Consider the following 57,671-nt stretch of genomic DNA (forward strand, 5'->3'; position numbering starts at 1 on the left):
GAAGCGGAGACGTCGGAAAGATCTTTAATCCGGCAGTTACAACCGGTAGTGCCGCAACGAACACAACGACCATCATCAACACCACACCCGGTTCAGGTTCTGTTGTGGGGATTAAGATCATTGATGTTAACAACGACGGGAAATTAGACGTCATGGCCACTTATAACAATGGTGGCGGTGTCGTTACGGGGTCATTAGTAGCAAGTGTGGCTACCGGTTTCGGTACAAACGCTGCCTATGTATTAAATCCACCGACAGTTGGATTCGCTTCGGAAACGGATGCGTCTGGTATGGCTGTTGCAGATTTCAACAACGACGGAAGAGTTGATGCGATTATTCCGAACAAAGGATCAAACAGCTTCACCCTTCATCTAAATACCACACCGGTAATTACTGCCGGCGGACCAACCACTTTTTGTAGCGGAAACAGTGTAACACTTACTTCAACGACAGCTTCACAATGGTATGACTGGGATCCGAACAATGAAACCACTCCATCCATTTCGGCAACTGCAACCGGTCCTTATTACGTAGTAACTTCTTCTTCGTGGAGTGACTGGTGCCAGGCGAAATCAGACACTATTACCGTTACGGTAACTCCTGGGCCAACAGCACCGACCATTACTGCCGGAGGACCGACGACTTTCTGTTCAGGCGGAAACGTGGTATTGACCTCTTCCCAGGCAACCGGGAACCAATGGTACAAAAATGGAGTCCTGATTTCAGGAGCTACTGCACAAAATTACACTGCAACAACTGCAGGAACATATACCGTTACATATACCAGCGGAGGATGTACATCTCCTCAATCAACGGGAATTAGTGTAACAGCAACTCAAACCCCGGTAATTACTGCCGGCGGACCGACCACTTTCTGTACAGGCGGATCAGTAGTCCTGACTTCGAATGTTACTTCCAACATTTTATGGTCGAACGGAGCTACTACCCCTTCCATTACGGTAACAACTTCCGGAAATTATTCGGTACAAAATATTGTAAGCGGATGTCCTACGCTCACGTCAAATACCATTACTGTAACAGTTGCTGCTTCCCTAAGCACACCAACTATTTCACCTGCCGGACCGGTAACATTGTGTCCAAGCGGATCAGTGACTTTAACGTCCTCTTCGGCAACCAATAACATTTGGTCTACCGGAGCAACTACCCAATCAATTACGGTTAACACAGCCGGATCTTATTTTGTGCATCTGGACAACGGATCCTGTACTTCTGCCAATTCAACGGCAGTTACGGTAACAAACGGATCTGCTCCTGCTACCCCTACAATTACTGCCGGAGGGCCAACGACTTTCTGTACAGGCGGATCGGTAACATTGACTTCAAGCACAGGAACTTCTTACTTGTGGTCGAATGGTGCAACCACACAGTCGATTACTGTAACTACTTCCGGTTCATACACCGTACAGGTAACAAACTCAGCAGGATGTCAAAGTGCATCCAGTGTAGCAACAGTCGTTACTGTGAACACTGCTCCTGCTACTCCGGCAATCACTGCCGGAGGGCCAACCACTTTCTGTGCAGGCGGATCAGTAACTTTAACTTCAAGTGCAGGAACTTCATACTTGTGGTCGACAGGTGCTACAACTGCTTCCATTAACGTTACAACCGCAGGTTCATATACGGTTCAGGTAACAAACGCATCGGGTTGTCAAAGTGCAGCAAGTTCGGCTACAACTGTAACAGTTAACTCCGCTCCTGCTGCTCCAACCATTACAGCAAGTGGCCCAACAACTTTCTGTGCAGGCGGATCGGTAACACTGACTTCCAGCGCCGGAACTTCCTATTTGTGGTCGACAGGTGCTACAACAGCTTCCATTAACGTTACAACCGCAGGTTCTTATACCGTTCAGGTAACGAATTCGTCGGGATGCCAGAGTGGCTCCAGTACAGCAACTGTTGTTACTGTGAACGCTGCTCCTGCTGCTCCGACCATTACAGCCAGTGGTCCTACGACTTTCTGTGCAGGTGGATCGGTAACACTGACATCCAGCGCAGGGAACTCCTATTTGTGGTCGACAGGTGCCACAACCGCTTCTATTAACGTAACAACTGCAGGTTCTTATACGGTTCAGGTAACAAACGCGGCAGGATGTCAAAGTACAGCCAGCGCAGCAACTGTAGTTACTGTGAACGCTGCTCCTGCTGCTCCGACCATTACCGCAGGTGGTTCAACAACTTTCTGTGCAGGCGGATCGGTAACATTGACTTCCAGTGCAGGAACTTCTTATTTGTGGTCAACAGGAGCAACAACTCCTTCCATCAACGTAACAACTGCAGGTTCCTATACCGTGCAGGTTACAAACTCATCGGGATGTCAGAGTGCTTCGAGTGCAGCAACAACGGTTACTGTAAATGCTTTACCGGCTGCTCCAACCATTACAGCGGGCGGACCAACGACATTCTGTAACGGAAACTCCGTTACCCTGACTTCCAGTGCTGGAAATTCCTATTTGTGGTCGACAGGAGCTACAACTGCTTCTATTAACGTAACAACTTCCGGAAACTACACTGTACAGGTGACAAATGCTGCAGGATGCCAAAGTCCGGCGAGCGCTGCAACTACGGTTACAGTAAGCCCTGGACCAACTGCTCCGACCATTACTGCCGGAAGTGCAACTACTTTCTGTGCCGGCGGATCAGTAACATTGACTTCCAGTGCAGGAACTTCCTATTTGTGGTCAACAGGTGCTACCACTCCTTCTATTAACGTAACAACTTCCGGTTCATATACCGTTCAAATTACTAATGCTTCCGGGTGTCAAAGTACTGCAAGTGCCGCAACGGTTGTAACGGTTAACCCTGCGCCTGCCACTCCGACAGTTACAGCAGGCGGATCAACAACATTCTGTGCCGGCGGATCCGTGACATTGACTTCCAGTGCAGGAACTTCTTACTTGTGGTCAACAGGTGCTACAACGCAATCTATTACCGTAACGACTGCCGGTTCCTATTCTGTTCAGGTAACAAACGCTGCGGGATGTTTGAGTGCGGCAAGTACTGCAACCGTTGTAACTGTAAATGCTTTACCGGCTGCTCCAACCATTTCTGCAGGCGGGCCAACTACATTCTGTGCAGGTGGATCTGTTACTCTTACTTCCAGTGCAGGAACTTCTTATTTGTGGTCAACAGGTGCCACCACATCTTCCATTAACGTAACAACCGCAGGTTCTTATACCGTTCAGGTGACGAATGCAGCGGGATGTCAAAGTCCGGCAAGTTCGGCAACAACTGTAACCGTTAACTCCGCTCCTGCTGCTCCAACCATCACTGCGGGCGGACCAACCACTTTCTGTTCGGGCGGATCTGTTACTCTGACATCCAGTGCAGGAAATTCCTATTTGTGGTCAACAGGTGCTACAACACCTTCCATTACCGTAACAACTGCAGGTTCATATACTGTCCAGGTAATGAACACTGCGGGATGTCAAAGTACTTCCAGTGCAGCAACAACGGTTACCGTGAACGCTTCGCCTTCAGCTCCAACCATTACTGCAAGTGGCTCTACTTCTATTTGTGCCGGTAATTCGGTAACACTGACTTCCAGTGCGGGGACTTCTTACTTGTGGTCGACAGGAGCTACAACGGCTTCTATCAACGTAACAACCGCAGGTTCCTATACGGTTCAGGTAACAAACGCGGCAGGATGTCAAAGTCCGGCTAGTTCAGCAACAACTGTTACTGTAAACGCTTTACCTGCCACTCCGACTATTACAGCAGGTGGACCGACGACTTTCTGTTCAGGCGGATCAGTTACATTGACTTCCAGTTCAGGAAGTGCTTATTTATGGTCGACGGGAGCGACAACCGCTTCTATCAACGTAACCACTTCCGGAAACTATACCGTACAGGTAACAAACGGAGCGGGATGCCAAAGTGCTGCCAGTGCAGCTACGACCGTAACTGTTAACCCTTTACCAGCTACACCAACTATTACAGCAAGTGGTTCTACTACTTTCTGTGCGGGTGGTTCTGTTACTTTAACAGCGAGCGCAGGAACTTCCTACTTATGGTCGACAGGTGCTACAACCGCGTCTATCAACGTAACGACTTCCGGAACTTATTCCGTTCAGGTTACAAACGCAGCAGGATGTCAAAGCGCTTCAAGTGCAGCTACAACTGTAACCGTTAACTCACTGCCTACCGCACCAACTATTACAGCAAGTGGTTCCACTACTTTCTGTGCAGGCGGATCGGTTACATTGACTTCAAGCACCGGAACTTCCTACTTATGGTCGACAGGAGAAACAACGCAATCGATTAACGTTACTGCTTCCGGCTCTTATACCGTTCAGGTAAGCAACGGAGCAGGATGCCAGAGCCTTGCCAGTGCAGCTACAACGGTAACTGTTAACCCACTTCCTGCAACACCAACCATTACGGCAAGTAGTTCTACTACTTTCTGTGCGGGTGGATCGGTAACATTAACTTCCAGTGCAGGAAATGCTTATTTATGGTCGACAGGTGCTACAACGGCTTCCATCAACGTAACAACTTCCGGAACTTATTCCGTTCAGGTAATTAACACAGCTGGTTGTCAAAGTGCTTCAAGCGCTGCAACGGTTGTTACGGTAAATGCTTTACCTGCTGCTCCAACTATCACGGCCGGAGGGCCAACAACTTTCTGTGCAGGCGGATCAGTGACATTGACTTCAAGTACCGGAAATGCTTATTTATGGTCGACAGGAGCTACAACCGCTTCTATTAACGTAACTACATCCGGCTCTTATACGGTACAGGTTTCAGACGCAAACGGCTGTCAAAGCCCTGCGAGTGCTGCAACTGTTATCACAGTAAATCCAAAACCAGCTACTCCGACTATTACAGCGAGTGGTTCAACCACTTTCTGCCTGGGACAAACGGTAACCCTGACTTCAAGCACGGGAAATTCGTACTTGTGGTCAACGGGAGAAACTACTCAATCCATCGTGGTGGGAGCATCCGGATCTTATACCGTACAAGTTGCTAACTCATTCGGTTGTCTAAGTGATCCAAGTGCTCCGAAGAATGTTACGGTAAATGTAACCGTATCAACTCCTTCGATCACTGCGAGCGGACCAACTACTTTCTGTGAAGGTGGTTCGGTGACACTGTCAACCGGCTTCGGGTTATATTACTTCCTGTGGTCAAATGGTGAAACAACACAGTCTATTGATGTAGATACTTCCGGTACATTTACAGTAGTACGCACAAATATCCTTACCGGCTGTCAAAGTCTTCCAAGCAGCCCGGTAACTGTTACCGTTAATCCAACGCCTGCTGCGCCATCCATTACAGCGAGTGGAGCAACAACATTCTGCGCAGGCGGATCGGTTACTTTAACTTCCGGCCCGGGAGCAGCTTACTTATGGTCTACAGGAGCTACAACCGCTTCTATTAACGTAACAACATCCGGTTCATACACCGTACAAATAACGGATGCTAACGGATGTCAAAGTCCTTTCAGTACAGCAACAGCTGTTACCGTACATCCAAATCCAACCGCACCAACAATTACTGCGAGCGGACCAACTACATTCTGTGACGGAGGTTCCGTAACATTGACTTCAAGTACCGCAACTTCTTATTTATGGTCGACAGGAGAAACCACGCAATCCATCATTGTTACAACTACAGGTTCTTACTCTGTAGCGGTTACAAACGGATTCGGATGTTCCACTTCTGCTGCTACACCAACAAATGTCACTGTAAATCCAAATCCGGCAGTTCCAACCATTACAGCCGGCGGACCAACTACATTCTGTGATGGTGATTCTGTGATCTTAACCTCATCTTCTACGACCGGAAACCTTTGGTCGACCGGAGAAACCACGCAATCCATTACTGTTACAGCTTCGGGAACTTACTCCCTGGAAGTATCCAACGGATTCGGTTGCTCTACAGCAGCAGCAGCGGCAACCAGTGTAACAGTAAATCCGATTCCTGCTGTACCGACAATTACTGCCGGCGGTCCGCTAACTTTCTGCGACGGAGGCTCAGTAACGCTAACTTCTTCGGCTTCAACAGGAAACTTATGGTCAACAGGAGAAACAACACCATCCATTACGGTGACAACAACAGGATCCTACACTGTTGAGCAAATCCAATCAGGTTGCTCCTCAGGTGCTTCTGCTTCAACAGACGTGATCGTGAATCCAAATCCGGCGGTTCCAACCATTACAGCTGGTGGGCCAACCACATTCTGTGACGGTGATTCAGTTATTCTGACTTCATCTTCTACCACCGGAAACTTGTGGTCGACAGGAGAAACAACGCAATCCATTACTGTTACAGCTTCGGGAAATTACTCCCTGGAAGTATCCAACGGATTCGGTTGTTCTACTGCATCAGCTTCTGCAACGAATGTGACAGTGAATCCGATTCCTGCCGTACCAACGATCACAGCAGGCGGACCAACCACATTCTGTTCGGCAGGTGGTTCAGTGGTACTGACTTCTTCGGCTTCAACAGGAAACTTGTGGTCGACGGGAGAAACAACGCAATCCATTACTGTTACAACAACAGGTTCATATACCGTAGAACAAATCCTTGCAGGATGTTCTTCAGGATCTTCTGCTTCAACGGACGTATTGGTAAATCCAACACCGGCTACTCCAACCATCACAGCAGGAAGTACAACAACTTTCTGTACGGGTGACAGTGTGGTGTTAACATCAACAGCAGGAACTTCCTACTTGTGGTCGACTGGTGAAACCACCCAATCCATTACGGTTACAACTTCCGGATCTTACTCCGTAACAATCATCGACGGACCTTGTGCTTCAAGCGCTTCCAATGTGATCAACGTAACCGTGAATCCAATTCCTGCCGTACCTACGATCACAGCAGGCGGACCAACCACATTCTGTTCGGCAGGTGGTTCAGTGGTACTGACTTCTTCGGCTTCAACAGGAAACTTGTGGTCAACCGGAGAAACAACGCAATCCATTACGGTTGCAACAACAGGTTCGTATACCGTAGAACAAATCTTGTCAGGATGTTCCTCAGGATCTTCTGCTTCAACAGACGTATTGGTGAATCCAACACCTGCTACTCCAACAATTACAGCAGGCGGAGCAACGACGTTCTGTACGGGAGATTCGGTTGTCCTGACATCAACAGCGGGAACTTCCTACTTGTGGTCGACAGGAGAAACCACGCAATCCATCACCGTTACAACTTCCGGATCTTATTCCGTAACAATCATTGACGGGCCGTGTTCTTCCAGTGCCTCCAACGTGATTAACGTAACAGTGAATCCGATTCCAACTGCTCCAACGATTACGGCAGGCGGACCAACCACATTCTGTTCGGGAGGATCTGTTGTACTGACTTCTTCCGCTTCAACAGGAAACCTGTGGTCGACCGGAGAAACAACGCAATCCATTACGGTTGCAACAGCAGGTTCTTACACCGTAACTCAAACATTACTGGGATGTACCTCCCCGGTTTCCGCTTCAACGGACGTATTCGTGAACCCTACTCCGGCAGCTGCAACCATTACGGCAGGCAGTGCCACAACATTCTGTGCGGGTGGTTCCGTAGTATTGACATCTACACCGGGAACTTCTTACTTGTGGTCAACCGGTGAAACAACGCAATCCATCACCGTTACAACTTCCGGATCTTACTCCGTAACAATTATCGACGGGCCTTGTTCTTCCAGTGCTTCCAACGTGATTAACGTAACCGTGAATCCGATCCCGGCTGCTCCAACCATTACAGCAAGCGGACCAACCACATTCTGTGCCGGCGGATCCGTCGTATTGACATCTTCTGCTTCGACAGGAAATATGTGGTCTACGGGAGCTACGACTCCATCAATCACCGTATCAGCGAGCGGCACTTACACTGTTAACCAAACAGTATTGGGATGTACAAGTCCGAATGCCACTCAGATAATTACAGTCAATCCGATCCCGGCTGCACCTACAGTAACTGCGGGCGGACCTACTACATTCTGTACAGGTGGATCTGTGGTACTAACATCTTCTGCATCTTCCGGGAACACGTGGTCGACAACAGAAACAACACCATCCATTACAGTAACATCGAGCGGTTCATACACCGTGACTCAGACAGTATTGGGATGTACTTCTGCGGCATCTGCTCCGGTGAATGTTATTGTGAATACAATTCCTGCAGTTCCGACAATTACTGCCAGTGGGCCTACTACGTTCTGTGCGGGCGGTTCAGTTACACTTACCTCCTCTTCCGCAACGAATAACTTCTGGTCGAACGGAGCTACGACACAATCCATTACCGTAAGTTCATCCGGAACCTTCCTGGTTCAGGTTATTAGCAACGGATGTAGTTCAGGAACATCCGCTCCGAAAACAGTCACTGTGAATTCACTTCCTCCGGCACCGACCATCGTTACCGGAACAACCGAATCCATTTGTTCAGGTTCTTCCGTAACATTGACCTCTTCTTCAACAGGAGGAAACTTATGGTCAACAGGAGCTACAACACAATCCATCGTTGTTTCAACTGCAGGTTCTTATTATGTAACGGTAACGGACGGTAACGGATGTACTTCTCCGGCATCACCTTCAACGGTAGTAACGGTGAATCCATTGCCGACGGCTCCGGTGATCAGTACCAGCGGACCAACTTCATTCTGTTCCGGAGGATCTGTTGCATTGACATCGTCTTACGGTTCAGGTAATTTATGGTCGAGCGGTTCTACAGCAAACTCCATTACAGTAAGCAGCAGCGGAACTTACACCGTTACTCATACTGACGGAAACGGATGCGTTTCACCTGCTTCATCGCCGGTAACAGTTACTGTGAATCCAATTCCTGCGGCTCCGGTAATCACTGCAAGCGGACCAACATCATTCTGTTCAGGAGGATCAGTGACACTGACTTCTTCACAGCCTACAGGTAACTCCTGGTCGACAGCTGCTTTGACACCAAGCATCACTGTAACAACAAGCGGCGTATACAGCGTTATCTATATCGACGGAAACGGATGTGCATCACCTTCTTCTGCTCCTGTAGTAGTGAACGTGTTCTCAAATCCTTCCACTCCTTCCATTACGGCAGGCGGAGCAACAACCATCTGTCAGGGATCGTTCGTAACGCTTACTTCTTCTTATACGAGCGGAAATACGTGGTCAACCGGTGGAACTACGCAAAGTATCAATGCAACAACGAGCGGTAATTACACGGTAACTCATACCAATGCGAACGGATGTTCGAGCACCAGTGCTCCTACAAGCATTACGGTAATCCCAGTATCTTCGATCCCGACGATTTCCGCATCCGGATCCACTACGATCTGTGACGGTTCAAGTGTTACCCTTACATCTTCCGATGTGAACAGTACCTGGTCAACAGGAGCTACGACACAAGCCATTGTAGTAACCACTTCCGGTTCTTATTCGGTGGTAGGAAACCAGACCGGTTGCCCGTCCCAGCCTTCAGCTCCGGTTGTTGTAACTGTGAACCCGGCTCCTGCGGCACCGGTCATTACTCCAAGCGGATCTACGACCATTTGTGAAGGAGAAGAATTGTTCTTATTCACTTCCGGAACCGGAACGAATACATGGTCAACGGGATATGTGGGACAAGTATTGCAGGTAACAGCTTCCGGAAATTACTGGGTATCTGTTCAGAATGCTTACGGTTGTACCTCTTCATCAACAGTAGTTCCGGTAGTTATAAATACAAATCCTGCGGTTTCGATCAATCCGTTTGCGGATGTATGTACGTTCACTGCTCCGTTCACGATGTCGAACGGATTACCTTCGGGAGGAATTTACACCGGCCAGGGAATTACAACGAACATCTTCTACCCTGCAGCTGCGGGTGAAGGATCGTCCATCGTAACTTATACGTATACGGATGCCAACGATTGTTCGGCTTCTGCACAAACAACCATTACCGTTAACAACTGTTTGGGAATCGATGAGAAAGAACAAGCTTACTTCTCCCTCTTCCCGAACCCGAACAATGGACAATTCCAGGTGGTATCGAACGGAACTCCGATGGATCATATCATCATTTATGATGCACAGGGTAAAATGGTTTACAACGAAGCATATCCGGGAATCTTCACAATTGAATTTGACCTGAATGCTTATTCGAACGGTGTCTATTACATAGAAATAAACAGCGATCAGGAAATACGGGAACGAATCCCGCTGATCATTAATCATTAAAAAAGAAAATCCCGTCCTGACTTAGTTGAGACGGGATTTTTGTTAACAACTATTTCTGTTACGTATTTTAGTAAATCCAATTATTAGAGATATTTGAAATCCATAATCAAACGAATGAAATACGTTTACACCCTTTTAATCTCATGTGTATGCCTGGCGTCTTTTGGCCAGGGAACAAATGACCTCACAGCAGAAGACCGCGCATACCTTTTCCATATCGTTAAGAAAAGTCCTATTCTGGACAACAGCATCGGGCGTTATTTTGAGTATTCCGGGCCGGTTGTCCGGTTGATGAACAAGGAATTGAACTACGATTCAATTGAAAGTTACATCATCAATAACCCGAATTCACTGTTTATCCGGAAAGGGGAAATTGAAAAATCGCCGAAAGGGATTATTGTTGAAGCTGCGAACAAAATGGCTTTGTGGGAATTGAATAAAGTCCTTTTGGCATCCCGCCAGTCTGAAAATGACCTGGAACGTTACCGGACACAATACAATCAGTTTGAAGCGATTCTGAAGTCAAAACTTCCCGCTTCCGCCCTTAAAAATGAGAATGGAAATATCGAAATCCAGAAAAAGATTCTTACGGCTTTGAACCCGAGCCTCAGTTTCGATGACAAAGCAGCCTTGTTGGCAACGTTTCATTTCTTGTCGGTAGAAGACCAGCTGGTAACCATTGAAGCGATGAACTATGCCACCAATGCATATGTAGAAAAAAGAGCATACGAGATCTTTTTACAATTGGGTGGAACGGCAAGCAATTTTAAAAATGTCCTGATCGCGGCAGGTGACGGTTCAGAAACATCCGGGCTTTTAAACGAACGCGAAAAAGACGAAAGCGGAAAATGGAACAAAGGACTTCCGAAAGCAGTGGGCCTTTTTCCTTATGAAGCAAAAATCATTGATCCTTCCAAACGAAGTAAAACTGCGTTGGAGCCGGTTCGCATGCCAACGGTAGATTTTGAAACGGTCGGTGAGAACAAGTTGACACAACTTCATTTCGACGTTTGGGGATACAATTCCAAAAAGCAGACAACGGTTGTGATCGAACGAAACGGCTTGTCCTATCACCTGTTCGGATCGAATGATACGCGTTTTCTCTCCCCGGATTCAACTTACAGCGATGGAAAAACGTTCCAAACAGTCATTAACGAACTGGAAAAAGATAAAATTGCCAAGCTGTGGGACCGGATTTACGGAAAAAGAGGATACGATTACGATATCGCCACAGCAAAAAAGAAAAAGGACGATACGGAAAAAGAGATCAACGAAAACGAGCACAAGTATTCCAACATCACACAGGGAACCATTACCACCAGTTCCAAAGTTCCGGGTTCCGTAAAGCGTAAAAAGAAAAAAGCATTGAAGAAAACAACCGGCGGAGAATTTACCGCTCAGCCCAAAACAAGTTCGGATAAAAAAACACGCAAAAAAGAGCAGGAAGGATTGGTTTACCTATATGGGGAATACGAACGCTACAAGAAAATCATCGAGGAACTGGAAAAAGAAAAGAAAATTGCAATCGACCTGCTGGCAATTTACCAAAGACGTCTCGACAATTACAAATCAGCCATGGGCCATCATTGGGTAAGCTATACCGAAAAGGACGGATTCTACACCTTTGCGGATTCCTCCACTTTTGATTTGTATACCCAGGAGTTTACGTTCAAAGCAGATACTCTGAAAACACCTTTTGAAGTGCGTTTGATCGCTATCCCGGACGGGCCGCTTTCCGACAATGCCGATGAAGTGATGCTGCACGTAAACCTCGTTGATTCGAAGCCGGGATTTGATGCACGCGTTCAGTTGAATTTGGTCGATCAGTTCGAATCCAATAAATGGGATTTGAATAAACCGCTATTCCAGGAATCCGACAGTGTTTCCGTTCGCCAGTTGTTCGAAGCGCTTTTGGACAAAAAGCTGCCGTTTGAAGTAATCAGCCGCGGCCAGGGAGTTGGAAAATGGAACGGTACCAACGTGGTCCGGGCAACCGACAGAACGGAATGGAATGCCTACCAGGGCGGAACGGATGAAGAACGTATGCAGGCTAAAATGGATTCTTCCAACCTGCGCCTGCGTTCGACACAGGTCAACATCTTCCTGAACCGTGGAATTTTACTGGAAATAAACACCTTTACGGACCCGGTAAAAACCAACCTGAAATCTTCAAACGAATCCATTCAAAGTGAACTGAACAAGTACCGTTTAACTGGAAATGATTATTTGTCGGCTTTGCGAACTGCGACAGTTATCCAGAAATTGAAAACAGAATTGAATGTACTCGCAGGAACTTATCTAAGCCGGGAAGATGCCAAAATTGTCATTGACCGTTTGAACAAGCAGTTGGACGGCGTAAAAGTGAGTTGTGGACCGACTTCCTTCAGATGGCAGGAATTACTAAACATCAAATAAGGTGATACTGATCCTGGCCTACTCGCTTATTTCCCTGTTTATTGCATGGATTTGGGTGGATTATTTCCGGCTGATCGATATTCACAACAAGAATAGCCTGATCCACGTGATTGTTGCCTTCTTGCTGGGCGGAGGTTCCGTATTCGTTGTTTTTGGCTTCCACGATTACATCCTGGACGGACATCAGCTGCAAATCAACGGAAATATTGTCAACGATCTGGCATATGCTATTTTCCAGGTAGGAATGCTGGAAGAATTTTCAAAGATCCTGGCATTTTCCATTTTCTTCCTCCTGTTCCGTTCGCACTTAAAAGAGCCCATCGATTATTTGATGTATGTCTCTGTCTGCGCATTGGGATTTTCGGCAGTGGAGCATGTAACTTATTTTAGTATAAGCGGACCGGAAATCATCAACGGACGGGCCATCCTGTCAACAGTCGGACACATGTTCGACACTTCCATCATTGCTTACGGGTTGATCTTATTCAAATTCAAACCGGAGAAAAATTCGTTTTTAACGATCATTGCCTGCTTTTTACTTGCTTCACTGGCTCATGGAATCTATGATTTCTTCCTGATGTACCCTCCGATTCACCAATTCGGATGGATATTTACGGTGCTTTATTTCCTGGTTACGATTTCGGTTTTCGCGGTGATCCTGAATAACTCGATCAACAACTCCCCTTACTTCAGTTACCGGGAAATCATTGATTCTTCTTTTGTATTCAAACGGTTGTTCATTTATTACTGCATCGTTTTCGGTGCACAATTCCTGTTGACTCTCTGGGACCATGACCTGGAATGGAGCGTGCGGTCGATTGCCTTTTCGGTTGTTTTTTCGGGTGTCATTGTTATTCTGACGATCGGCCGACTGAGCCGTTTTAACCTCATCAAGGGCCGGTGGGAAAAGATCAAACTGGAATTTCCCTTCAAGTTCAATTCGGATTCTTCCCAAACAAAAAGCCGGATTTCGATTAAAGGAGAAAACTTCAACGAAGCGCACATCAATCCGTTCATGGAAACGTATTTTTACCTCAAACCGGTTTCAAGGAATTCAAACTACCTGCGGGAAAAGAAACTGGCTTATATGGAACACAAAGTGGTTTCGAAAAAGAACGAGGTGTTTTACATTATCCGGATTTACGAAAGCGACCAAACGAGCACCTACTCCATTCACCTGTTACGGGCAAAACTCACGTATCCGAACATGGCAAACGACAAATATCCTATTGCGGGTGTTCTCCGCGTGGAAAATCCGAACGCCACTTCGGAGGCCAGATCGATTAAAAAATACGCATTCAGGGAATATGCGGTGCTTTTACCGGTAGGGACGTAAAATATTGCGTCCCTACGATTCTATTAATTGTTCCATCAAATTCACCGTATACAATTGTTCGCTGGCGCGGGTTACAGCCGTATATAACCAGCGCAGGAAAGAGAAATCCACTTGTTCGAATTCCAGGTAGCCGTGATCTACAAATACCGCCGACCATTGTCCGCCCTGCGATTTGTGACAGGTAACAGCATATGCAAATTTGATCTGAAGTGCGTTGAAATAAGGCGATTTCATGATTTCCTGGTAGCGCTTTTGCTTATTTTTTTCGTGCATGAAATCCTTTTCGATCTCAAAGAACAACTCTTTCAAAAATCCGCGGTCCAGGTTTGGTTGCTCAATCGTCAGCGTTTCCATGAATGCAATCGCTTCGAAACGATCCAGGTCGGGATAATCGATCAGGGAAACCTCCAGATGGGCAAAGCGAACACCATACATTTCTTCTATGCGCCGGATACGGTGTACTTTCAACAATTCGCCGTTGGCTATAAACCCGGCTGAACTTAAGGGATCGAGCCAGTAATAATTGTTCTTGACCACCATCAGCAGATCGCCGCCACACAATTCTTCCTCCATCATCAGAATCCGGTTCCTGATATGCTGGTTATAGAGATTCGCACGTTTGTTGGAACGGGTTACGATCATCACCTCATCTGCTCCGTAATTACTGTAGGAAGATTCTATTTTTTCGATCAATTCATCGCCGGGAACAGCCTGCACATCTTTAAACGAATGCAGATCCAATTGAGGGATTGTTTCTTCCGCCTGCGCCTGCCGGATGCGTGTGGCATTCTCCAGGATCCCGGAATCAGTACGTTGTCTCACAACAGAAGTCAATCCGTAAACCGTAAAATGCACCAGCGGAAAATGCTGGTTCAGATAAGCCGTGCTGAGTGCCGGACTTTCATCGGCACCTACCGGCGGAAGCTGGCCTTCATCTCCCAACAGGATCAGTTTACAATTCTCACCGCTTAAGGCATATTGAAAAACATCTTCCAGCAAATTACGCGAAACACTTCCGTCTGATTGCAACGAATAATCGCCGATCATGGAAGCCTCGTCAATGATGAAAATTGCGTTTTTGGATTTATTCGGAGCCAATTGCAGTTTCACAGAGCCATCCGGGCCGGCCCCGGTAAAATAAATGCGTTTGTGGATCGTGGTGGCAAGCATATTGGACCTCAAAGAAAGTACTTTTGCAGCCCTTCCGGTTGGTGCCATCAGCACCGTTTTGCGTTTCAAAACAGTCAGAGCCTTGATGTAAGCTCCCAGGATGCTGGTTTTCCCTGTTCCCGCATATCCTTTCAAAATAAAACACGCCGGATTTTCCGCTTCAAAAGTAAATTCAGCAAGATGACGTATCAGCAATTCCTGCTCGGCATTCGGCGTATGGCCAAAAAACGAACGGATTAATTGATAACACTTCTCCTGAATAGATACTTGCTCCTCCATAACTTAAAAGTACCTATAAATTACACGCAGATTTAGCTTCGCTGAACTTACGTCTCGCAGATTCACGCAGATATTTAATTATCAATCATAGCGCAAGATTGACACATACCAAACAACACATTCATTTACAATAATATAACGGTAAAATTCAAGAAAGTCAATAGTATAGATTTCCTTTTTTGTTCTTAGCTTCAATCTATGACAGAGAACGAAATAACCTACAAAATTAGAGGTGCCATTTTTGAAATTTACAATACCGTTGGCCCCGGACTACTTGAAAGCGCTTATGAAGCTGCATTGTATTATGAACTTAGAAAAGCCGGTTTGAAAGTTGAACGCCAAATTGAAGTTCCTTTCAGATACAAAGATGTAAAAATGCCGGTTGGCTACAGACTTGATTTATTGGTAGAAGGTAAAGTAATCATTGAGATCAAATCCGTTACTGATTTCTCAGCATTACATTTTAAACAGCTTAATGCTTACCTCAAATTAACGAAATTAAAGCTGGGCTTATTAGTTAATTTCAATACTGTAAATATTAGAGATGGAATTGCCCGAGTAGTAAATAACTTATAACTACATAAATATCTGCGAGATCCATACAATCTGCGAGCAAAAAAATTCTCGCGGATTTCGCGGATTAACGCAGATATATTTGTAAAAACTCTCACTGATATTAAAGGTGGACGCTGACTAGTTTTACTATATTTGTACAAAACGAATTTGTGCAGTTAATACTCGAAATTACTCAGCAAAGCATTGCGGCCTTCCAGTTGGCGGGAAGTGACATCCAACTATTGGAAAAAGCGAATTGTACCAAAAGAACGGATGCAGGCTATAAAGAAGTATTGACCCAGGTGATCGAAAAAGTAGGAAACCTGGACCGCTTCGAAAACTTTTCCTGCTCATACTTTGCACAGGATTTCTGCGTGGTTCCGAATTCTTTATTTGCAGCTTCGACACCGGAAACGCTTTTACAGTATACCGTTCATAAAACCATTTCGAAAAGCGATGTAGATTACAACCGCCTGCCCGAATGGAGTTCCGTGATTATTTACCAATTGCCGATGTGGGTGAAGTCCGTACTGATTTTGAAAGCACCGCGCATTGTTATTCAGCACGAACTGACTCATGTGCTCAGGCATCTGACTACCGGTTCGCTCATTCCGTTGCGCAGCCACCTGGTGATTCACGAAGAGCAGTTTTCACTGGTGGTACGGAAAGACGGGAACATCGCACATACCAGCGTACAGGAGTATCAAAGCGAAGAAGACATCGTGTACCATTTGGCTACGGTGTTTACGCAACTCAAAATCGATTCGAAAAACGAATTATTCATTCACGGTACGGGAGAACAGATCGAAAACACGCAGAAACGGCTGGAATCTCATTTAAAAAAGATCAACCTGTTTGAGCAATCGAAACTGGAAATACAACCTTCCGCTCACCTTCAATACCAGACATTGTGCGTATAGTAAGAGGCATATATAAAGCAAGAAGATTCAGTCCGCCAAAGAGTTTTCCTTCAAGGCCCACAACGGATTTCGCCAAAGAAGGAATTTTCAATGTACTGGAAAACAGGTATAGCCTGATTGACCTTAACATTCTGGATTTGTGCGCCGGAACAGGAAACATTTCACTGGAGTTCCTTTCACGGGAAGCCGGAAACGTTACTTCCGTAGATAAACACCCGGTTTGTATCAAGTTCATGTACAAACTGAAAAACGAACTCGGAATTGAAGACGAATGGCTCATCACCAAAAATGAAGTCCGGAATTACCTGGAAAATTGTGACGACACCTTTGATCTCATCTTTGCCGATCCGCCTTATGACCTTACGTTTCACGACAGTATCGTGCGCATCATCCGTGAACGAAAACTCCTGAACGACGGAGGAATCTGTTTGATCGAACACGGAAAACAAACAGATCTGAGCCAGGAAGAAGGATATGTAGAAACCAGGAACTTCGGTAATGTTTACTTTAGTTTCTTTCAATTTTGAATGACATGAAAAAAAGTGCTTGCTTTCCGGGATCCTTCGATCCGTTCACAAAAGGTCATGAAGATATTATCCGAAAAGGACTGGGTTTGTTTGACGAAATTGTCATTGCAGTAGGAATCAACTCTACCAAAAACTATTTGTTCCCGTTGGAAAAGCGGTTACAGCACATTCAAAGTTGTTTTGAAGGCGAACCGAAGATCCGGGTGATCACGTATCAAAAACTGACGGTTGAAATGTGTAAGGACGAAGGATGCAATTACATTTTGCGCGGATTGCGGGATGTAAAAGACTTTAACTACGAAGTGCCGATTGCCTTGATGAACCGGGATATGACAGAGATTGAAACGGTTTTTTTGATCCCTGACACTTCTCTTTTTGCGATCAATGCGACGATTATCCGGGAAATCTATAAAAATGGCGGGAAAATTGATAAGTATGTAACAAATTTCGATCAGCTCGTTAATTAAGCATGAACAAGTACCTTTTCCTTTTTTTCGTCTCCATCCAGTTTTTTCAAATCCATGGCCAGTCGCTGACTGAAATCACCGGATTTGCTCCTGCTTATGTGGGAAAAGAAGTAGAGATTTACCAAATTTCGGATTTCATCACCCTGCGGGAAGAGCGTATTGCATCTTCTACCGTTAAAGAAGACAGTACTTTCAGCCTGGTTTTCAACCTGGACGAAACGCGTAAACTGATCCTGAAAGCGGGAAACAACAAAGCCAATTTATTTGCCGTACCTTCCGGAAAATATGAAGTACTCGTTCCGGAAAGGAATAAATACGATACCTACAATCCTTCTGGGAATTTCGTGGAATTGATTTTCTACAATTTACCGAAAGACGATATCAATTACAAAATCCTGGAGTTCAACCGCTGGAATGATGAATTCGTGGCCCGTTATTACACGAAGAACAATGCAGATTCAAAGTATTTCGTTGCACGTCTTGATACCTTTAAAATGGATGTCGAGAAGTATTACAAAGCAGACACCCTCGACAGGTATTTTAATTATCACCGGAAATACACCATTGCCAAACTGGATGACCTCCGTTTTATGGGATCCCGGAACCAATACGAAAAGTATGATTTCTACATCCGCTCCACTCCTATTTATTATCAGAATGAAGCGTATATGCAGTATATCATGCATTTTTATGAAAAATTGCTCCCCCGCATCAGTCATGAATTGAATAACCAGTTTTACCTCGGAATATTGAAATCTAGTCCCACAGCTGTTGGAAAAGCGCTTTCCAAAGAATACACCTTGTCGAAACAGTACAAACTCCGGGAGTTGATCATGCTGAAAACACTTTCGGAATGCTATTACGAAAAGGATTATCCGCAGACCAATATTCTGACAATCCTGGACAGTGTTTCAAAATATGCCTTATACCCGGAAAATAAGCTCATTGCCCAAAACCTCCGTTTCCGGCTGATGGAATTGAGCGCCGGATCGAAAGCTCCCGATTTTCTGTTGAAAGACGGAAGCCAGGACCTGACACTTCATAGTTTCCAGAAAAAATACCTGTATCTATTCTTTGCGGATCCGGCAAGTCTGGACAATACCAAGCAGATGAACCTCCTGAAACCGATCTATGAACGTTACAAAGACATTGTAAACTTTGTGATGGTCTACAAAGACAAACCGGAATTGGATGTTGCGAAATTGAAAAACGAATTGCCATGGACCGTGATTGCGACGAAAGAAAGCAATTCCATTTTTAAGAATTACAACGTAGTGAACTATCCGTATTACCTGTTAATCGATCCTTTCGGATATGTGATCAGCGCTCCTGCACTGGGGCCGGTTCCCAACGGTTCTTACGACACGATTGACAAAACGTTCTTCCTCATCCAAAAAGCATTGAAGGAAGGCGGAAATGGTTCGGATCGGTAAATAGTTGGACGGTTATTCACGAATTCGAAGTATTTTTACAAAAAAAATTAAGAATGCGTTACAATCTGAGTGAAGTAACAGCGATTATTCGCGATCGAAGAACCATATACCCGGAACAATACAGCACCCGAAAAATTCACAAAGAGCAGATAGAGCTTTTATTGAACAATGCCGTTTGGGCGCCCACTCATGGAATGACCCAGCCCTGGAGATTTATTGTTTTCCAGGAAAATGCATTAAATGATCTTGCCGAAACATTGGGAAGTATTTACCTGTCGGAAACACCGAAGGAAAAACAGGTAGACAGTAAATTAGGAAAACTCATGAGCCGTCCTAAAATGGCCAGTGCAGTAATCGCATTGATCTTACACCGTGAAGAAGGAACGCGCATTTCGGAAGAAGATGATTTTGCAGCCATTTCATGTGCTGTTCAGAATATGCATTTAACAGCCACAGCGCAAGGAATCGGGGCATTCTGGTCAACGCCTGGCATCATGAAATCCGAACGCTTCCACGAGTTCCTCGGACTAACAAATGAACAGCGTTGTGTGGGGTTATTTTACCTGGGATATCCATCGATTGAATGGCCGAAAGGACAGCGAAAACCAATTGAATACCTCACGGAGTGGAAACAATAAGTCCGGTAAATCCACGTTAGTTTACCAACGAGTTCAAAACAAAATCCGTTTTTAAAAGAAAAGAAGAGAAAGTACCATGCAGAAATCCTTATTGATCCTATTTATTTGTGCTATTTCGGTGGTTTCCTTCGGTCAAAAACGAAAAAAAGAACGCTTCCCCTCCTATTTCGGGGTGGTTGCATCTCCTGTAATCCCGAACAACTTCATTGGAGCAGTCCATACGGAAATGCAGGACAGTACCGGCTCCATGACAACTGATTTTCATAACAAGTGGGGATTTACATTCGGAGCAACTATCCGGATCGGATTGTCCAAAAATATCAGTATTGAAACCGGGATTTCACAGGTACGGAGAATTTACCAGGTGAACGTTTCCCTTCCTGATTCCAACATTTACGACAGTCAGAAACTGGCTTTTATCAATTACGACATTCCATTGAATGCGCTTTTTTACGTTCCTCTGAGTGAAAAGTGGTACGCAGATGCATCCCTGGGAGTTTCTATTACTCATTATCCTTCGGATGTACAGGATTCCATGCTTCCTGAAGCCAAAAAAGCTATTTTCATCCAGGGAAGAAGAACCGCAAGTACCTATTTTGCATTTAATGCCGGAGTAGGATTTGAATACCGCACCGAAAAAGCAGGAACATTTTACCTGGGTTTCGGAGCTAAAGTTCCTATGAAACCACCGTTTTTCGGGGTTTCTATTTTGAGACAAAGTGGAACGGGCAAACAATTGTCTGCATACAAACCGGTTACAGCAGGTTATTTCACGATCGATTTCAGGTATTTCATCCCGACACCCAAAAAGAAGAAAGACCCTGTGAATAAGCCGATTATCGAATAATTCAGGGTTTTCACCAACGGTATTTAAAGAGGAGTCGTTTTGAAAAACAAACCTCTTCATATGCCGAAATCAATTTCCATTACACTTTTCTGTATTCTCTCGTTTCTGTCTGTTGCTCAAAAGCAAAAAAAGGAACGTTTTCCCTCTTATTTCGGGATTACAGCTTCCCCGGTTATTCCAAACAACTTCATCGGTGCCGTTCATACCCGATTCACGAATGATTCAGGTTCCATGACTGCCGATTTCCATAACAAATGGGGATTCACCTTCGGAGGCACCATCCGGATTGGTCTATCCAAATACATAAGCCTTGAAACCGGTATTTCGCAGGTGAGGAGAGTTTACCAAATCAGCGTTTCCATTCCGGATTCGAACATTTACGACAGCCAGAAATTGACCTTCATCAACTACGATTTGCCAGTCAATGCGCTTTTCTACGTTCCATTAACCAAAAAATGGCTCGCAGACGCTTCCCTCGGCGTTTCCCTGACACATTATCCGTCAAATGCCCAGGACACCATGTATCCTGCGCCAAAAAGAACTATTTTTGTCCAGGGAAGAAGAACAGAAAGAACTTACTTTGCTTTGAATGCCGGGATCGGATTTGAATACCGTACCTCAAAAGCAGGAACATTCTTTTTGGGATTTGGGGCCAAGGTTCCGGTTAAACCGCCGTTTTTCGGAGTGTCAATTTTCAAGCACTCCGGCAATGGCAATAAACTATCGGCTTACAAACCCATTGAAGCAGGTTATTTCACCATTGACTTCAGGTACTTTCTTCCCATAAGCAACAAGAAGAAGAATATAGCGAATAAACCGATTATCGAATAATGGAACTTCCGCAACGCGCACAGGAACTGATCGAAGCATTCAATTTAAAAAGTCACCCGGAAGGAGGATTTTATGCTGAAACATACCGCTCCGAAGAAACAATTCCCGGGAAAAACAGGAATGTGCTGACCAGCATTTATTTTTTAATTACCGGTGACAGTATTTCCAGGTTTCACCGCATCCAATCGGATGAATGCTGGTATTTTCACGAAGGTTCTCCCCTGCTCGTTCACAGCATCCTGGCAAACGGCGAACACCAGATTACAGAACTTGGCCTGGATCTTTCCCGGAACGAAGTTCCTTTTCATGTGGTTCCGGCGCGCACCATTTTCGGTTCACACCTGAAAAGTGACAACGGGTATGCTTTTGTTTCCTGTGCGGTAGCTCCGGGCTTCGACTTCGCGGATTTCGAGTTGTTTTCTTCGGAAGAATTAACGAATCTTTATCCTCAACATCACGCCATTATTACTAAATTGACCTAGATGTCAAAATGGAAAATTTACCTGCTGGGCTTTGCCACTTTATTGATGGCCCCACTTGGCTGGCTGCTCTGCGGAATGCCCGAAATCAGTGAATTCCTGCAACTGGACAGGATCTTTACCACCTGGACAGGAATCGGGATTGAATACGGAGTTGCTTTCGGGATTTTCATGCTGATCATGACCAACACGGAAACGGCGCGGAAAAGTTTTTCCGTACAGCACCAACTCATCCGGTCTATGCGTTTAAATGTGGTGGATATTTTGTTCCTGTCGCTTTGTGCAGGATTCGGAGAAGAAATACTCTTCCGGGTAGCCGTTCAGCAATGGCTGCACCCGGTTTTGGCTACCATAGGTTTTGTTGCCATCCACGGCTACATCAATCCGAAAGACCTGGAAACCACCCAATACGGGCTGCTGGTTTGTTTGTTTATTCTGGTGCTGAGTTTCGCTATTTCCGGCGAACAAGGTTTGTGGTTCTGCATTGCTGCCCACGCAAGTTATGATTTCGTCCTGTTTTATTTTTGGGGAAGAGATCAGGGTTCGATGTAAATCACCAGGCGGTTTGTTTGTTGCGATAAAAAACAAACCGGGAAAACAATTGACGGATCGGCTTTTATTTTCTCCAGCATCCTTAAACCACAAGCCGATTCCGGAATACGAAGCATGGGCCCGGCGTATTGCAGGTTCAATTCGCGCATTCCCCGCATAAACTGCATGGAATCGGGTAATTTATCCAGGTTATTGAAGCTGAGATCCATAAATTGCATGGCCGACAAATATCCCAAACCTTCCGGCAACGTTTTAATCGCATTCCTGTTAAGGTCCAACTGTTCCAGCTTTTTCAAACTGGCCAGAGAATCCGATACATAAACCAATTGGTTGTTTGATAAAAATAAGCGCTCCAGGTTTTGAAGCCTGCAGATGCAATCCGGGATCGAATCGATGTCATTATAAGCCAGGCTAAGCACTTTCAGGTTCTTCAGGCCGCAAATTGCCTTCGGAAAGCTTTTCATGTGATTACGTCCCAGATAAAGCACCTCCAAAAGCTCCAGGTTGACGATTTCGCTGTCTATATCCGTAATCTGGTTGCCAAAAAGGGAAATCTTGGTAATGGTGGAGTCGTAATACAATTCAAAAGGAACAGCCCCCAAATGTTTGTGATTCATAAAAACCTCTCTTCCATCCGTTCTCGAAGCTGTTATCACCGAACAAGCTGTTCCGGTAATCACGATGAATAGAAAGAAGAAGAGTTTCTGCATGCCCGAAAGTACAATAATAACCAGTAGGCGCGAAAAATTTTTAACCTTACTGGTATTCACCTCCGTTAAACCAATTGGCACAATTTCTGTCTTATGGGTAAGAATCATAAAATAATTCAATATGAAGACACTTATTTTAGCATTGGCAATGGTAGTTGGGGGAACTGTAATGGCTCAGCGGCCGCAACAGCAAAAAAGAGAACGCAAACCTGCAGAGGAAAGAGCTGCCAATTCCGCCCAGAAAATGAAAACCAAATTGGGGCTGGATGACGCTCAAACCACCAAAATCCACGATATCAACCTGGGAATTGCACAAAAAAACGATGCAATCCGCGATAATACCTCGTTGACCAGGGAACAAAAAATGACCCAGCTGAGAGACAACCAGAACGCGCGCAATGCGCAGTACAAAGAGGTACTTACAGCGGATCAATACGCAAAATACGAAGCCTGGGAAAAGGAAAAGCGTGAAAAGATGCAGGAAAAACGTGCTGAAAAACAAGACGCCAAAGGTGGGAAGGGAAAACCTGCAGGGCCGCCGGCCGAAGAAGAGGAATTGTAAAACACAAAATCATGTAGGCGCGCGATTAATCGCGCGCCTACATGATTTATTTTAATCTGTCGGCAAACACCTTTTTGAATTTCTCGTATTTCGGTCTTACCACCGCCTGGCAATATGCATTCCCCGGATTCAGTTCCAGGTAATTCTGATGATAATCTTCTGCCGGAAAATAATTCGAGATCGGTGAAATTTCCGTAACGATGGGATTTTCCCAAACATGTTCTTCCGTTAATTTCGCTTTATAAGCCAAAGCCTTCTCCTTTTGTTCCGCATCGTGGTAGAAAATCACCGAACGGTATTGTGTTCCGATATCATTTCCCTGACGGTTCAACTGCGTCGGATCATGAACAAACCAAAACACCTCCAGCAATTCATCAAACGAGATCTGCGATTCATCGTAAACAACACGTGCTACTTCGGCATGACCGGTATCTCCGTTACATATTTGTTTGTAAGTGGGATTATCCACATGTCCGCCGGCATACCCGGAAGTCACGGAAATAACGCCTTTCAAATCCTTGTAACAGGCCTCAATGCACCAAAAACATCCTGCACCTAATGTGGCTTCTTTCATGTTCATTTCTTTTTATCAAAAATACGGAACGTTTTAGTTTCCGGATTGCCCCTTCAACCAAAAGAGTTTGATTAATTTTGCGCTATCTTGAAAACGTATAGTTCCAACTTTTGGAAATTAAGCTTCTCCATGCTTCTTTTCACTACGAGTTACAATTGTGTAATTCCGGAAATGAACGCGTTTTTAACAGACCTGGGTTCTCCGGGTTTAAAAGGACTCATCATCGGATTATTTACCATTTCAGCAGGATTTTCCCGACCATTTTCAGGGAAACTTTCAGATATTATCGGCCGCAAAAAAGTGATGTTAATTGGATTGCTGTTTTCGGTGGTAGTATGTTCGCTGTATTCTTTTGCATTTGCCGCCTGGTTTTTACTGACACTCCGTTTCCTTCACGGTTTCAGCGTAGGATTCTATCCTACAGGTGCAACTGCTTTGATTACTGACATTCTCTCGGAAGACAAACGCGGGTTCGGAATGGGATTATGGGGAACGTTTATTTCAATCGGGATGGGACTCGGACAGGGACTTTCCAGTTTCATAGTGGAAATCGGGAACCGGGACGCTTTGTTTTTCACCGCCGCATTATTTACGGCCTTGTCTTATATCCTGTATTTCAACGTAAAAGAGACGCTGGCAAAACCATCCAAATTCCAATGGAAGCATCTGCGTATTCAAGCGGACGAAATTATCGAACCCAGTGTAATCCCGGTTGCAATCGTCATGTTCCTTTCAGCTATTTGTTCGGGAATTATCCTTGTGCTGTCGCCGGATATCTCGGAACATCTGCACATTGAAAACAAGGGTGCATTTTTTATTTTTTATGTCATGGCTACCATCCTGATACGTTTGGTAACCGGTAAAGTGTCTGATACTTACGGGCGCAGGGAAACGCTTGTGGCCGGAATGGTGATATTGTGCGTGGCAATGGTATTGATCGGGCTGTCAAAAACAGAAGGCTGGTATTACGTTTCTTCGATCATTTTCGGGATTGCTACCGGTATTATTTCCCCGACTATTTTTGCCTGGACAGCAGACCTTTCAGCTAAGAACCGGCGCGGCAGAGGAACCGGAACGATGTTTATTGCTTTGGAGTTCGGAGTGCTAAGCGGTGCTTTATCGACCAATTTGTGGTACCAAAACAACCTGGAATCGATCTGGAATGTATTTTTATTCGGCGCGGGAATGGCTTTTTTATGCATTCTTTACCTGCTCTGGCATTTGAAAACGAAGAAAGCGAAGCATTAATTTTTCGGAGCGATGCCTCCGTAATCCAAACGTTTGGATTTTAAATAGCGCGGAACGTAATAACCACTGTTATTGAACGTGTCGATAATAACCCCGCGGGAAGTAGAACTGTGAATAAACTTGATCACCCCGTCTTTCACTTCAACCACCATGGCAACGTGACCCACACCAGCCGAACGCGTACTTCTTCCTTTGAAGAACATCAAATCTCCCGGTTGTAACTCCGATAATTTAACGGTTTTTCCAAATTCAGCCAATCCGGGGCTTGAACGCGAAAGGCGCATTCCGAAATTACCCATGACGTAGTAAATGAATCCGCTGCAATCAAAACCGGACGGTGTAGAACCTGCATAATGGTAGGGAGTTCCGAGGAATTTTTTTGCGAATTGAATGATTTCTTCTACCTGTTTATTGATTTTCGGCGCAGTATCAAGAGCGGAAGAAGCTGATGCTGCAGCCTGCTTCGAGAGGGTATCCGAAGACACCGGACTCTTTTGAGGTAAAGAACCTGTAGCTGTTTGCGCTTGTACCGCGGTGCTCATTAGAACAACAGCTATCGAAAATATGTAAGTTTTTAAAGACATAATATTTCTGACGGTGCAAAATTATCATTATTTTCACAGAATCAAAATAGTTGGCAGTGAGTAAATTAGAAAATATCGCATTAACCAAGTTGTACTACTCCATCGGAGAGGTTGCTGCCATATTTGATGTAAACACTTCTTTAATAAGGTTTTGGGAGAAAGAATTCACCGTGATTCAACCGAAAAAAAATAAAAAGGGAAATCGGTTATTTACAGTCAAAGACATTGAGCATTTTAACAAGATTTATCAACTGGTAAAAGAACAGGGATATACGCTCGACGGCGCAAAAAAAGCCCTGAAATCAGTCGATAAAGCCACTTCCGAAGCAAATCACAGCAACCAGAACGAGGTACTGATCGATAAATTGGAAAAGATCAAATCGAAGTTATTGGAATTGAAGAAATAAAAATCCGGTGGGCACGCGATTAATCGCATGCCCACTGGATTTAATTTTTATAATAAGCCTGGTACAGATAATTAAAAGCCGCTTTGATATCGTTTTCATCGATCAGATGATTCCAGGAACATTCCCCGATTTTATTCAAAAAACAAGTGCGAACACCTTGCTGGTCATTTTTCTTGTCGTTCTTCACCAATTCCAGCATCACTCCTACTCCGGTCAGCAAATCTTCCGGACACGGATATAAAGCCATCATCACCTGGACAATTTCATTCAGTTCTTCGATCGGAAGTGTTCCTTTCTCGTTCGACAAATAGGCTTCGGCAATCATTCCCAGTGCAATGCTGTTTCCGTGTGACATCGGGTTTAATTCCAGGTAATAACCTTCAATCGCATGTCCGATCGTATGTCCAAAGTTCAGGGATTTACGACTGCCTTTTTCCAGAGGATCTTCGGTAACGACTTTCGCTTTGACAGCGATCGATTTTTCCAGGATCTTTTTCACGTTTGCCTCCGAAAACAATTCATCCTGCTTACTGGAAATGAGTCTTTCCCATTCTTTTTTATCAGCTATCAATGCATGTTTCAGGACTTCTGCAAAACCGCTTCTCCATTCTTCTTCCGGCAGGCTTGCCAAAAAGCGCTGATCCACATAGATAGCTACCGGATCGTAAAATGTTCCTATCTGGTTCTTTAAATTTCCCAGGTCAATGCCCGTTTTTCCACCGATAGCTGCGTCCACCATCCCCATCAAAGAAGTCGGGATGTGAATACAAGGCAATCCTCTTTTATAAATAGAAGCGATGAAACCGCCCATATCACTTACTACTCCGCCACCCAGTGTGATCACCAGGTCGGAACGGACAATACCATAATCGGAAAGCGCTTCCAGGACCTGGAAACAAACTTCCATCACTTTATTCTCCTCACCGGTCGGCAACAGGATTACTTCAGCATCTTCGAGTGTAGGGAAAGAAGTCAGGAGATACTCCAGGCAAAAATCGTGTGTATTCTCATCCACCACGATCACTTTCCGGACATCTTTGTAAGACTCCTGCAAGAGTGCAGGAAACGAAGAAAGCTCCAGATTACCTACTTCTACGGTATAAGAATTACATTTTATTTTTTTCAAAACGCCAATTTCAAGGATGTAACAAATAAATTCAGTTTAAAGGTGAACAAAAATACTGGAAAGCGATTAATTTTGCCCCATGATATCTTTTAATAACACAGAAATTGCGTTCAAACACAAGTCCGATAAGGATTTGAAACGGGCACATTTTCTTTTTTCCGTCATGGCTAGTCCTTTCCTGGTAAAATCCGGAAAAGGATTGACGCGTTTTGGGTTGAATATCGGTCTTCCTATTAAAGGAATGATCAAGTCTACCATCTTTGCTCAGTTCTGCGGCGGAGAAACGATTGAAGAATGTACTTCGACGATTGATACCATGTGGAAACACCATGTAGGAACGATCCTGGATTATTCCGTAGAAGGTAAAACCAGCGCGGAAGATTTCGAGTACACCACCAAAGAGATCATCGCTACGATTCATAAAGCAAAAGGCAATTCGGGAATTCCGTTCGCGGTTTTCAAAGTAACCGGAATTTCACGCTTCGGGTTGCTGGAATTGACCAATGCAGGTACAGATCACATTTCGGAAAGTGACCTGAAAGAATACCACGAAACCGTAGAACGCGTTGACCGCATCTGTAAAGCGGCATTCGATGCAGATGTTCCCGTATTTATAGACGCGGAAGAAAGCTGGATCCAGGATGTAATCGACCGGATCTGTCACGAAATGATGCTGAAATACAACAAGGAGCGCGCAATCGTATTCAATACGGTGCAAATGTACCGCCATGACCGTTTGGCATTCTTAAAAGACAGCATTGCCTGGGCAAAAGCAGAAAACATTCAATACGGTGTGAAGCTTGTTCGCGGAGCATACATGGAAAAAGAACGAAAAAGAGCGGCGGAAAACAATTACCCGTCTCCGATTCAACCGGATAAGCAAACTTGTGACGCGGATTACGACAAAGCACTGGAGTTTTTGACAGAACCTGAGAACTACTCACAAATGGCTTTATGTGCAGGTTCGCACAACGAACATTCTTCTGCTTATTTAGCCGATCTGATCGAAAAGAAAGGAATCGACAAAACGGATAAACGCATTTACTTCGCCCAATTGTTGGGAATGAGCGATCATATTTCCTATACACTGGCTTCCAACGGGTTCAACGTAGCGAAATACGTTCCTTATGGCCCTGTGAAAGAAGTAATCCCTTATTTGTTCCGAAGAGCGGATGAAAACACGTCCGTAAAAGGTCAAACCGGCCGGGAACTGAAATTAATCAAAGAAGAACTAAAAAGAAGAAAGGGAGCCTGATTGGACTCCCTTTCTTACTGGGTTTGAATTTTATTAAACAAATCATCCGGATTTGTTAAGCGGTAGTGAATCATTAACGCAATAAATTGACGTGTCCTAATTGCTCCCTTTTTTCATCACTTGATGAAGTCTTGTACGTGATTTTCCACGAATACATTCCTTCCTTACAAGCAATTCCTTTATATGTACCGTCCCAACCTTCTTCGGTGTCTGTCGTACTGAAAACGATTTCACCCCAACGGTTGAAGACCTCTAATTCGTATTGATTCTTATCTACTCCCGAAGTAACAATCGGAAGGAAAACCGGGTTGTATTGGTTCCCGTCCGGTGTAAATGAATTCGGTGCATACAAAATTACACCTTTTTCCATTAATATCACCTTCGTAATTGAATCTACACACCCATGTTCGGAAATAGCAACCAATGTAACGGAGAAATTTTGCTCCGGTTCAACTACAAATGTATGTGTAGGACTGAATTCATTGGAAATTTCCGTTCCATCTCCGAAATCCCAGATGTACTGTGTAGCACCTGTAGATGAGTTGATCAGGTCAGATTCAGGAGCAATGACGGAAATAACTCCCGGGTTCGCCGTGAAATTCGCATGCGGATTCGGGTAAACACAGATAAAACTCGTGTAAGTTTGCGACCAGAAACATCCCAAAGCAGTTGTCGAAGTAATGCTCAAATCGAAACATCCCTGGTTTTCGTAAAGATTTGTAACCGTATCATTGGTACTAGACAAGGTATTTCCGTCTCCGAAAACCCATTGGGTGTTGACACTCGGTGTTCCGGTAGAATGGTTAAAGATCATTGCCGTATGTGGTTCACAGGCAGGTTCCAAACCGGTGGTAATGTCAAAAATGACTGGTGCTTCAATGGAAACAATTACCTGGTCGGTATTTGTACAGCCTAAGGCAGAGGTTCCTGTAACGGTATAGGTCAAATCACTTACCGGTGAAAACGGAACGTTATCCGTGATTCCATTGTCCCAATCGTAAGAAACAGCGCCTGAACCTGCAAGCGTTGTAGCCGATCCCTGGCAAATGATCTGGTCCGGGCCGGCATTGACATTCGGCAATGGATTTACCACCAAAACAGCAGTATCCAGACCGAAACAATTCGAAGCATCGTAACCGTGCACGACAACCTGATAGGTCCCGACTGCAGGCGTGTAAGCTTGTCCGTCCGTGATTCCGTTATTCCAGGTATAGCTGGTTGCCGTTCCCGTTCCGGTAAATGTAACGGAGGTATTCTCACAAACGGTCACATCCGGTCCGGCAGAAACAGCCGGTGAAGGCAGGAATGTGACCATCAGTGAATCTTTGTTGATACAACCGTTTGCGTCTGTTCCCCACACGATGTATTTCCCGTCAACGGAAGGTATAAACGGAGTTGCGTTCACTGCGCCGTTATTCCAGGTATAGGAAATTGCTCCCGAACCATTCAACGTCATGGGTGTGTAAGGACAAAGCTGCTGATCCACGCCGGCTTCAACCGGCGGAAGCGGATAAACCGTAATGGTTCTTACCCGCGTGTGTGTACAACCGTCCTGGTTAGTCGCGATCAAAGTGATCGTATAAGTTCCTGCATTTTGATAAATATGTGTCGGATTGGAAGCTGTTTCCAAAGGAGTTCCATCCCCGAAATCCCAGCTGTAGGTCATTGTTTGATTGATCAAATCCGTTGAGGCATTGGTAAACGTTACCGGAGCCAGCATACAGGTGTTCGGAGCACTAAAATCAGCGGTAGGAATGGATTTAACTGTTACCTGCTGAATAATCGTATCCCGGCAACCGGCAGTTTCGTAAGTAACCAGTCTCACAGTGTAGACACCCGGTGTGGCATACGTATGGTTCGGACTGGATTGCGGAGAGGTGGAATTATCACCGAAATTCCACATGTTGGCTACAATGTTGTTGTTATTGACGGTCGATGTATTGGTAAACTGCACATTCAGCTGTCCACAGGCCTGCGTATACGTGTAATTCGGAACAATAACGGTTGGTTCTACTTCTACATCTACCTGTGCCGAACAAGACCCGAAATTGGTAATCGTTGTCAGCGTGCAGGAATAAGTGGATCCCGTAACCGGATTTGGTACGGTGATCGAAGGGCTGGTTGCTCCCGTGCTCCATGCGTACTGATTAAAACCGGTTGGAGCAGTCAATACCGCATTGTTGGCTCCTTCGCAATACTGAACCGTCAATTCCAAAGGCTGACAACTCATGGTTACATACGCATACCCGAAATGCCCGGATTGGGAACAATCATTGGTTACAAATTCAACCTGAACTGCCTGACCGATATATGGACTAAGATCCAAAACCGCAGTAGACCAGTTCAACCAGTTAATATCATCTCCTCCCATTGGACAAACCTGGAAATTTTGTCCCGGCTGACCGCTGTATACATCATATGCTCCACAGCCTCCACCCACAATATTTCCTGACTGGTCCGTAATCCGGATCTTTAATCCCGGTTGTTCTTCAGCAGAATGAGGTATTCCTGCTATACTACTCGTAACAACCGCATATTTATATGTCAGCAAAGCATTATCAGTGCTTACATTCAATGTATAACGCATTGCCTCACATTCGGCTCCTGTGCCGTCATTCCCCAAACGGGCAACAACAAATGATCCCGTCGGAAGGATTTGCAATCCTCCGCAAGTGTATGGATCAACACCACCGGAAGTAATGATTGTGTGTCTTCCGGATACTACCCCGTTTACCTGAAAAGGATCCCAAACCACAGGTATTGATGCGATTGGAGTAACTAAATTCCCCGTGAAACCGGTCCAGTTATTAAATCCGCCCTGGGCGAAATTGGCATTGGGACATGCAGGTTGTAGTTGGGAAAATGCAGCACCGGATATAAGTAGTAAGCTGAGCAGTGTCAGCTTAACAAAATTCTTCTTCACAATCATTTAATAAATCATTAATTGATACGTCAAAGTTACGGAAGAAAGAACCGATAGTTGCCTCTAAATGAAATTCGTTCTGTTAAAAATAACAGGTATTGAAGGAATCTTAAAGATATTTACACAGAACAGGTAAATGCTTTAATTTTAAAACATACAGAATTTGATCGTTGGAATATAAATTTCGTAGGGACGCGAAGCATCGCGTCCCTACGCTTTTCAATGATTTTCAATTATAAATACCTGTGTTTTTCCTTCAAATAAGCGAGTGTCTTCGCTTCCGGGGAATCCGGTGCAGGCTGGTAATTGTACTCCCATTCGGCAATGGGCGGCATACTCATTAAGATCGACTCTGTTCTTCCACCGGAATACAAGCCGAATTTGGTTCCCCTGTCGAATGCCAGGTTAAACTCCGCATAACGTGCTCTCCGGTAATTCATCCACTGCTTTTCAGCATCCGAAACGGCCTTGTTCTTGCCCAATTCAACCTGTTCTTCATACAGAAAGGGGAAACTTTGACCCAAATCGATGCAGAAACGGAACAGTTGTTCTTTATTCAACTGGAAATGATTATTCAAATGGTCGAAGAAAATCCCTCCTACTCCGCGCGTTTCGGAACGATGAGGCAGGTAAAAGTACTCGTCTGCCCATTCTTTGAATTTCGGGTAGAATGATTCGTCGTATTTGTTACAAACCGTTCTCAATTTGTGATGAAACGAAACAGCCTGTTCGTGAATAACATAGTGTGGTGTCAAATCAATTCCACCTCCAAACCAGTGAATTCCGTTATCCAATTCAAAATAACGCACATTCATATGAATGATCGGAACGTGCGGATTATTCGGATGCAGAACGATGGAAACTCCCGTTGCATAGAACTGGTTTCCTTCCATCTTCAGCTGGGTTTTCATTTCGTTGGAAACAGGCCCATACACCTCCGAAAAAGCTACTCCGCCTTTCTCTATGACCGAACCGTTGCGGATAGTCCGTGTTTTTCCCCCACCACCTTCAGTTCGTTCCCATGCGTCTTCCGAAAATTTTCCGGTTCCGTCAACGCGTTCCAATTCATTGCAGATAAAGAGTTGCAGTGCGCGAAACTCTTGCCCGATTGTTTCCTTATTCATAGAAAACTCCCACTCGAATTAATTCATAGTCTACGTGTGTCAGAATGAAACACGATTGATTTTCATATCCTCCGCCCGGCACAGCTGCCTTCAGATCAAATGCGTTGATTACTTCACTCGGAACATCTTCTTTCATCAATAAGGTTTTCACAAAGTAATAAACCACATCAAATCCATGCGCTCCGGGCTTATTCATATCCGCGCGGTATTTCTTGCGGTACAAACGAAGCAATGCCTGTGTATCCGGCAGGGAATAATTTAAATCACTGGAAGAAGCCCAGGTAATTTTGTATTTCGTTTTGTAGTATCCGGAAACATCATCAAAACCAGCCCATTCCTTCACACCAAGAACGGTTACATCTGCATTCGGGGCTTTCCCGACCGCTTTGTGCAGTGAATTGATAAAACTGATTACGTGTCCTTTATCGCGTGAAGGGAAAACCACCACCGATTCACCTGTTTTTCGAATGTATGTGGTGAAATCAGACATTTTTGCCTCGATCAGCTTGATATTGCCGCTTTTCTTGGACAATTCGATGAAGCGTTTTCTGTAAGCATCGAATAAATCCTGGTCTTTTGTATTTCCGGGATTTACCAGGATAATCTGCGCTGTTTTAAACTTATCGATCGTGTATTTCGCCAATACTTCCTGCTGTGTCATGTCTGACGTTACCGATGCGTAGATATACGGGTTGTTCTTCAATAAAGAGCTATTACAAGCCGAAGGGCAAACCATGCGAATCTTTTGCTGTCCGCACCATCTTCCTACGATATCTGCACTTTGCGGTACCAATGGCCCGAATATCAGGTCCATTCCTTTCATTTCCGATGTGTTCAAAATCTTCATGATGCCCACGGAATCCAACGGAATATCTACCACTTTGATCGTTGCATCAAATCCCAGTTTTTCCAGCGAATCCGCAGCCAGTTCAACTCCCATGTAAAACTCTGTTGCCAGGTTTTTCAAAGCGGAATTCCCGGACTTATCATTCAATCCGAAACTCAGTAAAACAGCAATGTTGTATTTCGTCTTGGATTTGAAGATCAGTTCTTCGTCTATTTTCCGGACTTCCTCTTTCGGTTTTACTTCGCGGATCGGAACCGGTTTTACATTTTCCTTTTTCAGCGGGATTCTTAAAACATCTCCCGGTTTGATGGTCGTTGACTTCAGGTTATTGAATTTCTGAAGGTCGCTGACAGGAACCATGAAACGTTTTGAAATCGTATATAACGTTTCGCTTGCTTTTACTTCATAAACCAGGACCGTATCTGTAAATGTTACCGAAGGAGGCGTTACTTTCGGTTTATCTTCCACTTTGGGCGTTGCAGCTTCAGATGTCGGAGCAACGACCACTTTCAGCACCTGCCCTACCTTCAGTCCTTTGTCAATTCCTGGGTTGTACTTTAACAAGTCGTCTACGGAAGAATTGTATTTTTTCGCAACCGAAAAGGCTGTTTCTCCTTTTTCAACGGTATGCTCACGTACAATCGTACCGCTTTGAACTTTCATATCCGCACCTCCCATTGGGATCAGGTAACGGAATCCTTCTTTCACCCCTTTTTCAATTCCGGGGTTCGCGGCAACTATATCCTCTACCGTAACGTTGTAAGTGGTGTGAATTCCCCACAAGGTGTTTCCGGCCTGGGCAATGTGAACTGCATACTTCTTCCCGTTGGAATATTCGTAAACCCAGTCTTTGCTATCGACCTGGGCAAACATTCCTTTGGAAAAAACAAGTAAACAAAGAAAAATGAAGTACTTCATAATATTAAATATGTTCAACTGTTTAAAATGTTCAAGCGTTCAAAAGGTTCAATTGTTTAAACGTTGAAACTTTTTAAACGTGTATTATTCCCACTCGATGGTTGCAGGCGGTTTGGAACTGATATCGTAAGTGACACGGTTAATTCCTTTTACCTGGTTAATAATTTTATTGGAGATCAGGGCCAAAAATTCGTACGGTAAATGACACCAATCCGCTGTCATACCATCCGTAGAACTTACAGCTCTCAAAGCAACCGCATTTTCATAGGTTCTTTCATCTCCCATTACTCCAACGGACTGGATCGGTAAGAAAATCGCTCCTGCCTGCCAAACGTCGTTGTACAAACCGTGTTCTTTTAATCCATCAATGAAAATGGCATCCACTTCCTGTAAAATACGCACTTTTTCTGCAGTAACTTCTCCCAAAATACGGATTCCCAATCCCGGTCCCGGGAAAGGATGCCTGTTCAGGATGTTTTCCGGCAGATCCAATGATCTTCCGACACGTCTTACCTCATCCTTGAACAACAATCTCAAAGGCTCAACAACCTGTAATTTCATATAATCCGGCAAACCGCCTACGTTGTGGTGCGATTTGATGGTTTGGGACGGTCCTCCGTTTACGGAAACCGATTCGATCACATCCGGGTAAATGGTTCCCTGCCCGAGCCATTTTGCATCCGTTACCAATTTGGATTCGGCATCAAAAACGTCCACGAAAACTTTTCCGATTGCCTTGCGCTTCAATTCCGGGTCTGTCAATCCGGAAAGCGCCGCATAAAAGTCCTGTGAAGCGTCTACTCCTTTTACATTCAATCCTAATCCTTTATAGCTTTCCAAAACGGAATTGAACTCATTTTTACGCAACAATCCGTTATCTACGAAAATGCAGTGCAAACGATCCCCGATTGCTTTGTGAAGCAACATGGCAGCTACCGAAGAATCCACTCCTCCGGAAAGTCCCAGGATCACTTTATCGTTCCCCAACTTTTCTCTTAATTCTGCAACGGTGCTTTCTACAAATGAATCCGGTGTCCAGTTTTGAGAACAGCCGCAAATTTCTACGATAAAGTTTCTCAGTAAGATTGCTCCTTCCAATGAATGATAAACTTCCGGGTGGAACTGGATCCCATAAGTGGTTTCTCCTTTGATCACATATCCTGCAACCTGAACATCTTTGGTGGATGCAATAATCTGCCAGGAATCCGGAACATTCTTGATCGTATCTCCGTGACTCATCCAAACCTGTGAACCGGTTGACATTCCTGCCACCAATTCATTGGAATTATCTACAAAAGAAAGATTTGCACGTCCGTACTCCCTGATCGTTGAAGGAAGTACTTCCCCTCCGAAATTCTGCGCCATGTATTGTGCACCGAAACACACTCCAAGCAATGGGAACTTTCCTTTTATGGCACTTAAGTCCGGTTTCGGAGATTCCGGGTCTCTTGTCGAGAAAGGGCTTCCTGACAAAATTACCCCTTTGATGTGTGCACCCAATTCCGGAATTTTATTCCACGGGTGGATTTCACAATAAACATTTAATTCGCGTACCCGGCGTGCAATCAACTGCGTGTATTGCGAACCGAAATCAAGGATAAGGATCATTTCTTGCATGCGCAAAGATACAACTTTTACGCCAAATGAAACACCCGACAAACAGAATTCCCCGATTGATTTTACGGTATAAAAAATGCCGGTTCGTCAGAAAGACAATACCGGCATTCCAGGAAAGTTTCTTATTTTTTATTTAGAAAGATCGCACTTGTACTCGTAAGTGTCCAGGCCATCCTGCGAAGTAATCTTTGCTTCATTACAAGCTGCGATAGCGTCTGTCTTAGTAGCTCCTTCTATCTTATAGTTAGAAGTATTTGAATAAGGGTGTGCTTCATCTACTCCATCAAAATCAGAGTCATAATAATTGGTTCCGGTTTCCGTACAAGTACAGGAATAGTCCTTTTTGCAGGAAACTAAAGCCATTCCAAGCAATGCAAATGCGAATATTAATTTTTTCATATCTTAAAATTAGTAACGAAATTATTTAGACAAATCACAGGTATATTCATAGGTGTCCATTCCATCCTGCTGTTTGATAGTGGCTTCAGTACATGCAGCCGCAGCCTGTGTTTTATTTGCACCTTCAATTTTAATGTTGTAGGTATTTGCATATGGATGCGCTTCTTCCGTACCATCTAAATCCGAGTCATAATAGTCAACACCGGAACTGTTACAAGTACATGAATAGTCTTTTTTGCATGACACCAGGGCCATTCCTGCTACTGCTAAAGCGAATATTGATTTTTTCATAGTTTAAATCTTTAGAAGATGATTATTTACTCAACTCACACTGAGTGGTATAAGAATCAGCGCCATCTACATAGGAAACTTTTGCTTCGTTGCACGCTGCCTGAGCTTGTTTTTTGGTAGCTCCTTCCACTTTGTAATTGTAAGTCGTTACTTCCGTTTCACCGTTGTAGATATCCGTATCCGTACAAGAGCAGGAATAGTCTTTTTTGCAAGACGCTAAAGCCATTCCGGCAAGCGCAATGACCATGATTGATTTTTTCATTATTGATTATTATTTATAGGGTTCATTATTTACTTTAGTTCACAGGCTGTTTTTTCCGACTCGGTCTCATCATAGGTAATCTCTACATCATGACATGCTGCACGGGCCTGTTTCTTCGTAGCGGCTTTTACCGGGTAAGAGTAAGTCTCCATTTCTGTTTCACCGTTGTAAGTATACGTGTCGGTACAAGTACAGGAATAGTCTTTTTTGCATGAGACCAGAAGAATAGCAGCAAACGAAAGAGAAAAAATACGTTTTTTCATACATCTTTTTTAGGTAATTATCGGGGCGAAAATAGAGATATCCGATTGATCTACCAACTATTTTTGTGAGGAATGATATCTTTCCGGAACAAACTGCGGGGTGACAGATGGGCAGAATCCTTATTATTCCTGCAATTGAGCACCTTTCATCGTTTATCCGGCTTTCAAATGTATATCTGAAAGACATGCGGCATGACAATTTGTCCGTTCCGGAATTTTGGAATAATTTATGACGAACAGCCACCAATAACTAAAGAAGCGTCAGGGAATTTCATTATTTTTGGCTTCGATTTATAATAAACACCATGTTAGGAGGAATTTTAAAGAAAATCTTAGGCGATAAGTCAGCGACTGATCAAAAAAAATACCAACCTGTTATTCAACAAGTTGGAGAAATATTCAACACATTACAGAACGATTCTGACGACGCTTTACGTGGTAGAACAGCCAAGTTTAAACAGAAAGTGCAGGACGCTATTGCAGGTTTGGAAGCAGAAATTGCCGACCTGACCAAGAAAGCGAACGATCCTCATATGCCTTTGCATCAGAAAGAAGCAATCTACGAAAGCATCGATGCAAAAGAGAAGGAAGTCAATGAAACCATTGAAAAGGTATTGGAAGAAATCCTTCCGGAAGCATTTGCTGTGGTGAAAGAAACAGCAAGACGCTGGGCAGCAAACGGCCAGCTTACAGTTACTGCTACCGAACTGGACAAAACACTTGCTACCAGAAAAGACGGTATTACCATTGAAGGAGATCAAGCAATCTGGAGCAACAAATGGACAGCTGCAGGAGCTTCCGTTGAATGGGTAATGGTTCATTACGACGTTCAGCTGATGGGTGGAGCTGTATTGCACCGCGGAAACATTGCCGAGATGCAAACCGGGGAAGGTAAAACATTGGTTGCAACACTTCCGGTTTACCTGAATGCCCTTTCAGGAAAAGGAGTTCACGTAGTAACGGTGAACGACTACCTGGCAAAACGTGACTCCGAGTGGATGGGGCCTTTGTACCAGTTCCACGGATTAACGGTAGATTGTATCGACAAACACCAGCCGAATTCAGAAGCGCGCAGAGAGGCTTACATGGCGGATATTACTTTCGGAACGAACAACGAATTCGGTTTCGATTACCTGCGTGATAACATGGCGAGTGCTGTGGAAGACCTGGTACAGCGCAAACAACATTTTGCCATTGTCGATGAGGTCGATTCCGTATTGATTGATGATGCACGTACTCCATTGATTATTTCAGGGCCAACTCCAAAAGGAGATCAGCACGAGTTCTACGAATTGAAACCTCGTGTGGAATTGATCGTTGAGGCTCAGCGTAAATATGTAAACCAGGCTTTGGCTGACGCAAAAAGATTGCTGACGGTAATCAACGGCGGAACAGTTGAAGGAATGGACCAGAAAACAGCTTTGGAACAAGGTGGAATTGCCTTGCTTCGTGCTCACAGAGGTTTGCCTAAAAACAAAGCATTGCATAAATTCCTTTCGGAACCGGGTATCAAGTCTCACTTGCAAAAGGTGGAGAACCAATACATGGCCGAGCAAGGAAGACAAATGAAGAAAATCGACGTGGAGTTATTCTTCGTGATCGATGAAAAACAAAACACGGTTGAATTAACGGAAAAAGGAATTGATTTGATCTCCGGGAACGACGACCGCAATTTCTTCGTAATGCCGGATATTTCATCCGAAATCGCTCAATTGCAGAAACAAAACCTTCCGAAAGAAGAGTTTGCAGATAAAAAAGAAGTATTGATCCGCGATTACACGGTTAAATCCGAGCGTATCCATTCCGTTTCCCAATTATTGAAAGCTTACGCCCTCTTCGAAAAAGAAGTGGAGTACGTGATCATGGACGGAAAGATCAAGATCGTGGATGAATCTACAGGTCGTATCATGGAAGGCCGCCGTTATTCAGACGGATTGCACCAGGCGATCGAAGCAAAAGAGAATGTAACGGTAGAAGCTGCAACACAAACGTATGCAACAGTTACCCTTCAGAACTACTTCCGTATGTACCACAAACTGGCTGGTATGACCGGTACGGCAGAAACGGAAGCAAAAGAATTCTGGGACATCTACAAATTAGACGTAGTGGTAATTCCTACCAACCGTCCGATTGCCCGTAAGGATGACAATGATTTGGTATTCAAAACTGCGCGTGAAAAATATGCAGCGGTTATTGAAGAAGTGAATAAACTGGTTCAGGCAGGAAGACCTGTATTGGTTGGTACAACAACCGTAGAGATTTCCGAGCTATTGAGCCGTATGTTGAAAATGCGCAACATTCCTCACCAGGTATTGAACGCGAAATACCACCAGAAAGAAGCAGAAATCGTAGCTGACGCAGGTAAAGCCGGAGCAGTAACAATTGCAACGAACATGGCCGGTCGTGGTACCGATATCAAATTGGGTGAAGGAGTGAAAGAAGCCGGAGGTTTGGCGATCATCGGTACGGAAAGACACGATTCACGCCGTGTAGACAGACAGCTTCGAGGTCGTTCGGGCCGTCAGGGAGATCCGGGATCTTCTACTTTCTTTGTTTCCCTGGAGGACGATTTGATGCGTAAATTCGGTTCGGAGCGTATTGCAAAGATCATGGACCGTTTGGGATTGAAAGAAGGCGAAGTGATCCAGCACAGCATGGTTTCGAAATCCATCGAACGTGCACAGAAAAAAGTAGAAGAAAACAACTTCGGTATCCGTAAGCGTTTGTTGGAATACGATGACGTGATGAACGCACAACGTAAAGCGATTTACAAAAAACGCCGCAATGCACTTTTCGGGGATCGTTTGAGTGTAGACGTTTCCAATATGTTCTACGACGTGATCGAAGGATTGGTAAATACACATCAGGGAGGTTCTTTCGAAAACTTCAACATCGACATGATCCGTATCATCGGTATGGAATCACCGGTATCCGAAGAACAATTCAAAACAGCGAAATACGATGACCTGGTAAATGACCTTTACGACGGTGTGATGGAACATTATACACGCAAGAACAATCGTTTGGCTGAAATTTCCATGCCTCAGATCAAGCATGTATACGAAACGATGTCGCAATACCAGAACATCCAGTTTATCATTACGGACGGTGTGAAAACCATGCCTTTGGTGGTGAGCCTGAAAGAAGCTTACGAATCAAACGGAGCATCTGTTCCGAGTGCACTGGAGCGCAACATCGTACTTGGAATGATCGACAACGAGTGGAAAGAGCACCTGCGCGAGATGGACGATTTACGCAGTTCTGTTCAGCAAGCGGTTTACGAACAGAAAGATCCGTTGCTGATCTACAAATTGGAATCATTCGAACTATTTAAAGCAATGAACGCGCGTTTGAGCAACGAAACGGTTGAATTCTTAGTGAAAGCAGACGTTCCGAGAGATCAGCTGGACGATATCCAGACAACTAACCAGGATGTTACTCAAAACAATTACGAAAAAGCACAGATCGAATCGACTTCCTCCAGCACGGAAATGCCACGTTTCAGCGGAAGTGAAGGATACGAGGAAGCTATGCGCAATTCGGCACCGCAGCGCGAGAAACAACAACCGATCGTTTCAACGGAACCTAAAATAGGCCGGAATGATCCTTGTCCTTGCGGAAGCGGCAAGAAATACAAACAATGTCACGGAAAATAACAGAAAAGGCGGTTCAAATGAACCGCCTTTTTTATTTATAATTGATATCAGTAGGGACGCGACGCATCGCGTCCCTACTGATTTATTTATTTAACGATAGATACCTGGGATGATTTCTCCGTATCACCGATTCGTACTTTCAAAATGTAGATTCCATTTGAAATACGCTTCGTATCCAACTCTATTTTTTGTCCTCCTGCTTCATAAACACCGGATTTATTCGCAAGTACCTTCCCTCCCATGTCGATCAGTTCAATGGAAACTGTTTCTTCTTTGGAAAGCTCCGTATGCACCTGGATGTAATCTTTGGCAGGATTCGGTAAAATGGTGTATCCTTGTTGTACCTGAACCATTTTCAATTCCTCGTCTGCGATTCGTTCCAAATCTTTTAGGGAGAACCCGTGGGATGGATTGATGGATTTCTCAGCCGGTGTTGTACTTACCTGCGCAGTTTCATAACAGAAACGGATGCACGTACGGCATATTTCCTGTTGTGCCGTGATTTCCGTTACACACACATTGTAATAACCCGCAGAAGCATAGGTATGACTACCGATCCCTGAAGATGTTCCGTCACCCCAATCAACAATATAAGTAGAAGTCGGGTTTACAAAATCCAATACAACGGAAGCATTGGCAGTTCCGGTAGATGAACTGATTGAAGTATTCAGCGTGAAATTGCTGTTGCAAGCTACCCGGCAATCTCTTACACAAATGTTGTCATAGTGTTTCACTTCTGATGGAGAACTGTTTACCTCCGGCGTGATGGAAATCGTAGTCGTGTTATCTATGATATTATCAAAATCAGCACAAGTCATGCCCGGTGTTCCAAATACCCATGTTCCATCAGCATTGCTCGGCGGCACTCCTCCGGCACAATGCGCAATCGGTGCACATACGCTTACCCAGCCATCTCCAGGATTCAATCCTACATTGGCAACAAAAACAATGGTATTCACACCGTCTGAAAGATAAATTTTAGGGTTGTACGGAAGTCCGCCACCGCCTGCATAAGCGTAAACCAACTGCACATCAAAACAAAGGCATTGTCCCAGGTAATTCTGTCCCAGGTTGGTATAATCCACTGAGTTGCTGTAATAGGAAGTTCCGGAAAGGTCTCCCAGAGTCAAGCAATTCGTACCATCCAGCGGATTTACATCCGTGTAAGCAGTGGTTACCCCAACAGCCGTCCAATTTCCGGCCGGAGAACTTCCGTCAAACGTGCTGCATGGCTGGCTCTGGGTAGTAACACACATGCATTCCTGCTTGGTGTATGCGCTGGAAGTATTTGGGCCGCACTCGCTTCTTACACTCCATGAAAAACACGGATAGGATGATAGCGGGATAGTGACAGACGTACCTCCGACAGGAATTAAAACACTGGAAGAAGGCCCCGGATAATTCGGACAACACATCGGATCTCCTACATACAAATAAACCGTGTATCCAGTTGCTCCCGGTGCAGGGCTCCAGTTTAAGGTGACCGAGTTGGAAGCCTTGTTGTATTTACAGGAGGCATTCGAAGGCGGTAAACAATTTGCGCTGGCTACTTGCGCATGGTTCCATTGTGAGCCCAACAGACAAAAAAGGGCGCACAAAACTAGCTGAAGTTTCATTCGTTTCATAATTCAGTATTTAAATAGTGTATACACACAACAAATCGCTGCGTGGTTCTGCATATATAAAACAAAATATCTTGCAAATCAATTTTTTAACGTTTCCATTTCAGTTGATCCCGGATTTCGTGCATACCGGTAGTTGGTGATTAATCGCCTAACTCTTATTTCCTCATTCATCAATAAATTTTAACTTTGAAGCATGAGCCAAAAATTAAAAATCGGAATAGTCGGAATGGGAAATGTGGGAATTCATTTCCTCAAGCACCTGATCGAATTGGGACAAACAAACCTGACCGTTTATTCGCGTTCGGGGAACAACTTGCCCATTCCCATGGATGTGAAAGATGTACAGTTCACCAATGATTTCAAGGAATTCATTGATTTTGACATTGTTTTTTGTGCTGTGAACGACAACACGATGGCAGAGATGGTGCAGCTTATTTCAAAATACGCCCCGGTGGTTTCCGTTTCGGGAACCGTGAACCTGAACCATTTGAAAACCAAATACCCGGTAGGTACTTTTTATCCGCTGCAAAGTTTTAAGGCCGACCAGCAAATAAACTGGAAGGGATTACCGCTTTTTATTGAAACTGCAGATCCGACATTCAAATCTTTCTTGCTGAAACTCGGAAAAACATTCAGCGGAAATGCCATTGAGCTCTCGGAAGATAAACGCCAGTACCTGCACGTTGCAGCTGTATTTGCGAATAACTTCACGAACCACATCATCGACCTTGCGGCGCATTATTGCGAGGAACACGACATTCAGTTCGATTGGCTGAAACCATTGATCAACCAGACGATGGAGAAGATACAAACCAATCATCCGCACGATATTTTAACAGGCCCTGCAGTGCGCAATGATCAAAGCACGATCAAAAAACATTTGCAATTGCTGGAACCGGACCAGAAAAACATCTACCAGACCTTGACTAAAAGTATCCTCAAACACCACCAGCATGATTAGCTACAAGGAGCGCTTAAACGCTATTTCGACATTTATTTTTGATATTGACGGTGTTTTGACAGACGGAACGGTTTTTCCTTATCACGGAGAACTCCTGCGCGGGTTGAATTCCAAAGACGGATACGCTATTCAGTACGCAGTCAAAAAAGGATACAAAGTTTTTATCATCACCGGAGGAAACTCGGAAGATGTAAAAACAAGCCTGATTCATTTGGGAGTAACGGAAGTACATTTGCGTTCTTCGCACAAAGCACAGGTTTACCAGCAGATGAAGGAAAAACATCAGTTGAAGGATCAGGAAGTATTGTATATGGGAGATGACCTTCCCGATTACGAGGTAATGCAAATCGTTGGCATGGCTGCTTGTCCGCAGGATGCAGCGATAGAGATCAAGCATATTTCTCATTATCAGTCGCCCTATTTCGGTGGAAAAGGATGTGTGAGGGATGTGATCGAACAGACGCTTCGCGTACACGGTGATTGGTTTACGGAGGAAGCATTTATTTGGTAAAACATGTAGGCCCGCGATTAATCGCGGGCCTACATGTTTATTGTTTTTTGTCTTCCCGTTTTTCTTTCCGCTCTTCGCGTTTTTCCAGGCGGGCTTCTTTTTTGTCTTCCCTTTTTTCCTTACGGCGTTCTTTTTTCTTTTCTTTCTCGCGTTTTTTATCCTCCTTTTTCTTCTCTTCATCCACCAGTTCCATTTTACCGGAAGCAAAAATCACAGTAGGTATCCGTTTCATCTTTCCTACATCCAGGTAACCACTGAGTTTGATTCGGAACGTTACGCGGTCTTTATCCCCGATTACCTTAAAGATCGTTTCCAGCGGATGGTTCATTTTCAGGTTCAGCGGAAGCCTCAATACCTGGGAGCTTTGCGGACGCAGGGAAAAGTCTCTCGGAAATTTCCCCCTGGAAGCCAGGTCATCCCCTATTTTTATTTCATACTGCAAATCATGCAGGTCCAGCGATAGGTTTTTTCCCTCGTTGATAATCCCCAGGAAAAGTTGTGCTTCGATGTCCTTTTTGAACAATTTGACTTTTTTCTCTGTTTTGATCAGCTTGAATTGAGGCGGAACAGGAACTTCGATCTTTTGACTTTTGATAAAAGGTACTTTCATTCCCGAATAAACGATCACCGCAGAGATACTCAACCCGGTGGAATCTTTCCCCTGGAGACTCATGATCTTGTTGCGCGTGTGGCTGATCGGTATTTTCACCGAAAAAGTCACCGAATCAGCCTGACCGCTTTTCTGGTGCAAACCCACATAATTCCGGGTCGACACCAGTAAGGTTCCCCCCAACGCCAGATCGCAGATCACGCTGTCGATATTCATCTCGTAAGGAGCTTTATTGACCACGATTGTGTTCACTTCGACAAAAGCGGTATCCTGGTGGATATCCGCCTTTATCAATGTAATTTCCGTTACCTCCGGCACCAGTAAATTCAGCATTTTTTGTTTCTGGATAAAGAGATAGGTCAAATACCCCGCTACTCCAAGGAACAAAATCAGTAATACAGGCCAAAGCCGAAGTTTGAGTGTCATCATTTCTTTTTACGTTCGTTTTTGCGAGCTTCCCGCTTTTCTTTTCGTGCTTCTCTCTTTTCTTTACGTGCCTCTTTTTTCTCCGGATTACCTCCGAACACTTTTTCGAGGAATGTTTTCTTTCCTCCCTCCTTCAGGTTATTAATACTTATCGAATTATCAACTGAAGGTTTCAAAGCATGTAAAAATGCATTCCTTAAAACATAACTAATTGCCCGCCAGGTATTCAAATGTACTTTATCAAATGTACCGTTGATATTGATTTTGGTTGCCAATTGTTCTTTTTTCTGGTTCTGAAGGATTTCAGCTGCACTGGCAACCAGCGTTTCCCACAAAATTTGCTTGAAGTCTCCTTCTTCCTTATTCCATTGAACAATATCCAGGTTTTTCAGGAATGGTTTTACGTAACCACCGAATTTTCCTTGTTTGGCGGCAAATTCACCATACATACTGAAGGTTCCTTTTTTGACGTCGAAGTTTCCGTATTCCCTGAGCATGTCATTGAGTAACACCAGGTTCAAATTGTTCATGGAAACGTTCATATCAAAGGTAGGCTTCTTGGCCAGTCCGTCGAATTTCGCATTCAGGGCGAATTTTCCTTCGTAAGCCTCTGCACTGGCAGTAAGTGTTGCCGGAAGCAATTCCTTACTGTCGGTTACATTCGTGAGGTTCGTTGCGGTGATATTGATGTTCTTCATGGCGATATCCAATTTAGGTTTTGCACCTAAATCGTGATAGTGGACCTGGCCGTTATGGATATCGAAACGGTTAATGGTCACCGGCATCAAATCATCTACCAATTGCGCGAAATCAGCTGTATCGGCTTTCACATCTTCCCCTTTGTGTTTGTCTTTCACGAAATTGACAACGGGTTCTTCCACACTGATTTCCCCCACAATGGCACCATGGAAGATGGCCTTCCATTCAATGGACAAATCAATAGACGGAGACTTGAAGAACGGGATCGTATCTTTTTCACCGGTTTTGCCTTTTTTCTCTACCCGTTTGAGAATACGGATATCCTTAATCACGTAGGCACCGCGATATAAATGAATGTCAATGTCATCCACATGGCCGTAATACTCTTCCAGGTTTTCCAGTTTCCCGTTGACGTATTTCAACACGATATACGGCAGCAACAGTCTGAAAATGACCAATACCAAAATGATTGATCCCCAGATTATCCGGCGTTTTCTTTTTCTTTTTTTACGTTCTTCCGGAGTCATGGCTTTCTTGCGCTCTCTCCGGCTCATCTTTGGCGTTTGTTTCTTCTCCATGGCAATCGTTTTAAAAATTGTGATGGTAACGGTACAAACCCGGTTAGTAATGGAGTGGTTTCATTTATTTAGGAGAAAAGATAGGTAAAAGGTTGAATCGATTTTTACGCCAAAAGTTAATTTATTCTAATTACCAATACCGGATTCTGAATTGCGAATTGTACACGGCTGGCTCTTTCAAACGTATCCGGTTCGTTTTAAATGGATTCCCGAAAAGTTTCACATGGATTCCTGTCGGTTAAAGAATCACTTCTGTTTCGGAACTAGTGACAAAAGTTTCCGGGAGATTAACAGAAGTCTCTGTGAGATTGACAAAGATTCGCGGGAGATTGACAAAAGTCTCCGTGATATTAACAGAGGTTTCCGCGAGATTAACAAAGGTCTTCGTGATATTAACAAAGGTTCCCTTGCTATGAACAAAAGTCTTCGTGAGATTGGCTTCGGTTCACGAAAAACACGTGCACGTTTTTACTCTTTCGCACCGTGGCTTTTGGCAATTTCTATCCAATGTTCGGATAAACCTCTGGCATCGGCGCCGATGGCGTGAGCTAAAAATAAAGCCAGTGACATCATCCATTGTGCTGCTTCACGGATGGAACCGAAGGTTGTTAAACTATCCGACAATTCCGTGATTTTCCTGTTCAGGAGTTCCTGATGTGCCTCCGCGAAACGGATCAGTTCTCCGGATTGTTCTACCGAAGACGGAACCATCAATACATCCAGCCATTCGGCCGGAAGCTTTTTTACCAATGCTGTGCTGTCCAATGTTCCCGATTTTCTCCAGGAAGCCAGTACCTGTGTATCTCCCGATTCAGCCAAACCGGTATCCAGCAGCAATTCAAAGGAAATATCCGCCAGGTTCTGCATCATTTCCAGGTAAATATCCTGCGCCTGTTCAAATAGCGCTGTTTCCTGCCCGACCAAATATTCCTGCACCGTTAGTTCCGGCAATTGCAGTACTTCCGGGCATTCTTTCAAACATGGAAATGACGGTCCTTCATGCATGTATTGGGCTAATCCATTCTGAATTTGCCGTCCGAGAGGAAATAAACGGCAAGCCAACGGCCGTGTCGGATGTACACTGCATCCTTTTCCCGGTTCGTACAAGCCGCAGGAAGATTTTCCAGTGTGATTGGGTGAACCGTTGAAATGCAAAACAGCACCTGCATTCAGCGTATATTGATCCCGGAATGCTTCCGGGGACATTCCTTTCGCCCTGGCCAAACGCATCAGTTCCCACGGATTGAGCCGCACTAGATTCCCATGACAGCACGTTCCGGAACGGGAACAGGTCAATGGAAGCGAATCACTGAGAGTTAAGAGTGTGTTTTGCAAAGCGAAAAATAAAGTTTCAAAAGTATATAAATAGTTAGTTGTTCCTGGTATCACAAAATACGGAAATCAACTTCCAGCCGGATCCTTTGTTCTCAAAAATAAATTCTTCAATCCACTGCATATTGGCTCCTTTTTTATAATCCCGGTTCTCTTCCGCTTTCCGTTTGAACAGTTCTTCGTTACCAAGTGATTTATCTGATTCCAGATCATAAAATCCGCCGGTTTCATAGATTTCCAGTACTTTGTCTATTCTCCTTCTCCCAGCCAATGTAAATTTCGGATCGTGGTCTTCATGTCCTTCAATAACTAGTTTTTCGGTTATGTAGTAATCCAACTGCGTATAATCCTTAGCTTCCAAAGCTTTCCCGAAGGCTTCCCAAAATTCCGGGAAATCTTGTATGAAAACCTTGAAGAAGAGCTTTTTACCATAAGCTTTCGGGACATGTGATTTCTTCAAAAATGCAGAATCAGGTGGCAATTTATCATTGATATAAATAATTGCCTCCGGTTCACTTTTATTAATTTCCGGTGTTTTCTTCTTCGTTTCACACCCGCAAAACGGGAGAAAAACAATCAGCAGAACTAAAAAAGGAAAGTTTCTGAACATTTTACAATTTCACCAGCCTCTTCGAATGCCAGATACCGTTTGACTGACAACGAATGATGTAAGTTCCTTTTTCCCAGGAAGCCGTTTGGATGGAAGAAACCGGTACAGACGAACTGTATACTTGTTTTCCTGCCAGGTCATAAATTTCGATCGTTTCCAATGAAGCAGTGCTTTCCACCTGGATCGATTCCGTAAAAGGATTCGGGTAGATAGATACATCCGGGTTGTTTTCCAGATCTTCGACACTCAGGATGCTGTAAATGGTTGGGGCTGTATTCGGAGGAAACGCATTGTCATTTCCTAATTTCACGATGAACATGGAACTTCCCCCGGTACTGAAACCCGGGTCTGAGTGATAGCCGACCAATACCGCGTACCCGTCATTGGTTTGGATGATCTGGTTCATCTGGTCCTGGCCCAAAGCATTGTAGCCGCCTCCGTAACCTGCCCAGAAAAAGGCCGGGTAAAAACAGTTGATCACAAAATCTTCTCCGCCGGCATAGGAATACTGCGGATCATTTCCCTGCGTTACTACAAAATAACGATCACCCGGAGGAGCCGTGTAGTTCACAAATCCGGTATAACGGCTCGGGTATTGCGAATATCCGTCATCGTTTGAAAGGTAGCTTCCGGAAGTGGTGAAGAAAATATGATAGTTGTCGGTATCTGTTTTCCCGACTTTGGTTCCTTCACCCACGCATTTCAGCTGATTGGATACCAATTGAATGTCATTCAGGACATATTCCCCGTTGCTTCCCGTTAAAGTGTCCCAAAGCATGGAACCATCTATGTGGTAATACCCGATGTATGCTTTCGATTTAAGTGAATCTGCCAAATAACCGGTCCCGACAATCGCGAACGTCGTATCCGTAACCATTACGGCTTTATTGAAGTAATCCACTCCGACACCTCCTTGCTGCTGATTCCAGATCTCGTTCCCGTCTTTGTCAATGCGTACAAAATACTGATCAGGAGTTTGCTCCGGATTGGCATCCGTTTCACCGAGCATCACCATACTGGTATCGGGCAATAAAATGGCGTCGTGAATGCGTTCCCAACCACCGTTGTTGTACCATTTTTCCCACAATTTATTCCCCGAAAGATCGGTAAACACCACGTAAGCATCAAATCCATCCGTTGAATTACTGGAAGAGGTTCCAAGGATGTAATACCCGTAATTCGGAACATGGATCACTCTTCTGCCCTCTTCGAATTCCGGTCCGCCGTAAACCTTTGACCAGACATGGAAGCCTTGCTTGTCGAGCTTCATCAAAAATGCCTGCGAAGGCGCGTCTTCAAAACTGGAAGAAGATCCAGTAACGATATAACTGCTGTCCGGCAGCTGGGCTACACCTTCCGCTTTGTCGTATCCGGAACCTCCGAAAACGTGGTAAAATTCGATCTGTCCGTTTGACTCCAAAGCGCAAATCAAACCCAATGAAACGATTATATATTTTAGAATACCCATGACAAACGAATTACTGCTGATTGACCAAATCCTTTTTTAGATACCAGGCCGTAGATGTCGTCCGTACCTAATTGAATGCCTACATTATTTCCGTGATAACCCAGCATCAATCCGCCACGCACGGTAGAAGACCCGCCGAAAGCAACGTTTGCCGATGCTGAAACACGTGGCACGAACCGGTAGAATAATCCTGCAAACCCGGTCGGCACAATCCCGATTGTGGGATAAAAGCGGATTCCGAAGAAACTCTGCAGTTTTTTAGCCGAAGATACATCTACCAATTTCATAATCTGAATATATGCGGGAACCATCACCCAACGTTTTACCTGTTTCTTTTCCACGTTCAGGGAATCGAGCAGGGAGAAATTATCTCCGAACAAATTTCCGCTGTTCTTGATCTGATCCAGGGTAAATCCGCTGTAATGGTAAGTCGAATCCGGAGAATAGCTGGTTTGAGGCTCAAACATATAGGCTGCTCCTAAATTCTGTACTGAAAACTGGAAAGTAGCCGAATCTTTCAGCCACGGAACTTTCAGGTAAAAATCAAAATCAATGGCAAACCCCAGTCCTTTGCTGAATGCTTTCCCGGAGGAATAGGTCATATCGCCATTTAAATGCAGGCTGACAGAATCCATATTCGGATCCTGGGAGAATTGTCCTTTGCGGATGTACCCGCCCAATTGGTTTTGGACATTCACCACGTTTAAAGTCAATGAACTTCCTGTTTTTTTGTGGTAAAACCCGAAACCGGCTTTCTGAAACTGCATTCCCGAAACACGTGTTCCGGTGAGATTCGCCGTATCTGCTCCCAGGTAGCTGTTCCCGTAGAAGCTCAATTTGAAAGCGTCTTTGGTATAATTGATATTCCCGATGGCGTAATATCCTCCTTTCACCAGCCAGGAATATTTCCCGGATTTAAATAAGCTTGAGACACCGGAAACATAAGTCACTTCCCCGGAGGCAAAAGCTCCGATACGGTTATTCCCGCGTGTGGATTTCAAGGTGCGGTCTTTCATTTCCGGATCAATATACCCGCCGAAAGCCAGTGTATTCACGAATTCCTTCCGCATGGAAGTTCCGGTAACATCGAAATTCCCGTTGATAAGCAACCGGTTGCGGTGTAACAAACTATCCCTGAAAACCGGGAAAGTAGATTGACCGAAGGAATTTCCTGCTAAAAATAAGAGCGTGCATGCAAAAAGTAGTTTCTTCATTACAGGTGATTTTCAAGAGTTAGATTCGCACCCAGTTTAAACTTGAAGAATGCATTTGCAGGAATCGGAACCTGTACGTTGGCCCCGCCCGCATTGTAGGTATTCAGTTTCAATTTGATCATACAGTGTTTGACCGAAGCGATGTTATCACAAACGGATTCCGAAACCGGGAAGTAAACCTGGCTTTTCTTTTGCATGATCCCGTTCACCACCGACCCGAAAACGCTTGATTCAATAGCACTTGTTCCGGAAACTACGGCAATAGTCTGGTAATTGGCATCCAGCAGGTAAAGTTCCAGGCTTCCTTCAAACGGGAAAGCATTCATGGCATTCACCCAGATCTGTCCCGATTTTACATTCGTTTTGGTCGGGTCGTTGACTAAGCTTAGTGCAAACGTATCCTGGAAAATCAAATCCGTCAGGCCGACATTCAGCGGGAACATGCCGTTCAGTTTCACGCGCAGCGGGTGTTCATCGTAAATTTCATCCCAACCGCCGGAAACATTTCCCCACGGGTTCATTTGTAACTGAAAGCTCAGTTCATTTTTTGCTCCGTGGTTCTCAATGAACTGTTCAAAATTGCTGTTCCCCGGTGTAAAATGTAAGGTTGTATTGCTCGGAACGATGTTGTTTACATTCGATCCGGTGGCTGCATTGATCGTATTCCAGGTACCGATATTGGGATGGTTCAGCGAAACCGTATTTCCTGCAGCGTTGATGTTTTTAAGTGAATTGATCTTGAATTTCCCGTTTACTTTCAATCCGTTCTCAATAGCCAGGTCGAAAGTCATTGCATCCACATCCAGCAATCCGTCGGTAATGTTATTCATCGCATCGATGGTTGCATAAACGGTATCCGACACCAGCTGGCTTCCGAAATAGCCGCGTGCATAATCCAGTTCCACATCTTTCATAGAGAATCTGAACTTGATTACATCCGAGGTCGTAACATTGACTGTTGGCCCGTCGGGATCGGAAGTAACGGTGAGGAGTGATTGAATACGATTGTAGGAAAGTCCGTACTGTCCGGTCAGATCCAGTTCATACCCGCTCAGATCTACCAGCCCGGTAACTACTCCCGGATTGCTTTGTGTTCCGGCAGGAGCCACAAAATTTTGGGTCAATACGGCCCCGTTTTTTGTAACGCCGGGCAGTTTGATCGTAAAATAGGTTTTCGTTCCTATCGGATTGTATACTTTGAGTTCTATTCCTCCGCCTTTTACCCGGATTTTCTTCAACTGAACATCTCCAATATTCATCGGGTGTTCTTCGATTGTTCCGTTTGTGAAACTGGTTCCCGGTGCCGCCGCAAAATTCAGTGCCATCGGGAATGTACTCTCCACTGTTGTATCCGGAAGTGCCACAAAATCGCTCAATTTAAATTCAAAGAGCGAAGAGTTGATATCCAGGACATAATTGCCGCCCACCACGGTCAGCAGTGAATCTGCCACCAGGTTGGACAATGTCAGGCTATCGTGAACAAGCGGAACTTGCCAGTCCGTATCCCAAACAGCTTTATCGCGCTTCTTACAGGAAGAAACGGCAAGCCCGAGACCAAGTAATACAAAGAGGAGTTTTTTCATGGTATGGTAGAGATGCAAAAATTCAACATTGGTTGGAATTAAACGCGCTCGATAACAGTCGCGTAGCCTTGTCCGACCCCGATGCACATCGTCACCAGCGCATATTTTCCTCCTGTGCGCTGTAATTGGTTTGCAGCAGCCAGTAAAATACGTGATCCGGACATTCCAAGCGGGTGTCCGAGTGCGATTGCTCCTCCGTTCGGGTTAATGCGCGGATCAAAGTCATCCAGACCCATTGTACGGGTACATGCCAGTACTTGTGCAGCAAATGCTTCATTCAATTCCAGAACATCCATTTGATCCAGCGTGAGTCCGGCTCTTTCCAGGGCTTTACGGGAAGCTTCCACCGGCCCGATTCCCATAATCCGTGGTTCAACTCCAGATATTGCCGCAGAAACGATTCGAGCAACCGGTTTCAGGTTATGATCTTTCAATCCGTTGTCTGACGCCAGTAACAAAGCTGCTGCTCCGTCATTCAACCCGGAAGCATTTCCTGCTGTTACCGAACCATCCTTTTTGAAAGCCGGTTTCAAAGCTCCTAAGGTTTCCAGGGTAGTTCCCGGCCTCATAAATTCATCTTTATCGAAAACCAAGGGGTCTTGTTTTTTTCTCGGAATGGAGAGCGCTACAATTTCCTGGGCCAAAATTCCTGCCTGCTGAGCGGCAAAAGCTTTCTCCTGCGACCAAACTGCAAATTTATCCTGGTCTTCGCGGGAAATGTTGTGCAAGTCCGCCAGATTTTCGGCAGTCATTCCCATCGGATCGGTCCCGTAAAGTTCATCCAGTTTCGGATTGATGAATCTCCACCCGAAAGAAGAATCGTACAATTGCTGATCTCTTCCGAAAGGAGTTGAAGATTTGGACAATACCCACGGCCCGCGGGTCATGTGTTCCATTCCACCCGCAACATAAATATCTCCGGCGCCCACCTGGATCGCTCTTGCAGCATTCACAGCCGCCGACATTCCGGATGCACACAAACGGTTTACGGTTTCTCCACCTACTGAAATCGGGTATCCTGCCAAAAGCAATGCCATACGCGCCACGTTGCGGTTATCTTCCCCGGCCTGGTTGGCACATCCCAAAATCACATCTTCAATGGCTTTCGGATCGAGGCCCGGTACTTTTTTCAACAACTCCGCCAAAACGTGTGCTGCTAAATCATCTGCTCTTACCGGAGCTAAAGTTCCTCCGAAATTTCCAATGGCCGTTCTTACACCGGCCACGATATATGCGTTATTTGTCGTCATTAAATCCTTAGTTTAACTTCTTTTCATTTATTCCTTTACGAAATTACGGAATATTCTTTGTCATTCGTTTTCTGTTAAAAGGTTTCTGTACTGTTGATAAGTATTGGATTTGGGAGGGGATCTTTTTTATTAAATTCAACACCCTAAACCAAATTACAAGCTATGAAAAAACCCGTCCCGATGATGGTTGGAATGCTATTCTGTAGTTTTATTTCTTTCTCACAAGTAGAAAGTATGACCCCGGCAGAACTCAGGTACCGTGATTCAATCACCAAGTTGAATCAGAGTAACGCAGCCATTGCTGCAAGCCAGGAAGCTTACAACAAAGGAATTGAGCTTTTCAACCAAAAAAATTACAAGGAGGCTATCGTCTCATTTAACAAATCAGTTGCTTCGGACCCGAATTTTACCGCTGCTCTTTACAACAAAGGTGTGGCAGAAAATGAAGCAGAAATGTACCAGGATGCCGTTACGACATTCACTGCATTAATCGGAAAACAGAAAGGATATTCCAAGGCTTATTTCCAGAGAGGAAGAGGATACCAGGGCCTTTCGGATTATTTAAAGGCTGAAAAGGATTACGAAGAATCCATCAAATTGGATGCAAATAACCCAAAGGCGTACTACAACTACGGAACCTTAAAATTCTTGCAACAAGATTACAATGCTGCCATTAAATACTTTACCAAAAGTATCGAATTGGACCCTAACAGTCCGATGGCCTATAACGACCGCGGAAGCTGTCACCGGATGATGGAAAACTACCCGAAAGCAATTGAGGATTACGAGGCCGCACTACGCAAAAACCCGAACCTGGCTTTCGTATTGAACAATGTAGGAACGACCAAAAAGAAAATGAAGGACTATGCCGGAGCATTGGTCGCGTTTAACCGCGCAATCTCCGTAGATGCCAATTTCTTTTTGGCTTACAACAACCGTGGAGTGACCTTGCTGGAGAAGGGAAGTTTGGATGATGCGATCAAGGATTTTGAAAAAGCCATGCAAATCAACCCGAAATATGCCCCGGCAGCATCCAATTTATCCGGAATTTATTTCAAGCGTAAAGATTTCAAGAAAGCAGAAGACCTGGCAACAAAAGCGATCAACATTGATCCGAATTATGCTTCCGCTTATGTGAACAGAGGAATGGCCCGCGAAATGCTCCGTAAAATGGAGGAAGCTTGCAGCGATTGGAAAAAAGCAAGTGATCTGGGATCTACAGAAGGAAAAACATGTCATTCAGGAAACTGCAGCAACTAAAATCAAAACGATGAAAAAATTATTGACACTAGTCGTTATTGGTTTAACGACAAATCTATTCGGACAAAACGTGGATTTTAAATCTGCCAGTTTTAAAGATGATAAAGAAGGTTTAAAAGCAGCAACAACTGCTATTGAAAAAGGCGATGAATTCTACAAAGTGGGAATGGAAGCCGTTTTTGCTGTGCAGGATTATGGTACGAATTTCAAAAGCGCTTTAAGAGAATACGAAAAAGCACAAAAATTCAATCCCAACAATGCTTTGCTTAATTACAAAATCGGTGTTTGCCATGCCAATTCCACCAACCCGGTTGCGGCCATCCCATACATCAAAACAGCACAAAAATTAGATCCGAAGTGTGATCCTTTCCTGAATTTCTACCTGGGATACACTTCTCAGCTGGAAGGAAAGTACGATGAGGCTTCCAAATATTACATGGTCTTTGAAACGGAATACAAGAAGGCAGATAACTTCATGAAGTTCTTGAATCAACGCCAGAAGCAATGCCTTACAGCCAAGAAATTCGAAGCTGCTCCTGTTCGTTGCTGGGTTGATAATGTTCCGTCATTGAATACGGACAGAGATGAGATCGCTCCATCTATTTCCACGGATGGTTCGGAAATGATCTTAAGTTCTAACAGGCCAAATAGCCATGAACCGAATGCATTGGGAATTTACGATTACGAAATCTACGCTTCCTCTTTGCTGGAAAACTGGTCTACTCCCACCAAATTGCAGGGACCTATCAACTCCAACAATGACGATATTTCCAACTGTTTGTCGTATGACGGAACTAAAATGCTGTTGCACCGCGATGCCGGAGGCCAGACAGATATCTATGAGTCCAAACTGAAAGGAAACGAGTGGTCGGACCCTAAAATCCTGAGTATTTTCATCAGTACGGATAAGAACAACGAACGCTATGCTTCCTACAACGAAGACGGGTGGAAAATCTACTTCAGCCGCGATAATGAAGTGCGTGAAACGGGAGCCGAAGTGATGTTCTCGGGGATGCAGAATAAAATGAAACAGGATTTCATGATCGCTACGATGCTTACGGGTGTAAACTCCAAATTCAATGACGGACCGATCTACATCCACATTGACGGGGAAAGTATGTTCATCGCTTCCGAGGGACACGAAGGAATGGGTGGATACGATATTTTCGTTTCAAAGAAAGTACAGGGTCAGTGGACAACTCCTGTAAACATGGGATATCCGATCAACAGCCCGTATGACGATTTCTTCTTTGCTTCTACTGCAAACGGGAAATTCGCTTATATCTCTTCCAACAGAGCCGGCGGAAAAGGCGGATACGATATTTACAAAGTAACGTTCTGGGGACCGGAGAAAAAACCGATTTCCGAGACAGAAGATTACTTGCTTGCAAGTGTGGTGATGCCGGTAAAAGATCATAACATCGAGAAATCCGTTGAGGTGAAGAAAAAGAGTTTGACGGTATTTAAGGGAATTACGATTGATGCGATTTCCAGAAAACCGGTTGAAGCTCAGATTGAGATTACCGACAACGCTACCGGAAAAGTGATCGAAACATTCACTACCAACTCGGCAACCGGTAAATTCATCATCACGCTGAACTCCGGGAAAAACTACGGTATTGCAGTAAAAGCAACCGGCTACCTCTTCCACTCCGAGAACTTTGACATTCCGGAAGGATCGGCAGACAACCTGGTCAATAAAGTGATCGAATTGAAAAACATCGCTATCGGATCAAAAATTGCACTTCGCAACATCTTCTTTGATGTAAACAAGGCAACGCTTCGCCCGGAATCCAACGCGGAGTTGGAGCGATTGGTTCAATTGATGAAAGACGTTCCGGGATTGAAGATCGAAATTTCAGGACACACGGATAATACCGGTTCTGCAACTTTGAACGAAACACTTTCTCAGCAGCGTGCAGAAGCGGTTGTAGCTTACTTATCCCAAAAAGGAGTTTCTGCCAGCAGAATGACTGCTAAAGGTTACGGTTCTTCCAAACCGATTGCATCCAACAACAGTGAGGACGGGAAACAACAAAACCGCCGGACTGAGTTTGAGATTAAAGGGAATTAATCCTGATAAGCAAAAAACAGTAGGCGCGCGATTAATCGCGCGCCTACTGTTTTTATGAAAGAATCACTTGCGTTTTACCAATAAAACTTCCT

At 44.5% G+C, this 57,671-nt stretch carries 45 protein-coding genes (2 of these 45 only partly in view); 22 read left to right on the forward strand and 23 right to left on the reverse strand.

The genetic code is table 11. From position 1 onward, the window contains the following. The 3 genes from ABDW02_RS08900 to ABDW02_RS08910 form a co-directional block, all read left to right on the forward strand. On the forward strand, positions 1 to 10,163 hold the 3' portion of the coding sequence (locus ABDW02_RS08900) for an FG-GAP-like repeat-containing protein (RefSeq protein ID WP_343634191.1). It extends 1,828 nt beyond the left edge of the window; the window shows 10,163 of its 11,991 coding nt (coding positions 1,829-11,991); its start codon lies off the left edge, out of view; it ends in the stop codon at positions 10,161 to 10,163. Between the two features lie 114 nt (positions 10,164 to 10,277). After that, positions 10,278 to 12,578, forward strand: coding sequence for a hypothetical protein (locus ABDW02_RS08905; protein ID WP_343634192.1), 2,301 nt, complete (start codon positions 10,278 to 10,280; stop codon positions 12,576 to 12,578). Position 12,579: 1 nt separating this feature from the next. Then, a complete protein-coding gene (locus ABDW02_RS08910) occupies positions 12,580 to 13,914 on the forward strand; it encodes a PrsW family glutamic-type intramembrane protease (RefSeq protein ID WP_343634193.1) in 1,335 nt (444 codons plus the stop codon). A 12-nt stretch (positions 13,915 to 13,926) separates the two neighbouring features. Here the strand turns inward: ABDW02_RS08910 and ABDW02_RS08915 are convergent, their stop codons facing one another. Continuing rightward, a complete protein-coding gene (locus tag ABDW02_RS08915) occupies positions 13,927 to 15,363 on the reverse strand; it encodes an AAA family ATPase (RefSeq protein WP_343634194.1) in 1,437 nt (478 codons plus the stop codon). Positions 15,364 to 15,561: 198 nt separating this feature from the next. On the opposite strand from ABDW02_RS08915, the gene ABDW02_RS08920 reads away from it, so the two are divergent. From ABDW02_RS08920 to ABDW02_RS08965, 10 genes are all read left to right on the forward strand, one after another. Continuing rightward, on the forward strand, positions 15,562 to 15,939 hold the full coding sequence (locus tag ABDW02_RS08920; RefSeq protein WP_343634195.1) for a GxxExxY protein: 378 nt from the start codon (positions 15,562 to 15,564) through the stop codon (positions 15,937 to 15,939). 149 nt (positions 15,940 to 16,088) lie between these two features. Next, complete coding sequence (locus ABDW02_RS08925) at positions 16,089 to 16,838, forward strand: DUF3822 family protein (protein ID WP_343634196.1); 750 nt, start codon at positions 16,089 to 16,091, stop codon at positions 16,836 to 16,838. Further along, entirely contained in the window at positions 16,829 to 17,365 is a 537-nt protein-coding gene (locus ABDW02_RS08930; RefSeq protein ID WP_343634197.1) for an RsmD family RNA methyltransferase, read from the forward strand. Before ABDW02_RS08925 ends, ABDW02_RS08930 begins: the two co-directional genes overlap by 10 nt. Positions 17,366 to 17,370: 5 nt before the next feature. After that, entirely contained in the window at positions 17,371 to 17,832 is a 462-nt protein-coding gene (coaD, locus tag ABDW02_RS08935; RefSeq protein ID WP_343634198.1) for a pantetheine-phosphate adenylyltransferase, read from the forward strand. Positions 17,833 to 17,834: 2 nt separating this feature from the next. Next, complete coding sequence (locus ABDW02_RS08940; RefSeq protein ID WP_343634199.1) at positions 17,835 to 19,265, forward strand: redoxin domain-containing protein; 1,431 nt, start codon at positions 17,835 to 17,837, stop codon at positions 19,263 to 19,265. Positions 19,266 to 19,318: 53 nt separating this feature from the next. Then, positions 19,319 to 19,903 (forward strand): nitroreductase, encoded by a 585-nt coding sequence (locus ABDW02_RS08945; protein ID WP_343634200.1) that lies wholly within the window; start codon positions 19,319 to 19,321, stop codon positions 19,901 to 19,903. Positions 19,904 to 19,979: 76 nt separating this feature from the next. Continuing rightward, entirely contained in the window at positions 19,980 to 20,750 is a 771-nt protein-coding gene (locus ABDW02_RS08950) for a hypothetical protein (RefSeq protein ID WP_343634201.1), read from the forward strand. Positions 20,751 to 20,810: 60 nt separating this feature from the next. After that, a complete protein-coding gene (locus ABDW02_RS08955; RefSeq protein WP_343634202.1) occupies positions 20,811 to 21,581 on the forward strand; it encodes an outer membrane beta-barrel protein in 771 nt (256 codons plus the stop codon). Beyond that, positions 21,581 to 22,063 carry a cupin domain-containing protein gene (locus ABDW02_RS08960; protein WP_343634203.1) on the forward strand — a complete coding sequence of 161 codons (483 nt, stop codon included), beginning with the start codon at positions 21,581 to 21,583 and terminating at the stop codon, positions 22,061 to 22,063. Before ABDW02_RS08955 ends, ABDW02_RS08960 begins: the two co-directional genes overlap by 1 nt. Continuing rightward, entirely contained in the window at positions 22,064 to 22,612 is a 549-nt protein-coding gene (locus ABDW02_RS08965) for a CPBP family intramembrane glutamic endopeptidase (protein ID WP_343634204.1), read from the forward strand. Here the strand turns inward: ABDW02_RS08965 and ABDW02_RS08970 are convergent. Further along, entirely contained in the window at positions 22,597 to 23,322 is a 726-nt protein-coding gene (locus ABDW02_RS08970; RefSeq protein WP_343634205.1) for a leucine-rich repeat domain-containing protein, read from the reverse strand. The genes ABDW02_RS08965 and ABDW02_RS08970 overlap by 16 nt on opposite strands. Before the next feature lie 121 nt (positions 23,323 to 23,443). On the opposite strand from ABDW02_RS08970, the gene ABDW02_RS08975 reads away from it, so the two are divergent. Further along, positions 23,444 to 23,884, forward strand: a complete 441-nt coding sequence (locus ABDW02_RS08975; protein WP_343634206.1) for a hypothetical protein — start codon at positions 23,444 to 23,446, stop codon at positions 23,882 to 23,884. Between the two features lie 46 nt (positions 23,885 to 23,930). On the opposite strand, the gene msrA is transcribed toward ABDW02_RS08975, so the two are convergent. Next, entirely contained in the window at positions 23,931 to 24,458 is a 528-nt protein-coding gene (gene msrA / locus ABDW02_RS08980; RefSeq protein ID WP_343634207.1) for a peptide-methionine (S)-S-oxide reductase MsrA, read from the reverse strand. 87 nt (positions 24,459 to 24,545) lie between these two features. Here msrA and ABDW02_RS08985 point away from each other — a divergent pair, with 87 nt between their 5' ends. Continuing rightward, the gene (locus tag ABDW02_RS08985) at positions 24,546 to 25,706 is read left to right on the forward strand and encodes an MFS transporter (RefSeq protein WP_343634208.1); all 1,161 of its coding nucleotides are present in this window, start codon (positions 24,546 to 24,548) and stop codon (positions 25,704 to 25,706) included. Here ABDW02_RS08985 and ABDW02_RS08990 read toward each other — a convergent pair. After that, entirely contained in the window at positions 25,703 to 26,248 is a 546-nt protein-coding gene (locus ABDW02_RS08990) for a C40 family peptidase (RefSeq protein WP_343634209.1), read from the reverse strand. The two genes, ABDW02_RS08985 and ABDW02_RS08990, sit on opposite strands and share 4 nt — an antisense overlap. Positions 26,249 to 26,346: 98 nt before the next feature. Here ABDW02_RS08990 and ABDW02_RS08995 point away from each other — a divergent pair, with 98 nt between their 5' ends. Next, positions 26,347 to 26,697, forward strand: coding sequence for a MerR family transcriptional regulator (locus tag ABDW02_RS08995; RefSeq protein WP_343634210.1), 351 nt, complete (start codon positions 26,347 to 26,349; stop codon positions 26,695 to 26,697). A 40-nt stretch (positions 26,698 to 26,737) separates the two neighbouring features. On the opposite strand, the gene aroB is transcribed toward ABDW02_RS08995, so the two are convergent. Then, positions 26,738 to 27,823: a 3-dehydroquinate synthase gene (aroB, locus tag ABDW02_RS09000; protein ID WP_343634211.1), complete on the reverse strand. Its 1,086-nt coding sequence runs from the start codon at positions 27,821 to 27,823 to the stop codon at positions 26,738 to 26,740. Between the two features lie 79 nt (positions 27,824 to 27,902). On the opposite strand from aroB, the gene ABDW02_RS09005 reads away from it, so the two are divergent. Next, positions 27,903 to 29,078, forward strand: coding sequence for a proline dehydrogenase family protein (locus tag ABDW02_RS09005; protein WP_343634212.1), 1,176 nt, complete (start codon positions 27,903 to 27,905; stop codon positions 29,076 to 29,078). A 73-nt stretch (positions 29,079 to 29,151) separates the two neighbouring features. Here ABDW02_RS09005 and ABDW02_RS09010 read toward each other — a convergent pair whose 3' ends face one another. From ABDW02_RS09010 to ABDW02_RS09045, 8 genes are all read right to left on the reverse strand, one after another. After that, entirely contained in the window at positions 29,152 to 32,001 is a 2,850-nt protein-coding gene (locus ABDW02_RS09010; RefSeq protein WP_343634213.1) for a PKD domain-containing protein, read from the reverse strand. Positions 32,002 to 32,234: 233 nt separating this feature from the next. Then, on the reverse strand, positions 32,235 to 33,125 hold the full coding sequence (gene hemF / locus ABDW02_RS09015) for an oxygen-dependent coproporphyrinogen oxidase (protein WP_343634214.1): 891 nt from the start codon (positions 33,123 to 33,125) through the stop codon (positions 32,235 to 32,237). After that, entirely contained in the window at positions 33,118 to 34,890 is a 1,773-nt protein-coding gene (locus ABDW02_RS09020; RefSeq protein WP_343634215.1) for a LysM peptidoglycan-binding domain-containing protein, read from the reverse strand. The genes hemF and ABDW02_RS09020 overlap by 8 nt, the downstream gene beginning before the upstream one ends. A gap of 84 nt (positions 34,891 to 34,974) precedes the next feature. Continuing rightward, positions 34,975 to 36,507 carry a glutamine-hydrolyzing GMP synthase gene (guaA, locus tag ABDW02_RS09025; protein ID WP_343634216.1) on the reverse strand — a complete coding sequence of 511 codons (1,533 nt, stop codon included), beginning with the start codon at positions 36,505 to 36,507 and terminating at the stop codon, positions 34,975 to 34,977. Positions 36,508 to 36,636: 129 nt separating this feature from the next. Beyond that, positions 36,637 to 36,906, reverse strand: a complete 270-nt coding sequence (locus ABDW02_RS09030) for a hypothetical protein (RefSeq protein WP_343634217.1) — start codon at positions 36,904 to 36,906, stop codon at positions 36,637 to 36,639. Between the two features lie 21 nt (positions 36,907 to 36,927). Then, on the reverse strand, positions 36,928 to 37,197 hold the full coding sequence (locus ABDW02_RS09035) for a hypothetical protein (RefSeq protein WP_343634218.1): 270 nt from the start codon (positions 37,195 to 37,197) through the stop codon (positions 36,928 to 36,930). 22 nt (positions 37,198 to 37,219) lie between these two features. Beyond that, positions 37,220 to 37,459: a hypothetical protein gene (locus tag ABDW02_RS09040; protein WP_343634219.1), complete on the reverse strand. Its 240-nt coding sequence runs from the start codon at positions 37,457 to 37,459 to the stop codon at positions 37,220 to 37,222. Between the two features lie 29 nt (positions 37,460 to 37,488). After that, positions 37,489 to 37,722: a hypothetical protein gene (locus tag ABDW02_RS09045; protein ID WP_343634220.1), complete on the reverse strand. Its 234-nt coding sequence runs from the start codon at positions 37,720 to 37,722 to the stop codon at positions 37,489 to 37,491. Positions 37,723 to 38,027: 305 nt separating this feature from the next. On the opposite strand from ABDW02_RS09045, the gene secA reads away from it, so the two are divergent. Further along, complete coding sequence (secA, locus tag ABDW02_RS09050; protein ID WP_343634221.1) at positions 38,028 to 41,378, forward strand: preprotein translocase subunit SecA; 3,351 nt, start codon at positions 38,028 to 38,030, stop codon at positions 41,376 to 41,378. Positions 41,379 to 41,464: 86 nt separating this feature from the next. Here the strand turns inward: secA and ABDW02_RS09055 are convergent, their stop codons facing one another. After that, positions 41,465 to 42,994 (reverse strand): T9SS type A sorting domain-containing protein, encoded by a 1,530-nt coding sequence (locus ABDW02_RS09055; protein WP_343634222.1) that lies wholly within the window; start codon positions 42,992 to 42,994, stop codon positions 41,465 to 41,467. Between the two features lie 202 nt (positions 42,995 to 43,196). Here ABDW02_RS09055 and ABDW02_RS09060 point away from each other — a divergent pair, with 202 nt between their 5' ends. Further along, positions 43,197 to 43,964, forward strand: coding sequence for a Rossmann-like and DUF2520 domain-containing protein (locus tag ABDW02_RS09060; RefSeq protein ID WP_343634223.1), 768 nt, complete (start codon positions 43,197 to 43,199; stop codon positions 43,962 to 43,964). Beyond that, positions 43,957 to 44,475, forward strand: a complete 519-nt coding sequence (locus ABDW02_RS09065; protein WP_343634224.1) for an HAD hydrolase family protein — start codon at positions 43,957 to 43,959, stop codon at positions 44,473 to 44,475. Before ABDW02_RS09060 ends, ABDW02_RS09065 begins: the two co-directional genes overlap by 8 nt. A 37-nt stretch (positions 44,476 to 44,512) precedes the next feature. On the opposite strand, the gene ABDW02_RS09070 is transcribed toward ABDW02_RS09065, so the two are convergent. The 8 genes from ABDW02_RS09070 to ABDW02_RS09105 all read right to left on the reverse strand — a co-directional run bounded on the left by ABDW02_RS09070 (position 44,513) and on the right by ABDW02_RS09105 (position 54,245). Further along, positions 44,513 to 45,511, reverse strand: coding sequence for a hypothetical protein (locus tag ABDW02_RS09070; protein WP_343634225.1), 999 nt, complete (start codon positions 45,509 to 45,511; stop codon positions 44,513 to 44,515). Then, positions 45,511 to 46,788 carry a DUF748 domain-containing protein gene (locus ABDW02_RS09075; protein WP_343634226.1) on the reverse strand — a complete coding sequence of 426 codons (1,278 nt, stop codon included), beginning with the start codon at positions 46,786 to 46,788 and terminating at the stop codon, positions 45,511 to 45,513. Before ABDW02_RS09075 ends, ABDW02_RS09070 begins: the two co-directional genes overlap by 1 nt. A gap of 468 nt (positions 46,789 to 47,256) precedes the next feature. After that, a complete protein-coding gene (locus tag ABDW02_RS09080; RefSeq protein WP_343634227.1) occupies positions 47,257 to 48,123 on the reverse strand; it encodes a YkgJ family cysteine cluster protein in 867 nt (288 codons plus the stop codon). A 34-nt stretch (positions 48,124 to 48,157) separates the two neighbouring features. Then, positions 48,158 to 48,730 (reverse strand): hypothetical protein, encoded by a 573-nt coding sequence (locus ABDW02_RS09085; protein ID WP_343634228.1) that lies wholly within the window; start codon positions 48,728 to 48,730, stop codon positions 48,158 to 48,160. Position 48,731: 1 nt separating this feature from the next. After that, positions 48,732 to 50,198, reverse strand: coding sequence for a T9SS type A sorting domain-containing protein (locus tag ABDW02_RS09090; RefSeq protein WP_343634229.1), 1,467 nt, complete (start codon positions 50,196 to 50,198; stop codon positions 48,732 to 48,734). Next, on the reverse strand, positions 50,186 to 51,412 hold the full coding sequence (locus ABDW02_RS09095; RefSeq protein ID WP_343634230.1) for a hypothetical protein: 1,227 nt from the start codon (positions 51,410 to 51,412) through the stop codon (positions 50,186 to 50,188). Before ABDW02_RS09095 ends, ABDW02_RS09090 begins: the two co-directional genes overlap by 13 nt. Then, positions 51,412 to 52,995, reverse strand: coding sequence for a hypothetical protein (locus ABDW02_RS09100; RefSeq protein WP_343634231.1), 1,584 nt, complete (start codon positions 52,993 to 52,995; stop codon positions 51,412 to 51,414). Before ABDW02_RS09100 ends, ABDW02_RS09095 begins: the two co-directional genes overlap by 1 nt. Positions 52,996 to 53,033: 38 nt before the next feature. After that, positions 53,034 to 54,245 (reverse strand): acetyl-CoA C-acyltransferase, encoded by a 1,212-nt coding sequence (locus tag ABDW02_RS09105; protein WP_343634232.1) that lies wholly within the window; start codon positions 54,243 to 54,245, stop codon positions 53,034 to 53,036. Between the two features lie 162 nt (positions 54,246 to 54,407). Between ABDW02_RS09105 and ABDW02_RS09110 the strand changes: the two genes are divergently transcribed. Beyond that, positions 54,408 to 55,505 carry a tetratricopeptide repeat protein gene (locus tag ABDW02_RS09110; protein WP_343634233.1) on the forward strand — a complete coding sequence of 366 codons (1,098 nt, stop codon included), beginning with the start codon at positions 54,408 to 54,410 and terminating at the stop codon, positions 55,503 to 55,505. 10 nt (positions 55,506 to 55,515) lie between these two features. Further along, positions 55,516 to 57,579 (forward strand): OmpA family protein, encoded by a 2,064-nt coding sequence (locus ABDW02_RS09115; protein WP_343634234.1) that lies wholly within the window; start codon positions 55,516 to 55,518, stop codon positions 57,577 to 57,579. Positions 57,580 to 57,642: 63 nt separating this feature from the next. On the opposite strand, the gene ABDW02_RS09120 is transcribed toward ABDW02_RS09115, so the two are convergent. After that, positions 57,643 to 57,671, reverse strand: the 3' end of a protein-coding gene (locus ABDW02_RS09120) for a DUF2079 domain-containing protein (protein WP_343634235.1). The gene runs 610 nt beyond the window's last position; only the last 29 of its 639 coding nucleotides appear in the window; the start codon falls outside the window, past its right edge; it ends in the stop codon at positions 57,643 to 57,645.

Source organism: Fluviicola sp. (assembly GCF_039596395.1).
GTDB lineage: Bacteria > Bacteroidota > Bacteroidia > Flavobacteriales_D > Crocinitomicaceae > Fluviicola.

Bases quoted from the DNA above. Each gene is read 5' to 3' on its own strand.
- ABDW02_RS08905 (WP_343634192.1), top strand. From the start codon at position 10,278: ATGAAATACGTTTACACCCTTTTAATCTCATGTGTATGCCTGGCGTCT.
- ABDW02_RS08915 (WP_343634194.1), bottom strand. From the start codon at position 15,363: ATGGAGGAGCAAGTATCTATTCAGGAGAAGTGTTATCAATTAATCCGT.
- ABDW02_RS08920 (WP_343634195.1), top strand. From the start codon at position 15,562: ATGACAGAGAACGAAATAACCTACAAAATTAGAGGTGCCATTTTTGAA.
- coaD (WP_343634198.1), top strand. From the start codon at position 17,371: ATGAAAAAAAGTGCTTGCTTTCCGGGATCCTTCGATCCGTTCACAAAA.
- ABDW02_RS08940 (WP_343634199.1), top strand. From the start codon at position 17,835: ATGAACAAGTACCTTTTCCTTTTTTTCGTCTCCATCCAGTTTTTTCAA.
- ABDW02_RS08945 (WP_343634200.1), top strand. From the start codon at position 19,319: ATGCGTTACAATCTGAGTGAAGTAACAGCGATTATTCGCGATCGAAGA.
- ABDW02_RS08950 (WP_343634201.1), top strand. From the start codon at position 19,980: ATGCAGAAATCCTTATTGATCCTATTTATTTGTGCTATTTCGGTGGTT.
- ABDW02_RS08955 (WP_343634202.1), top strand. From the start codon at position 20,811: ATGCCGAAATCAATTTCCATTACACTTTTCTGTATTCTCTCGTTTCTG.
- ABDW02_RS08960 (WP_343634203.1), top strand. From the start codon at position 21,581: ATGGAACTTCCGCAACGCGCACAGGAACTGATCGAAGCATTCAATTTA.
- ABDW02_RS08965 (WP_343634204.1), top strand. From the start codon at position 22,064: ATGTCAAAATGGAAAATTTACCTGCTGGGCTTTGCCACTTTATTGATG.
- ABDW02_RS08970 (WP_343634205.1), bottom strand. From the start codon at position 23,322: ATGCAGAAACTCTTCTTCTTTCTATTCATCGTGATTACCGGAACAGCT.
- ABDW02_RS08975 (WP_343634206.1), top strand. From the start codon at position 23,444: ATGAAGACACTTATTTTAGCATTGGCAATGGTAGTTGGGGGAACTGTA.
- msrA (WP_343634207.1), bottom strand. From the start codon at position 24,458: ATGAAAGAAGCCACATTAGGTGCAGGATGTTTTTGGTGCATTGAGGCC.
- ABDW02_RS08990 (WP_343634209.1), bottom strand. From the start codon at position 26,248: ATGAGCACCGCGGTACAAGCGCAAACAGCTACAGGTTCTTTACCTCAA.
- ABDW02_RS09005 (WP_343634212.1), top strand. From the start codon at position 27,903: ATGATATCTTTTAATAACACAGAAATTGCGTTCAAACACAAGTCCGAT.
- hemF (WP_343634214.1), bottom strand. From the start codon at position 33,125: ATGAATAAGGAAACAATCGGGCAAGAGTTTCGCGCACTGCAACTCTTT.
- ABDW02_RS09020 (WP_343634215.1), bottom strand. From the start codon at position 34,890: ATGAAGTACTTCATTTTTCTTTGTTTACTTGTTTTTTCCAAAGGAATG.
- guaA (WP_343634216.1), bottom strand. From the start codon at position 36,507: ATGCAAGAAATGATCCTTATCCTTGATTTCGGTTCGCAATACACGCAG.
- ABDW02_RS09030 (WP_343634217.1), bottom strand. From the start codon at position 36,906: ATGAAAAAATTAATATTCGCATTTGCATTGCTTGGAATGGCTTTAGTT.
- ABDW02_RS09035 (WP_343634218.1), bottom strand. From the start codon at position 37,197: ATGAAAAAATCAATATTCGCTTTAGCAGTAGCAGGAATGGCCCTGGTG.
- ABDW02_RS09040 (WP_343634219.1), bottom strand. From the start codon at position 37,459: ATGAAAAAATCAATCATGGTCATTGCGCTTGCCGGAATGGCTTTAGCG.
- ABDW02_RS09045 (WP_343634220.1), bottom strand. From the start codon at position 37,722: ATGAAAAAACGTATTTTTTCTCTTTCGTTTGCTGCTATTCTTCTGGTC.
- secA (WP_343634221.1), top strand. From the start codon at position 38,028: ATGTTAGGAGGAATTTTAAAGAAAATCTTAGGCGATAAGTCAGCGACT.
- ABDW02_RS09055 (WP_343634222.1), bottom strand. From the start codon at position 42,994: ATGAAACTTCAGCTAGTTTTGTGCGCCCTTTTTTGTCTGTTGGGCTCA.
- ABDW02_RS09060 (WP_343634223.1), top strand. From the start codon at position 43,197: ATGAGCCAAAAATTAAAAATCGGAATAGTCGGAATGGGAAATGTGGGA.
- ABDW02_RS09065 (WP_343634224.1), top strand. From the start codon at position 43,957: ATGATTAGCTACAAGGAGCGCTTAAACGCTATTTCGACATTTATTTTT.
- ABDW02_RS09070 (WP_343634225.1), bottom strand. From the start codon at position 45,511: ATGACACTCAAACTTCGGCTTTGGCCTGTATTACTGATTTTGTTCCTT.
- ABDW02_RS09075 (WP_343634226.1), bottom strand. From the start codon at position 46,788: ATGGAGAAGAAACAAACGCCAAAGATGAGCCGGAGAGAGCGCAAGAAA.
- ABDW02_RS09085 (WP_343634228.1), bottom strand. From the start codon at position 48,730: ATGTTCAGAAACTTTCCTTTTTTAGTTCTGCTGATTGTTTTTCTCCCG.
- ABDW02_RS09090 (WP_343634229.1), bottom strand. From the start codon at position 50,198: ATGGGTATTCTAAAATATATAATCGTTTCATTGGGTTTGATTTGCGCT.
- ABDW02_RS09095 (WP_343634230.1), bottom strand. From the start codon at position 51,412: ATGAAGAAACTACTTTTTGCATGCACGCTCTTATTTTTAGCAGGAAAT.
- ABDW02_RS09100 (WP_343634231.1), bottom strand. From the start codon at position 52,995: ATGAAAAAACTCCTCTTTGTATTACTTGGTCTCGGGCTTGCCGTTTCT.
- ABDW02_RS09105 (WP_343634232.1), bottom strand. From the start codon at position 54,245: ATGACGACAAATAACGCATATATCGTGGCCGGTGTAAGAACGGCCATT.
- ABDW02_RS09110 (WP_343634233.1), top strand. From the start codon at position 54,408: ATGAAAAAACCCGTCCCGATGATGGTTGGAATGCTATTCTGTAGTTTT.
- ABDW02_RS09115 (WP_343634234.1), top strand. From the start codon at position 55,516: ATGAAAAAATTATTGACACTAGTCGTTATTGGTTTAACGACAAATCTA.